We start from the raw sequence: 57,671 nt of genomic DNA, 5'->3' as shown, positions 1-57,671 counted from the left end.
GTTACAACCTGTCACACCAATTTCTGCATCCATAAATTTCTCACGAAGTTGTTTACGAACAAACTTTGTCATTTCATATGGATCATCAGAATTTTCATAGCCAAGCTTTTCTTTAAATACATCACGAATTTGCGTTCTGTTTTTATGAAGTGCGGGCGCAATAATATGTGAAGGTGGATCGTTATCTACTTGCAAGATATACTCTCCTAAGTCACTTTCTAACACTTCACAACCAATCTCTTCAAGGGCATGATTCATACTAATTTCTTCAGTTACCATTGATTTTGATTTTACAACTTTCTTCGCTTGTTTCTTTTTTGCAACGTCTTGAATATACTTTGCTGCTTCCTCTTTCGTTTTCGCAAAGTACACATGTCCGCCTCTTTTTGATACATTTTCACTTAACTGCATTAAGTAATAATCAAGATTTTCTAACGTATGTTGGCGAATTTGTTCACCTAGTTCACGCCACTCTTCCCAGTTTCCTAATTCGTCCGCTGCTTTTAAGCGATTCGTATATAGGCGCGTTTGCGCAGAAGATACTGCTCCGCGCATAAAAGAATCTTGAATTCCATCGCCAACGCGATCATTAAATTTTTTCTCACTGATTTTCATAGACATAGCTTATGTTCCCCCTTCATGAGCGACTATTTAGTACCTCAGCAATATGCATTACTTTTATTTCTTTTCCTAAACGCTCAATACGTCCGCCAATGTTTAACAAACACCCACAATCTGCACCGATTAAATAATCAGCACCTGTTTCCATTGCACTATCTACCTTTTCATCTACCATTTGCTCAGAAATTGGAGTCATCTTCACTGAAAACGTTCCCCCAAACCCACAACAATTTTGTTCGTTTGGCAGTTCTCTCACAGTTAATCCTTTTACGTTTGATAATAAAATTCCTGGTGCCTCTTTTACTCCAAGCAGGCGTGTCATATGACAAGATTTATGAATAGTTGCTATCCCTGGTAAGCTTGCACCAACATCTGTCACTTTTAAAACATCTACAATAAATTGTGTAAATTCATATGTTTTATCGGCAACCTTTTGTGCACGTTTAGCCCACTTCGGATCATCTTTAAAAACATGCGGATACTCATGAAACATTGTCGCACAAGAACCAGATGGTGTAACGATATATTCTGCATCTTCGAAAGTTTCAATCATATGTTTCATCGCTTCTTTTGCTGCTTCTACATGGCCGCTATTATAAGCAGGCTGACCACAACAAACTTGTGCTTCTGGAAATTCAATTTCACAACCTAAACGCTCCAACACTTCAACTGTTGCTTTGCCGACGTTTGTTTCAAACATATCGACTAAACAAGTAACAAATAAAGTAACTTTCATAATTATTACTCCCCCTTTTTACAACTCCACCAACAAACATATGGTCATCAGATGACTAAGAAAAGAAGAAGTAGGCTCAACCATGGCCTATCCTCTCCCTCTTCTAAAGAAAACGCTTACTTAATCTTTCTCTATTTTATCAAAAAATTTGATTTTTAAAAGATTAAATTACGAATTTATATCGTTTTTACCTGTGACAATATGTTCTACATTTGTTAAATGATCTAGCATTGCTTGCTGCGCTAATTCTACATCTTGCTTTAACACTGCATCATATATAACTTGATGCTCTTCTATAAGTCGTTCTGATGTTGTTTGTTCACCATATAAAATAATGCGTCTTGATTCACCAATCGTTTCAGCAATCATCTCTGAAACGTGATTCATGAGTTCAAGCAAAATGTTGTTATGCGAAGACTCCGCAATTCCCATATGGAACTGAAAATCTGCTTTTTCGCCAGCCTTTTCATCTCCAATGCTCTTTGCCATTTCATCTAACCAATGCTTCATATTTTGCAAATTATCTTCCGTACGTTTTGCCGCAGCTGCTCGAACTGCCCCCACTTCAAGCACCTTTCGTACTTCTAATAAGTTCAAAATATCTTCTTTCTTCATTAATAATTTATTGTTTAATGATTTTGTTAATGAAGAAGAATCGAAATTCTTCACATATGTACCTTCTCCTTGTTTCATCTCAATTAAGCCCATTGCTCTTAGCGCACTTAGCGCTTCACGAACAGCAGATCTACCAACTTGAAACTGCTCAGCTAATTGATGTACAGGAAGTAGTTTGTCACCAGGTTTTAACGTACCATTTTTAATCATTGTTAAAATAGCTTCAGATACTTCTTCGTAAATCTTTTTCGGTTTAATAGATTTGTACTCCAGTTAAATCACCTCAGTATCTTCCAAACAACAATTGAAACGATTTATAAGAACTTTGCATCATAACTATTTTAGAACGAATTGGTAAGAAGTACAAATGTTTTGTTCATAAAATCGTCAAATTTTTAATATTTATTCGATATTAATTTATATGTATTCCTCTATTCGTTTGCACTCATGAAGAAAAGCATGTCCTTCACGTTAGAACATGCTTTCTTCAACTTGTATTTTCAATTTAATACTAACCGTCGTTCCATGCCCTTTTTCACTTTCAATTCGCCACTGTCCATCATGTATATGAACAATTTGTCTAACAATGGCAAGGCCTAAACCTGTTCCACCATGTTGACGACTTCTCGCTTTATCAACGCGGTAAAAACGTTCACCAAGATTTTCTAAATGCTCTGTTTCAATACCGATTCCTGTATCTTTTATGTTTAATTCACAGTAATCATCTATCTGCCTGAGTGTTATCACAATATCCCCATTTTGATTTGTATACCGTATCGCATTATCTAACACGTTATGAAGCACTTGTTGCATACGATCCTCATCAATCATTACAATGATTTCTGGATTTAAATTTGTTGAAATACGAATTTTCTTTTCTATAAACTTAATCTCATACGTATCTAACACATCTTCAATCAGTTGTGAAAAAACGATAGGTTGTTTCTTTAACGGAAAATGTTCACCTTCTAATTGTGCTAAATCTAATAAATCATGAACGAGACGCTGCATACGACCCGCTTCTTTATGAATGAGCTGTGTTACTTTTTCCTGCTGTGGTCCCTTCGCTACACCATCTAAAATAGCTTCACTATATCCTTTTATATAACTAAGCGGTGTTCTTAGTTCATGCGAAACGTTAGCTAAAAATTCCTTACGCTTTACGTCTTCTGTCTCTAAAGAATTTGCCATTTTATTGAATGCTTTTCCTAATCGTCCAATTTCATCTTCGGAAGAAATTGTAATCCGTTCTGAGAAATCTCCCGTAGCCAAATGATTGGCAACTCGTTCCATTTGCGAAAGCGGTCTCGTAATAGCAATAATAATCTTTCTACCAATCCATATTGTCAGTAAAGTCATAGCAAGTGCTAACGGTGCTAAAATAAGGCCCATATCATATATTAAGTCTTTTATACTTTTTAAAGGAATATAAGAATATACAATGCCAACTAACTTTTTATTTTCTAAAACAGGGATGACAACCCCCATAATATTTCGGTCAAAATGTTCCTCATACCCTATCTTTGTCACAGTTTTTCCATCTAATAATGCTTGTCTGTCCCCTTCACTTATAAGAGAATGATGATGCACATCAAAAGGTAAACACGCGCTTAAATCACGCGGATTAGATACGAAAAGAACATCTGAACTAGATATTTGATCAAATGCTCTTACTTTCTCTTCAAAAGTTGCTATTCCTTCACGCTTATCATATTGCGCAGCAAGACGCTTCCCTTCCATTACTAATGAATCTTTTAAATTATCAACGTATAGTTTTTCATACGAGTATAAAGATACAAAATAAAGAAAGGAAACTGTTACACATACTGCACATACTACTGTAAGCCAAAGCTTCTGTACCATCGTAAACATACGTTACACCTCAAATTTATAGCCTACACCCCAAACCGTTTGAATGTAGTTTCCACTTTCTCCAAGCTTCAAACGCATCGTTTTCACGTGCGTATCCACTGTTCTTGTACTTCCGGCATAATCATATCCCCATACCTTTTCCAGCAATTGTTCCCGGCTAAATACTTGTCCCGTATGTTGGCAAAGAAAATAGAGTAAATCAAACTCTTTTACTGTAAGAGAAATTGGCTCACCATCAGCCTCAATCTTCCTACTTTTTTCATTAATAAGGATCGGTCCAAACTGAATCTCCTCTTGTTGCTCTTGCTTTGTATAACGTCTTAACACAGCTTCCATACGAGCAATTAATTCTCCAGGACTAAATGGCTTTACAATATAATCATCTGCTCCCATACGTAAGCCGTTCACCCTATTCCACTCTTCACCTTTTGCTGTTAAAAATATAATTGGTACATCCGACGTTTTTCTAATTTCTTTACAAACTGAAAGTCCATCCATCTCTGGCATCATAATATCTAATACAACGAAATCATAATGATCCGTCTCTAATTTTTTTAGAGCCTCTTTTCCATTTTCAGCTTCTCCCCACTCGTATCCGAAATTATCTAAGTACATTCCAACAAGCTGCCTCATATCACTTTCATCATCTACAACTAGCACCCTATATTTACTCATTGTCCTTCCCTTCCCTCTCTATGAGTTGAAACGGCCCTTTTCCGACTTTAATTGTTTGTTTTATTTTCAAACTCTTCATATCCATGACGCACAATTCATCACTATCATAGCTTGCTACGTATCCTTCTGCTCCGCTCTTCAAAAATGCAAATGGATTCGATCCTACTTCTACAGAAGCCACCTCTTTATACGTGCGAACATCAAACTTTCTAAGCGTATTCGAACCGTGACTTAATGCATATACATTCTTATTATCCTTCGTTATATTCACAGGCATAAACGGAGCATGTAAAGAACGTACCATTTCTCCGCTCTGCAATGAATACACTAATACTTTCTCATTGACTTGATTTCCATCACCATGTCCGCCAATCCATATTTCTTTCCCATCTGGGCTAATTGTCGCTCCCGTTGATGCTGGGGGAATCATAAAGGATTGTATCACTTCTTTTTTCTTTGTATCAATGGTCGTTAGCTTCGTATCATAAAAATTTAATACCGATAACTGGTTATCGTGCTCTACCATCGTTATTGGCCCTTTTCCTGTTGATACACTCCCTGTCTCTTTCCCTTTTATCGTAAAGAACCTTACCTTTTGAGCAGTTTGATCAGCAGCAAATAATTGTTTTTTATCCTCGGATACAATCACATTTACAATGCCTTTTCCAGTTTTATATTTGTCCACTTGCCTTCCTTCTGCTAGTGAATATACATACATGTACTCTAACTGCTTGCCATATACAAGTATGTCCTCACCGTTTGGAAGTAGTGCAACTCCTGCCATTGGTTCATTAAGTTCCCATGTCGTAATTAACTTTTTAGTTTTTTCATCAACAAAACTGATACTACCTTCTTTTATATTCGTTGTTATAATAACACTTTTATCTTTAGCAATCGGTGTATATGAACTTCCTTGACACCCTACTAATAGAAATAAAAAACAGAGAAGAAAAACATACTTTCTCAAAAGATTCCCTCCATCTTCGGATGATTTCGTTATAATTGTAAAATAACAAATAAATGTGTGGAAAGTGTGAAATTTTCCTTTCTTACTGCATTTACATATATAATGTACAACAAATAGAATTTGAGGTGTGCAAATTATGCTTTTTCCTGATTTAGCGAATAAAATTGTACGAGAAGTACGCAGACTAATTAAAGAAAATATTATTATCATTAATATACAAGGTGTTATTATCGCGAGTACAGATGTAGAAAGAATCGGCCAATTTCATGAAGGTGCACTCCGATGCGCGAAACAAAAGAAAACTGTCATTATTACAAAAGAAGATGAACGACGTTTGCAAGGCGTAAAGGCGGGTATGAACCTCCCCTTACTATTTCATGACGAAGTAATTGGTGTCATTGGAATTACAGGCGAACCTGAAAACATTTCACAATACGGGGAAATATTACGTAAAATGACCGAACTACTCATTCACGAAAACTACTTTTTAGAACAACTAGAACTTGAACACCGTTCTTATGAAGCATTTGTCTTTGATTGGCTTCAAAATACAGACTGGTCTCCAAGCTTTCTCGATCGCGCAAAAACACTTGGTATTGATTTATATAAGAAGAAACAACTTATTTTGTTCTCTATCGATCAAAATGACACGATGCTTCAGCGTAAGATTTGGCAACACATACGCAATCTATTAACAAAGGAGCATCTATTTGTTCGTTGGGGAAATGATCGATTCATTTTATTTACAGCCACAAACTCCAAAGAGCAAACGTATCAATTTTTAAAAAGATTAAAACAAGACTGTGAAACTTTGTTTTCTATTCCTTTATATATTGGGATTGGACAATCCGTTACACCAAGCAATATGAACTTATCATACGAACAAGCATTACAAGCTCTTTCCGTATCAATTGAAACGAAAAAAATTATATTTAATGAAGATTTACGTTTAGAAATGTGCTTACAAGATATTTCTGCTGAAACGCGGGAACAGTTTCTAAGGCGTACGATCGAAAACTTACTATCATCTCCTGAGCTTATGCACACTTTACGCTTATTTATTGATTATAACCAATCCTATAAACAAACAGCTGAACAATTACATATACACATTAACACATTGCATTACAGACTTAAAAAGATTGAGGAGCATACAGGGCTTGACCCGAAACAATTCAAAGACTTAAACATTTTATACTTCTCGCTCCTCATATTAGATAATCATACAAAAAAGAATGATAAAAAAGATTAATCTTTAGATGATTATACATAGAAAGAATCCCCCAACTTTTTTATCATTATAATGAAAGCACTGTTACAACGTTTTTTATGATGACTAAATACGTTAACAGTTTGAGGGGGATTTCCAATGTTAGAAAAGCAAATTATTCATTCATTCGTATCCATTGTTGGCAAAGATAATGTAGATACATCCAATATGGGGCGTTTAACGTATAGTTATGATGCCACTCCAAACTTCCAAGCAATGCCTGATGCAGTCATTGCTCCTCGTAATACAAATGAAGTAGCTGAAGTGTTAAAAATATGTAACACTCACAAAATCCCTGTATATGTCCGCGGTTCTGGAACAAACCTTTGCGCGGGGACATGTCCACTTGAAGGCGGTATCGTCCTTATCTTCCGCCATATGAATAACATTTTAGAAATTGATGAAGAGAATTTAACAATTACTGTACAAGCTGGTGTAATTACACTTGATATTATTAAAGCGGTAGAAGAAAAAGGTTTATTTTATCCACCAGATCCAAGCTCGATGAAAATTTCTACAATCGGCGGTAACATTAATGAAAACTCAGGTGGATTACGCGGATTAAAATATGGCGTAACACGTGATTATGTGATGGGTCTTGAACTTGTCTTACCAAATGGCGATATTATTCGTACTGGCGGTAAATTAGCAAAAGATGTAGCTGGTTACGATTTAACTCGTTTATTTATCGGTTCTGAAGGCACACTTGGCGTCGTAACAGAAGCTATATTAAAACTTATTCCTATGCCCGAAACGAAGAAAACGATGCTTGCACTATATGAAGATATTAATGAAGCTGCACGTGCTGTTTCTTCTATTATTGCAAATAAAATCATTCCAGCGACACTTGAGTTTTTAGACCAGCCGACAATTGAAGTAGTAGAAGAGTTTGCACAAATCGGTTTACCAACTGATGTAAAAGCAATTTTATTAATCGAACAAGATGGTCCGCCTGAAGTTGTCAATCGAGATATTGAAAAAATGGCTAACGTTTGCCGCTCTATGAATGCAGTCGATGTTCGCATTGCAAAAGATGAAGCGGAAGCAGATGCGCTTCGGACAGCTCGCCGTAGTGCACTATCAGCACTTGCAAGATTAAAACCTACTACAATATTAGAAGATGCAACGGTACCACGCTCACAAATAGCTCCGATGGTTGAAGCTATTAATGCGATTGCAAAAAAATATAATATTCCTATTTGTACGTTTGGGCATGCTGGCGACGGCAACCTACACCCAACTTGTATGACAGATGCTCGTAATGAAGAAGAAATGCACCGAGCTGAACAAGCTTTTGCTGAAATATTTGCGAAAGCAATTGAACTTGGTGGCACAATTACTGGTGAACATGGTGTTGGTGCGATGAAAGCTCCTTATTTAGAAATGAAATTAGGTAAAGAAGGTATTGCTGCCATGCAAGGAATTAAACAAGCCTTCGATCCAAATAACATTATGAACCCTGGCAAGATGTTCGCGAAAGACACTCGCAAAAGAGTGGTGGTTGAACGATGACAACATTAAATAAAGAAAACATTCAAAAAGAATTTAAAGAAAGATTAAGTGAAGATGAACTACTAAACTGTATGCGATGCGGTTTCTGTTTACCTACTTGTCCTACTTACATTCAATCTGGATATAAAGAATCACATTCACCACGAGGACGTATCGCAATAATGAAAGCAGTCGTTGACGGTTTAATCGAACCAGATGAAGATGTTGAAAATACATTGAATGTTTGCCTTGGCTGCCGTGCTTGTGAACCTGTTTGTCCATCAGGTGTAAATTACGGACATTTATTAGAAGAAGCTCGTGATATTATAAATCAAAACAAAAAGTTCTCGGTGCCAGTGAGAGCCGTTCGTAAAGTCGTTTTTGAAGGGCTCTTCCCGCATCAAAATCGAATGAGAACATTAACAGGGTTAATCGGATTTTACCAACGTTCCGGTTTACAAACACTAACACATAAAATGGGTATTATGAAGTTATTCCCTGAAACACTTGCAACGATGGATCTCGTTTTACCAAAAGTCCCTAAAATGAAAGCAATGAAAGATCGTCCTGAATTTTTACCTGCTGAAAGTACAAAAAAGAAACAAGTTGCATTCTTCACAGGCTGTTTAATGGATACGATGTTTTTAGAAACAAATAACGCAACGATGAAACTTCTTCAGTTAGCTGGTTGTGATATCGTTATTCCGAAAACACAAAGTTGCTGCGGTGCATTACATGGGCATGCTGGTGAGAAAAGTGGAGCAAAAGAATTAGCGAAACGCAATATAAAAGCATTCGAAGATTTAAATATCAACTATATTATTACGAATGCTGGTGGTTGCGGAGCTTACCTCGTAGACTACGATTATCTTTTAAAAGATGATCCACAGTGGGCAGAACGTGCAAAGCAGTTTGTTTCTAAAATTAAAGATATTACCGCTATTCTAGTAGAACTAGATTTCCATAAACGAAATGACTTACGACTCACACCGCAAATTATTACGTATCAAGACTCTTGTCATTTACGCAATGTTATGCGAACATCTTCAGAACCTCGTATGTTACTAGAAGCAATTCAAGGCGCAACATACCGTGAAATGAAAGATGCGGATCGCTGCTGTGGTTCTGCTGGTATTTACAATATTGTTCATTCAGAACTATCCATGGAATTTCTAGATTATAAAATGGACCGTGTACATGAAACAGAAGCAGCAACTATTGTTACTGCAAATCCAGGTTGTCTACTACAAATGAAATTAGGCATCGAACGAGAAGGACTTTCTCATAAAATCAGAGGAATTCACATTGTAGATTTATTATTAGAAGCAATTGAAACCAACTCGTAATAACTCGTAACATACGTAATAATAGAAAAACGGCTATCTCCTTCGTCTATGTAAAGAGATAGCCGCTTTTTTGTCCGCTACAAGATTAAGAATATGTTACTTTATTATAAAAAAGAACAACAGAAACATTACAGTTTTGTAAAAATCAATCCAGTATATTCCTCAAAAAAACGCTCAAATCATTGATACAATAGGATTCTTCATTTTCAATATAGGTACATTTATCCAAAAACCCCCTCTTAAAACGAAGTATAAAAATGCTGAAAATTCCTTTTATACTCTATGTTTCTCTTATTTTTTCCCTTTTCTTCACTTAGGATAAATTAGGTAATTTTAAAGTCTATGAATTTTTTTCCATCTTTTTTCTCGCAAATTGTATGCTACGATGAATTTGTCAGTCAGACAGGCTGTCAAAACAAATCGTGTGAAAACAAATTAAAACTTTATATAGGGGGACACACATCATGAAAAAGCGTGTTTTATTATCTGTAGCTGCTGCAACAGCTCTTACTTTAGGAGTATCATCTTTAGATGCACAAGCTGCAACTGTACAACCATCTAACATAAAGGTTCAAAATATTCAGCATTCAAAAGTGATGATGAAGCAAATGAGCCAACAAGAATTACAAGCATTCTTACAATCTATGGGCGTTGAGTCATTAGCACAATGGCAACAAGGAAATTTCCAACCAAACTGCTTCATTCCTGGTCAACAACCAACTGAAAATGTTGTAACTGAGCAACCAACAGCTAAGCCAGAAACTCAAAAGCCCGCTGAGCAAAAACCAGTTGAGCAAAAGCCTGCTGAAGAAGTTCAAAAACCAGAAGCTCAAAAACCAGCTGAAAACAACAATACTCAAAAACCTGCTGAACAAAAACCTGCTGAGCAAAAGCCTGCTGAAGAAGCAAAATCTTTAAGCGAATTCGAACAACGTGTTGTTGAATTAACAAACGCTGAACGTGCAAAACAAGGCTTACCAGCACTAAAAATCGATACTGAATTAAGCAAAGTAGCACGTGTTAAATCTGAAGATATGCAGAAGAATAACTACTTTGATCATAACAGCCCTACATACGGGTCTCCGTTTGACATGATGAAGAAATTTGGTATTTCTTATACATCTGCAGGTGAAAACATCGCTCAAGGCCAACGTACACCTGAAGAGGTAGTACAAGCTTGGATGAACAGTGCTGGACACCGTGCAAACATCTTAAATAACGGCTTTACTCACATCGGTGTTGGCTATGTAGAAAGCGGCAACTACTGGACACAACAATTTATTACGAAGTAAATAGATTAAAAGAGTCTTCTCATTATGAGAAGACTCTTTTTTACGTTTCATAACTTTCTATTATGTATGAGTACAATATGTAGAACATAAACAAAATAGAGCCACAACTTATTACACTAAGTAACACATAAAATCCCCATTTCAAGTTCAAAAACAAGGAAAACAATATACTACATGCCATCACTTGAAAAATCCGCCTACTCACTAAACGAATTTTTTGTAATTTGACTGGGTCCTTTTCCGTACTCTTAACTTTTTTAAATCCTTTACTAAGCATAAAAAGAAACATACTAATTCCAATTGTTAGTCCTGTCTGAAAGGATATCATGCTTCCAAAATTAATAAAGAGAATGAGCATATGGATAAACAACATAAATAAAGTAATCGTCTTTAGAAATCCACTTATAATGACATGCTCGCCTTCATTAAACTTATATATATTATGTGAAATAATATACATCAATCCATGTAAAAAAATAAGAAAAAAAGGAATAAATGCTATAACAACTTGTTTACTCATAAAATCGTTCGGCCCACCATTTTCATCCCAATGTACAGCCATCTCATTTGGTAAATATGGATAGAGGCATAGAGTAACTAAAAGACAAACGAAAAATATTCCTAGTATGTATTTATATTTGACCAAGCAATTCTCACCTCTCTTTTCTCTTAACGGCTTCGCTTCTTTTAGAGAAATTCCTGCAAGAATCTACTTTTCTCAAATTTAAACTTACACTTTACGCATTCATTCTTTGAAATTCTTTCATTGTATCATTTAATTTTGCAGGGAATGGTACATCCACTTCGATCTCTTCTTTCGTAATTGGATGTAAGAAGTTTATCTTCATCGCATGTAATGCTTGCCTGGACATATATTGCGTTTGTCCACCATATAATACATCCCCAACTAATGGATTACCATGATAGCTCATATGAACACGAATTTGATGGGTTCTACCTGTTTCTAATTGTAACGTTACGAACGTAACATTTTGGTTTTTAAAATACTTCTCTACTTTATAAAATGTGATAGCTTGATCTCCCTTTGGAGAAACACGTCGTCTCGTCGCATGATGGCGATCTCTTCCAATAGCTGCGTCAATTGTTCCTTGCTTACCTTTTACTTTCCCTTCCACAAGCGCCGCATATGTTCTTTTAATTTTTCGTTCCATTAATAAACGATCCATAATTGCACCAGCAATTCTATGCTTAGCAAACACGACACCACCTGTCGTATCTTTATCTAACCGATGAATATGACGAACCTTCGTCTCTAAACCTTGCATTTGAAAATGAAAAGCAACAAGGTTTGCAAGTGTTCCCGTTCCACCTTTTTCCGCAGGATGCGTATCCATCTTCTCAGGCTTATTTACGATGAGTACGTGATCGTCTTCATATACTACATCTAATTCACCATATTCAGGCTCTACATCGTATTCTTCTTCCATAAACATATGCACTTGTAACTTATCGCCTTCTTTTAAAAGCTCATTCCATCTTCTCTGTTCTCCGTTAACGGTAATACCTTTTTCCATACGAAGCTGATGTAACAACTTTTTCGGTATTTCCCATTCTATTTTTAATAACGAATCAATACTTATGCCATTCCATTTCGCTGGAACAGTAATTTCGCACCATTCGCCCTTCTTCTTCGTTTCCATACTGTATCACCTTATTTCTATTGATTCTCTCATTGTAACGGAAAACACAATTTGATGCACCGTCAAAAATAGAGGCCAGTCTTATAGTAGACTGTCCCCCTCACGCTCTACGCCGTTTCATTTCCTGCAATACTTCTTCCGCTTTTTGCTCATACGATAAATCTTTAAAGAAATCCGCCAATCTTTTATAATCATTATACGTATCTAATAAGTCATCAATTTTTTCTACTTTCATCACTTGTTGTTTTTGCTTCATTTTTACTGGATAACGATAGCCCGATACTTCTTGTATTTTGTAATACTCATCCTCTACTCGAATGACCTTTACAAGTTCCTCCTCTTCCGCATCCATCGTATACCCATCAAAATCTCTAAGTAATTCATAAATGATATGAGTCCATTCATCTTTTGGATAATATCCTTTTTCTAATCGATAACCGACAATGCGATACATATGCCCATCGTTTTCTGCAAACTGTACTGTATCATTGAGCTTAAACTTAAAATAACGAAACATTGCCTTCACCTACTTATATGTAATGTTCTTATCACATACTATTTGCAAAATGTAGGTCTTGCTATTCATAAAAAAATACTCATCTATAAGATGAGTATTTTTTACGATGATTTTTCTCTTTTCTTTCGAAATGGTAACCACCAGTTCCAATCTCCAAACAGTTTCATTAAACTTGGTACAAGCATAAGACGAATAATTGTTGCATCAAGGAATATTGCTAATGCAACACCAAGCCCCATTTGCCGTACTGGTAAAATATCAGTAAAGGCGAACGCACCTGTTACAACAATCATAATTAACGCAGCTGATGTAATGATCCTACTTGTTGACACAAGTCCTTCTAACGTTGCTTGATCATTATCTCCTGTTTCTTCATATAACTCATGAATACGTGAAATAAGAAAAACTTCATAATCCATACTAAGCCCAAATACGAGACCGAAAATAAAGATTGGTAAGACAAATAGAACAGGACTCGCTTCTAAACCAAAATGCCCACCTTCAAATAACCAAACAACAATTCCAATTGTTGCGCTTAAACTAAGTATATTCATAATAATCGCCTTAATTGGAATGAGTATAGATCGGAATGCAAATAATAATATAACAAAGGTCGATCCAAATATAACAGACATACCAATTGCAACTTTATCTTTAATTTCATCTTCTAACTCTTGTTGGAACGTCGTCATCCCGCCTAAATAATACGTAACATCTGTTTCTTTATAATTTTGTTTAAAATCACGAACCCACTGTTTAGCAGTTTCAGTACGTGGTTTTGTTTTCAAAAAGATTTCTATCGTCGTCTTATTTCCTTTCGTATATGCTTCAAATATAGGAGCTAGTTTCGCTGCTTCTGGCGACTCTAACATTCCAGCAACTTGATCTGCTTTCATACCAGTTAACTCGTCGTATAAGCTTCTCACTTCATATACTTTCTTATCATCTTTTAACTTTTGAACGACTTCTTCTATCTTTTGTAAACTTTCTTTTTCTTTCATATCTTTTTTCGTCTCTACTACTAACGTAACATCAGCATGTTTTTTTGCAGTTTTATTAAATGCCTCTTCGTACTTCTCATATGCAATTCTTGTATCACTTTGTTTAGGTAGAGCTTCTACGTCAGGGAACTGCAAATTAGCTGTACGTAACGGTAATAAGCAAATCACAATAAATGTTGTAACAACAATAATCATTGCGATTGGATGTTTCATTACAAATTGTGCAAACTTACGCCACGCCTTTGCCGGCGTATGCGCTACTTGATTCTTTTTTAATATTCGTTTCCCAATTAATGATAATAGCGCTGGAAGAAGTGTGAGTGAGAATAAAATACTCATAATCACAACAATCATTCCGCTAATTGCGACAGACTGAATATAATCGATTTTAAAGAAAAATAAGCCGGATAATCCAACAAATACACATAATCCTGAAAATACGATTGCGCGCCCTGCTGTCTGATATGTAATTGCGATCGCTTCTTTTACCGTTCGCTTTGCAACTTCCTCTCGAAAGCGATTTACAAATAATAGTGCAAAATCAATAGATAGCGCAAGTCCAATCATGGGTGCAACATTTAACACAAAGATAGATAGTTCCTTATCGCTACCTATAAAGTATAATATGCCCATCGTACTAATAACACTAAGTGCCCCATTTACAATTGGTAAAATAGATGCCAAAAGACTACCAAATGAAAATAGTAATACGAGAAATGCAATTGGTAACCCAATCATCTCTGCTACTTTTAAATCATTTTGCGTTCTTTCATTAATCTCTTGATTAATTTTTGGAAACCCTGTAGGCGTTACTTTTAATGCTGCATTACTTTCCTTTTCGATTTTATCAGCAAATTGCAATGTCTTTTCCATTCGTTCTTTATTTGTTTTCCCGGAAAATAAAATTGTCGCATAGCCGATATCATCTTGTAACATTTCTTTATTTTGCACTGGGTGATGGAAAGATTCATATGTCTCTTTCTCTTGTACATTCTTTACAATTCCCTCTACTTGCTTTTGAAATTCCTCATGTGAAGCACCCTTATTTTTTTCAAAAACGAGTAGAAGTGTGTCTTGAGACCTCTTAAAATCTTTATCTAAAATTTCTTTCGTTTTTTGATAGTCCCCTTCCGTTTGGAAACCATCACCACCTAATACTCCCGGCAGCTTTGGAGCGAAAATACCGAGTGCGATCGCAACCAATAGTAATGCTACAATTACTGTATAACGAAACTGATACAAAAAAGCTCCTAATTTCCCCCACTTATCTACTTTATGTACATTTGTTTTCACACATTTTCACCTACTTTAAATAATTCAATTGTCATTTATACTGTATCACATCTTCGTACAAACAAAAAACGTCTGGAAACACTATATTGATAGTTTTTCCAGACGTTTTTTTTATCTCTCTTTATTAAGTCCCAATCTCTCCGTAAGTAAACGATGGCAGTAAATCGCCATAATTAACAAAATACCACCTACGCAATAACCAGCTAAAATATCAGTTGGATAATGTACATTTAAAATAACTCTACTTAATCCAATCGATACAATTACTATTCCCATCAAAATCGTTATAACATATTTCCCTGTTACACTCTTCAAATTTGCCGCAATGATATAAGTAAGAAATCCGAATGTCATAATAGATAACATTGCATGCCCACTAGGGAAGCTATATCCAAGCGCATCCAACGCTTCATTTAACGACGGACGCTCTCTTTTCACAATTTCTTTTATCCCTTTATTAACAAGATGTGTTATTAAAATGCCCATTGGATACACGATCATCGCAGCATAATAACGTTTTCTCCAAAAAACAAGTAAACTTATAGCCAGCGTAGTTACGATCCCGATAGCAGAACCTAATTTTGTATAGTGTGAAAAAAATGTAAGCGAACCTTCTGTTTGTAATCCTTTTACTAATGCTCGGACATATGTATCCATCACTGTAACGCCACCCGCATGTACACGCCAAGCCACAATGCCAAATACAGCAAGTAATAAAACGATACATACTACCTCATATTGATGCAACTTCTTTTTCAAGCGATTTCCTCCTACTATGAAAAAATGCGATTTCTATTTTAGAAACCGCATTTCCTTACTTATTTACCTTTTGTTTTTAACTCTGTCCAGTAACGATCATAGTCTTTTAGCTTATCGTCTACATCAACAAGCCATTCTGTACGATCTAATTCTTCTTTCGTTAAGAAGATCATATGATTATCACGATATTCTTTACTATGAAGAGGATGAGCTTTTTCATTAGGATTACTGTATCCAATTGACTCGTAGTTTTTCACACTTACTTTTTCATCTAATAAGTAGTTCATAAACTTCTCTGCAAGCTCTTTGTTTTTCGCACCTTTTGGAATTGCTAACGTATCAGCCCAAATTGTGCCACCTTCTTTTGGTACAACGTACTCTACATCTTTATTATCTTTTGCGATAAACGCTGCATCTCCAGACCAAACTGTTCCGATCCAAGCATCTTCTGTAATGAATTTTTGTTTAATATTATCTGTATCAAATGCTAATAAGTTTGGAAGCAGCTTCTTTAAATCATCTGCTGCTGTCTTTAACTGTGTATCGTCTTTCGTGCTGTTTGAGAATCCATGCTTTTTAAGACCCATTCCTAACACTTCACGAGAATCATTTAATAAAGTTACATGCCCTTTATATTTTTCATTCCATAGGTCAGCCCAGCTTGTAGGAGCTTCTTTCACATACTTTTTATTGTATGCAATACCTGTTACGCCCCAAGTATATACTAAAGAATATTTATTCTCTGGATCAAACGCCGGTGTTTTGAAGTTAGAAACCATATTTTCGATATTCGGGATATTCTTTTTGTCTAACGGCGCTAATAAATCCATTTTCGCCATTGTTTTAACCATGTAATCAGACGGCTGAATTAAATCATACTTCGCGCCACCTGCTTGTAATTTCGCAAGCATTTCTTCATTACTTGCATACTTATCATAGTTAATTTTCACGTTATATTTCTTTTCAAAATCTCTTAGCACTTGCTCATCAAAATTGTCAGCCCAGCTATAAATGTTTAACTCTTCTTTCTTTTCACCACAACCAGCAAGTACACCAGCAACAAGGCTAAAGCTAATTGCTGCGCCGGCTAATCTTTTCATTAATTTCATCGGTTTATTACCTCCTCGTACTTTCTATATCGTTCGTATTATAAAGGAAGGTGTCCTCCAGAGTTTTCTTCACCATCTGCACCTTTGTTACGGAAGATTTCAGATAGAACCATTAATCCTACGATAGCTACAATTAAAATTGTAGAGAGTGCATTAATTTCTGGTGATACTCCGCGCTTAACCATACTGTAAATGTATAATGGCAATGTTGTTGATCCTGGTCCTGATACGAAGAAACTAATTACAAAATCATCAATTGATAATGTGAATGTTAATAATGCGGCTGAAATGACCCCTGGTGCAATTGCTGGGAACGTTACAAAACGAAACGTTTGCCACGGCGTTGCTCCTAAATCATTCGCAGCCTCTTCTAAATCACGTCCCATACCAGAAAGACGTGCTGCTAAAATAACGACAACAAATGAAATACTAAATGTAATGTGCGCAATAATAATTGTTGTTTTACCAAGTTCCATACCTAATTGACTAAATAAGATAAGTAAAGATAATCCCATTAAAATATCAGGAATTAAAATTGGTAAATACACAAGGCCGTTAATAGCCCCTTCATAACGATATTTATAACGATGTAATGCAATCGCGAAAATCACACCAAGAACTGTCGTTACAACCGTCGTTACGATCGCAATCGTCATACTATTTACAAACGCATCAATAACATCTTGCTTTTGAAATAAATCTGTATACCAATGGAATGTAAAACCTTCCCATTCCGCATTAATGCGAGAATCATTGAAGGAATATACCATTAAAACCATCATTGGAAAATACAAGAACAATAAAATTAACCAAGAATAAGAAACTAAAAACTTCTTCATCTTTGCCTATTCCCCTCCGTTTCCATCATATTTATATACTTTCGTTGCACGATAATATAAGTAAATTAACAGAACAGAGAATAGAACAACAATCATAGATAACGCAGATCCAAACGGCCAGTCACGCGCTCCTAAGAATTGATTTTGAATTACGTTTCCGATTAATGCTACTTTCGATCCACCCATAACGTCTGATACAACAAACATTCCGATAGAAGAAACAAACACTAAAATAGAACCAGTAGCAATCCCTGACATCGTCATTGGTACTGTTACATTCCAAAATGCCTTTGCTGGTGTTGCTCCTAAATCATAAGCTGCTTCTAGCTTACGCTTATCAAGCTGCTCAATCGCTGCATACACCGGTAAAATCATAAATGGTAATAAAGAATAGACCATTCCGAGTATTACAGAAGGTGTGTTATATAGTAAATTTAAAGGTTCACTTATAATACCTAGTTTCAATAGCAATGTGTTTACAAGACCTTGTGAACGTAAAATAACAATCCATGCGTATGAACGAACAAGGAAGTTAATCCAAAACGGGATCGTTGCCAATAATAAAAGAATTGAACGGTATTTGCGATCAACAATTGTAATTGTATAAGCAAATGGATAACCAATTACTAAACAGATTACTGTTGTAATAACTGCAATCTTAACAGTTTCCCATAACGTTCCCATGTATAGTGGATCAAACACACGAGCTATATTCTCTAACGTAAATTGCATTTCCACTGTCCCATATGCCCCGCGCTGCATAAAGGCAAATGCCAATACAAACAGAAGGGGAATTAGGAAGAAGATTAACAGCCACGCGACTGTCGGTAGTGCGAGTAATTTCCCTTTTTTCAATTTAAGGTCACCTCGTCCTCTTGCTCCCAGCCTACGTATACATTATCTCCAATGCTCCACTGCGCTGCTTCTTCAGCAGTTTGATATGCCATTAGTAATTCTGATGTTTTCTCGTCACGTACATATAGCTTTTCCATATTTCCAACAAACTCAACGTCTTCAATATGTCCAAGATGGTATTCTTTTAAAATCGGCTCTTCAACCGAACGTACCTTTACGTTTTCAGGGCGAATTGCTACATAGCCTTCCCCATTTTTCACAATATTATTTTCACCGATAAATGTCGCAACGAACATTGTTTTCGGCTTATTGTAAATTTCTTTCGGCGTTCCAATTTGCTCAATATGTCCTTTATTCATAACGACAATACGATCACTCATGCTCATCGCTTCTTCTTGATCGTGCGTTACGTATATGAATGTAATTCCTAAATTACGTTGTAAGTTTTTCAATTCACGTTGCAAATCTTTTCTTAACTTAAAGTCTAACGCCCCAAGTGGCTCATCTAGTAATAATACACGCGGGTTATTTACAATCGCTCTCGCAATTGCTACACGCTGCTGCTGTCCACCAGAAAGCTTTGCAGGTTTACGATTACGGAACTCAAGTAACTGCGTTAAACGCATTGCCTCTTCAGCACGCTCTTTCTGCTCTGCTGCCGGTACTTTCTGCATTTTCATACCGAAACAAATATTTTTCTCCACATTCATATGTGGGAATAGCGCATAATGTTGGAACACTAAGTTCATATGACGCTTATATGGTGGCAAGTCGTTAATCTTTTCATCATCTAATAAAAGATTCCCTTTAGTTGGCGTTTCAAAACCTGCGATCATGCGAAGTAACGTTGTTTTCCCGCAACCACTCGGCCCTAAAATCGTTAAAAATTCCCCTTCTTTAATGTCTAAAGAAAGAGGTGGGATAATCACTTGATTTCCAAAATGTTTTTCTACTGCTTCAACTTTAATAATCTTTTTCATTTTCCCGTCCTATCTACCTTAAATTTTAATTTTTATATTCATGAATAAATATTTATGTTTTATAGACTATTTTTTGTTTCGATCCAAACAAAAATGGTTGTTTAGCAGCGTTCTCTTCTATTCTTTATGTAGTATGTTTGATTCATTTTTGCATGATACATATGTCGAACAGAAAAACCCCTTCCATTGCGAAGGGGCTATTATCATACGGCTAGGCCTACTGATAAACACCATCATCATTTTAACAACTTTCGTATGAATTTTAAAGCACTTTTTGTAGAAGAGTAACGAATTTTCATATCGAATGCCGTAGATTGGGCTAAAATGCTTTTATAATGTGAAAAAGTCCGAAAACTTTCTTCCCCATGATAACTACCTAATCCACTACTTCCAACACCACCAAAAGGTAAATATGGCGTTGCAAGATGATAGACAACATCATTAATACAGCCTCCGCCATATGAAATATTACTTGTCACTTTCTTTTGTATTTCTTTATCTTCAGAAAATACATATAACGCTAACGGCTTCGGATGTTGCTGAATTGTGCCAATTACCTCTTCTATGTTGTCGTATTCTACAATTGGTAAAATCGGACCAAAAATTTCATCTTCCATAACAGTACTTTGCCATGTAACATTCGTTAACACTGTTGGTTCTATATGTAAAGTTTCTTTTTTATAGTTCCCACCGATTACCGTTTTACCATCTTTCAAAAATGCACATAAACGTTCAAAATGACGTTCAGTCACAATTCGTACATAATTGTCATTGTTTAGTGGATCTTTTCCATACTGCTCCGCAATTTCGTGTCTTAATGCCTCGATTAACTGTTCTTTCACCGAAGTATGCACATACATATAATCAGGCGCTACACACGTTTGCCCCGCATTTAAAAACTTACCCCAAACAATTCGTCTTGCTGTTACATCTATTTTTGCATCTTTATGTACAATACATGGGCTTTTTCCCCCAAGCTCTAACGTGAGTGGCGTCAACCGTTTCGCTGCTGCTTCCATCACAACTTTTCCAACACCGACACTACCTGTAAAGAAAATATAATCAAACGGTTCCTTTAACAATTCCGTACTCTTTTCTACACCGCCTTCTACTACCGCTACAAGCTCTTCTTGGAATAATTCCTCTAACATCCTCGTAAGCACTTCGGAAACGTTTGGCGTTAGCTCTGACGGCTTTAAAACAATTGTATTTCCAGCCGCCAACGCTCCTACTAGAGGTGCAATTGCTAATTGAAACGGATAGTTCCACGGTGCAATAATAAGTGTCACACCGTACGGTTCAGGCACTACTTTCCCCTTTGATCCAAAGTGAGTGAGTGCTGTTCGAACCCGCTTCGGTTTACTCCACGATGAAATATGCTTCAATTGAAAGGAAATTTCTTTTAATACATATCCAACTTCCGTTGTAAACGACTCATGAACTGACTTATTTAAATCTAATTTCAATGCCTGAAATATCTCTTCTTCAAAGCGCTGAATGCCTTTATAAAGCTTCTTCAAATTATTCTTTCTCACTTCTATACTTCTCGTATGACCATTATAAAAATATGCCTTTTGTTTATTTACAATAGAAGAAACACTCATTCATTCACCTTCTCCCACTATTTTTATCCAATTCTTTCATTATTTATATAGACTTCATATATAATAAATTTCTATTCGTAAAGTTACATTATATATAATTTCTTCTTGCATATAAAATTCATTGCTCACAAAAAAACTACCGAAAGAAAATCTTTCGGTAGTTTTACTGTATTAACGATATAAACGAACAGCACCTGCAGAATTATCATCAGCTTGTCCTACTACTTCAAACTTCAGGCCAAGATTCGGTAAAATACGTCCTGCATCTGGAATCTGTTTATTAATATACTTTTTCGAATCATCAAACTTCGGTACGCCTGCTAAGCCATTATACGTATACGTTCCGCGCGTTGGAGATACAACTTTCCAAGCTGGCGTTTTATCAAATGAGAACGCCGCATCAGCGATTTGGAATCGTGTACTACTTGCTACTGTTGGTTTACCATTTAAAGTTCCAACAATTGCTTCTGGATGAGAATCAACTACGCCAAGGAAACCATGTCCTGGATGTAAACCAACCCAGTTATCTGTATAAGCTGAGTCTGCATACCATACAACCATACCTGTGTTGTATTCTGGACCGCGAGCATATTTCAATGCGTTATCTGAACCAGCATAGTTTCTCCACTCTACATAATAGTTATGTTTTTTCTTCTCTGTTCCATTAGATACAGCGAATCCATCTAATTTGAACTGCGGTGTACCTTCTGCATCATCAGAGAATACTACTTTACCGTCTACATTTAGTGATGCATTATCAAGTAGGAAACCGTTTAATGCTAAACCACCATCTGTAATGTACTCAAATGTTAATTTTACTTTCTTACCTTTGAATTGGCTTAAATCGTATGATTTGTCAATCCATTTTCCATTTGTTGAATGTGCATTTCCACTATTTGCTTTCTCACCAAGTTTTTCGATTAATGTTTGCTGACCATCTTCTGTTACAGCATGTACTTCAAGGAAATCATACTCTGCTTCAATTTCATACAATGACTTGAAATCAAATTTCGCAGTCGTTGCATTTGTTAAATCGAACAGTGGCGTCTCCATTTTTGTGTGAAGATTGTCACCTTTTGTGCTGTAGTAATACTGCTTACCAAATGCTGGAGCAATTGTTTTTATATCTTTATCTGGCAAGTTAACACGAATCATACCTGGGCGGTTAGATTTCGTAACACTTTGGTCTAAATATGTTGCTAGACCGATACCTTTATTTAATTTCTCGTAATCTACTTCTACGATATTTGCCCAGTTACCACCGATTGTTTTTTGGAAAAACTCTTTATTTTGTGGTGAGAAACTCGTTGGCGTTGTTCCTGCAATGTTACCAGCCCAGCTTCCGCCACTCATAACAGACCAAGCTTGAATTGGTTCACCGTCACCAGTATAGTCTGTATCATACTCATCTGGAAGACCTAAATCATGACCATATTCATGTGCGAATACACCAACTGCGCCATCTTCTGGTTCAATTGTGTAGTCGAATGCTGCGATCTTTCCGCCCCAATATGGAACTTTCGCTTGTGTGCCTTCAATTGGGAATGGTTTTGGTCCAACAGTCCAGCGATGTGACCAAATTGCATCGTCACCTAATTTACCGCCGCCTGCTTCTTGTCCAACACCCGCATGGATAATCATTAAGTGATCGATTAAACCGTCCGGTTGTTTTTGATTTCCATCGCCATTTACATCATATTGATCGAATTGGTCAAACTCTGATAAATCAATACCGCTATCTACAGCTGCTTTTAATGCATCTTTTACTAAATCACGTGGTCCTTTTGGTCCTTTATTATCATGACCTGTCGCACCATCTGCACCGTAATCAGCAGCTTTACCAGGAACTGTTAACCATTTTGTAACTGTTCCGTCTACTGTATAACTACCGCCAGATTGCTCTTCGTAATATTGTTTAAACGTTTCGATTTTGCTACCATCCTCTAATGCGAATGGCTCATTACCGAATAACATTTTTTCATAATGTTCTTTGTTAAAATCGTCAGTATACATATAACCAGGTTCTTTATCAATATTGTTATGTTTAAAGTCAGCGTACTCTACAAGTAAAACGAGTACTTTATCTTTACGAACTTCACCGTTATATTCTTTTCCCTTTGCTGGAGAAGTTGGTACTTTACCATTTAGACCACCCTTAACTGGGCCTGTCGCTGCAGGTGTTCCTGTTGCTGGTTTGTCTAACTTTTCTTTCGTATCAGCTTTCGCATCTTTCACTTTCTTTAAAAAGTCAGATGCTTCTTTCGTAAGTGGGTCCCCATTTGATACTTCTTTCCCAGGATTTTCACCCTTTTTGTTCTCTACGTATTTTTCGACGGCTTTCTTTGTTTCTGTCTCTGAAGCCTTCGAATCAATTACCCCACGGTTTTTTAGCGCATTTGCTAAACGTTCTTCTGGAATTAAATGATCATCGACTGGGCTCGTAGCTGCCTTATTCACAGGTGTTTCAGCATATGCAGACTGGCCACCCGCTCCGAATGAAAGACCTAACACAGCTGTCAAAGCGATTGATGACAAAACTTTGAACGGTTTCTTGTTCATCCCTTATTTCCTCCCCTAATAAAAAATATGTATTACAAATTGAATTTTATTAAAAATTCAATATTTTTTCAATATTTAGTTATATTATGTAATTTTTTTAACATATTTGTAAAAATTCCATAGTTAGCATACGAATATATCACAATTCAACAATGTTTTCTGAAAATATTGAAAATATTTGTCAGAAACTTTATAATCGCCATAGAGGGAATTTAATGGGGATTTTATCTTTGTTTTATCTACAAAATATTTGATAATTCACTATATAAAACACAAAATGCGATTGCATTATCATATATTCTGTAGCAGCAGTTATGACCGATAATTAGGGAGGAATTACATTTGTACAAAGATAAGACTGACGCACTGGACCAAGAATGGATTGATTTAATACTTGAAGCTCTAGACGCTGGTATCGCCCTGCAAGATATCGAACATTTTTTCCAACGTATGAAGCCATCCAGTCAGGCTCAATAGGCTTGTTCTTTTTAACGAAGTTTATGTTATAATAATGACATCATAAGACGACTACATATTGATAGAAAGGTGCGCAAATATGATTGGAGAACGTATAAAACGCCTTCGCTTACAAAAAGGTATTTCATTAACTGAACTTGCCGAAAAAGCTGGTGTTGCTAAATCTTACATTAGTTCTATAGAACGTAATTTACAAAAAAACCCTTCCATTCAATTTCTTGAAAAAATCGCAGCAGTTCTACAAATTCCAGTTGATACTCTACTTCATGATGAAACAGCAAAGGAAAATCACTTAGACTCCGAATGGACACAACTCGTTAAAGATGCGATGAGCTCCGGCGTCTCCAAAGAACAATTTCGTGAATTTCTTGAATTTACCAAATGGAAGCACGATCAAAAATAATAAATAGAAAGAAGTGCTTACAACCAGCACTTCTTTTTTCTTTATAAAAAAAAGCGGGGAGTCCCCGCTTTTTTATTATCTTTCAGTGCCTTCTTCTTGGTTAGCATTGAATGTCCATTCTAAATTCAATGAATCACCTTGGAAAATATTTTGGTCTTGTCCATTATCTACGAATTCAAACTGTACCCATAAATAATCCTCTGTACCAGCTTCTAATCCACCCTTTTCTCCCCACTCAGGAGCAAAGATGTCTTTAGCTAAAAGATCTGGATCAGTTTTTTGTAAGTCTGCTAAAGTTGTTTCATATACAGGCTCACTTTGTTTATCCCAGTTCCAAAGGAATTTCACTTTAACGTGCTTACCAAAGTCTTCACCAGCATTATCGCCTTTTGCATCTTTCACAGTATACTTTGTTGCTAGTTTAACGTCTTTAATTGTTAATGAACCGCTATTCTTTAATAAGAATTCTTTCTTAACAGAATCCCCTGGTTTTAAATCTTTAATATCTACAAGCGTTTTAGGGTCTAATGTAAGATCTAACGTCCCAGCTGCAAATGTATTATTTGATACTTCTTTATCGCTAAAGAATGCAAACGTTCCTCCACCAATTAAAGATAACCCCAATGCCGCTGATGCAACTCCCATACCTAATTTCTTTTTCAGACTCACAATCAATTCCCCCTAGCTGTTTTTTATATTTTTGTCTCTTATTTTTCAATAAGAGATATAAAGAAAACTATATTAGCTTAGCTAATGTTTGTTCTCTTTTAAAAACCTTAAGTTCATTATAACGAACATAACTCTATAAATACAACAAATATTTATTAGTATTTTCAATTATTTTTATTTCTCAATATTATTTTGTTTTTTCTGAATTTTTATGTTTATATTTTAAGAAATACAATAAGTGCGGGGGCAAATACTCCCTCACACTCATATACATCATTTTTTATATCGGTCGTCAGTTTATTCTGATGATTTCTCATTATGATCTGTGGTAGTAGCCTTTTCATGAGTTCCTTGCTCAGGCTTTTTAGCTGTCTCTACTTGTTTCTGTTCTTCTATCTTCTTCTGTTCTTCTGCTTTTTTCTGCTCTTCTACTTTCTTCTGTTCTTCTACTTTCTTTTGCTCTTCCGCTTTATTCTGCTCTTCTACTTTCTTTTGCTCTTCCACTTTATTCTGTTCTTCTACTTGTTTCTGTTCTTCTACTTTCTTCTCCTCTTCTGCCTTCATTTGAACTTCCGCCTCTATCGCATCATTTAATTGTTGGTGAAGAATCTGAATTTGTTCATCAATCGCTTGCAAACTAACTTCTTTCGCAATATAATCGTGGTTCTCTTTTATACTATGAAAACCTTCATTCACATATAGGGCTACTTGTTGAATCGATTCACTTTTATTCACTTTTAATTCTTCTTGTATTTGATTATAAGGAGCTTCGATTGTAGTATATACATTTTGCAGCGCTTCCTCCTCAGAAGCAATTTTCTCACGTCCTTGTTGCCACACTACAATTGCCTGTTCAATTTCTTCTATAGAAGTTACTGCCAACTTCCCCTTCATTTCTCCATACTGATGCTCAATAAACTGTTTATGTTGCTCAGCTTCCTCTTTTAACGTATCAACTGTCTTTGGAAATATAATCGCTGTAGAAAGAGCGGCTTCCACTTTCTTTTCATTAATAAATGCAGCTTCTGTATACGTCATTATTTGAGAGCCTAAATAAAACGTAATGGAGCATATACAAGGCAATATAAGCATCTTTTTTAATTTGCGAGGTGTTTTCAGCATCTTAATCTCTCCCATCGAACAAAATGTTCTCTATACAGAACGTTACTTTTATTATAATAAAGAACGATACAAAATGATAGCTATATACTAGAAAAATAGAAAAAGGACTATCCATTTGATAGCCCTTTTTAATATTATTTTGCTTCACCTTCTGTTTGTTGTGCATCAAACGTCCAAGTTAAATTTAGTTTATCGCCTTGGAATTCATTTTGGTCTTTTTTATTATCAACAAACTCGAATTTCACTGTGAATTTATCAGACTTACCTGCAGAAATACCTTTTTCATCCCAGAACCAAGCAGCTAAATCATTATCTACCGCTGTAAGTGTGTCACCCTTCAATTTATCTAGCGTTGTTTCTTTTACGATTGTTTCATGCTTGTCTACATTTTTTAAGAATGTTACTTTAATATGTTTACCAAAATCATCTTTATTGTCGCCCTTCGTATCTTCTACCTTATAATCTGTTTTCAATAGAACCTTTTTAATATCTAAAGATCCTTTATTTTCTAGTTTAAAATCTCTTTTAATTGTATCGCCAGGCTTTAAATTCGATACATTAACAACTGTTGATGGATTTAATGCTAAATCCAGTGTACCAGCCGCAAATGTATTGTTTGACACTTCTTTATCACTGAAAAATGCAAATGTTCCTCCGCCAACTAATGCAGCTCCTAATACAGCTGATGCGATACCCATTCCTAATTTTTTCTTTAAAGTCATGTCCATATCCCCTTAATCTATATATTTGTTAACTTCCTAAACGGAAAGTATAACCAAACGAACTAGACGGATTGTTCTACTTTTTTCTCTTTCTTTTCTCCGTCAATGCTACGAATCGCACCAAAAATAGAAATCGCGGAATAGCCTAATAAAAAGACTCCTGGAATAATAAGAAGCAATGCAGCTCCAGCCTTTGAACTAGCATAATTTAATGCATATCCTGCATAAGGAACTGTAATATCTGCATATTTCCCAATTACATTCTCCGCACGTACTGGTTCTAAATCAGGACCGTTGTTGTTATCACCTTTTGTTTCATACATTACTTTTCCATTTGTATCTTTCACACCGATAATACGGTGAGTGATAATTTTTTCATCTTTCTCTTTAAAGGTAATAACATCACCTTTTTGATATTTAGAACCATCTTTCGTCGGTTCTATCGCAATGATTGATCCTGTTAAAAATGTCGGTTCCATTGATCCTGATAGCACTGATTTAAATTGATATCCCATCACTGTTGGATCTCCGCCACTCGCTTTTGACGAAATAACTACAAAAGCTAAAAAAACCATTAATGCAAATAAAACAAATGAGATAACGTTGCTAATCGCTTTCCAAATTAATTTCATCGTCTCTCTCCCTCTCCGTTGTTTTATATTATTTGGAGTATATAATACCCAACTCGTTCTCTAACAAGAACACAACTAAATAATATAACGAACAATAAATAAATGCAATAAGAAAATTTACAATTATTAGTTATTTTATATATACAAAAAAGACTGTGACAAAGTCTCTTCACAGTCTTTTTACTAGTAATTTATTTTTCTTCTGATTTCATTCCTGTTGTATTTCGGCGTAGCACTACAAATAAAATGGCTCCAAATAGTACAGCGGCACCTATCCCAATGCTTATTATTTTCACATTTGATTCATTTACTTCAGGCGTACCCGTATCTTTTTTAGGCATCGCAAAAGTAACATCTTCTTTTGAAAGAACATTTATCGTCGCAATTGTTTGATTATTTTTCGTGATGTCAACTGCACCAACTACCTCACCACGATGAATTCCTTTATGGTACAAAGAATCTTTATCTAATGAAGCCGCACGGAAAATCGTCCTCACATTTTTACCTTCATCTTTCTTAAGCATAAGCTCTGCACTTTTTTCAAGCTCGCTATCAATATCTTTATTTAAATACGTTGCCTTTTGATGCCAGCTATGTTTATCTAATACAGTTTGCTTCACAAATTGACCGAAAGAATAGTCCGCCATCTGCTTCAAATCTTCATAAATTTCAGGTCTTTGGGAAGCCATTACTACATTTATAATGCGATTGCCATCCTTCTCATTTAATAGAACGAGTGTATTACGCGCTTCATTTGTAAAACCCGTCTTCCCGCCAATGCTATATGGATTTTCAAAATAAGTAGACTTATTAAAAATAGACACCGTCTGTCTAGATGTCGTAACTGTCGTTCTTTTCGTATTCATCGCTTGCAAAATTTCAGGATATTTTTGCACACCTCTCGTAATCATAGCCATATCATACGGCGTCGTATAATGGTTTGGATCATGCAATCCATTTGGCGTTACAAAGTGACTATCTGTAGCCCCTAATTGCTTTGCTTTCTCATTCATCATATAAGCGAAATTCTCAACATTTCCGCCAATACGCTCCGCAATCGCATAAGACACATCATTTGCACTCAGCACCATTAAAATCATAAGCGCAGTATTTCTATTAATCGTCTCACCAGGTTGAAATTCAATTTGATAATTACTCTTCTCTTGATCTAATGCTAATTGTGAAAACGTAAATTGATCCTCTGGCTTCGTATGCTCCATAAGTAAAATCGCTGTTAACACTTTCGTCATACTAGCCGGAAATGCACGATGATGTGCGTTTTTGTTATACAAAACATCTCCAGTTTTCCCATCAATCGTAGCTGCAAACTGACTAAAAACATTTGGTCCTTCCGCAGGTGGTGGTGCCACTTGTTCTGGATTCACTCCAACATTCGTCTCAGCACGTAACGTCATAGGTGTCAAAAAAAATAAACAAATAACAGTAACAAAAGCCAAAATTTTCTTAAAGTTTACCATATGACTCTCCCTTTTCACTATACTCTCACAGCTTAAAAACTGAATCTACCAATCTATATGTAAATTGTATTAAATTGGAAGAATATTCACTGTTTTTTACTATATCATACTTTTACGATAAAGAACATAAATATACAATAAAAAATAAGAAGGAATTACTCTTTCTTATCCTTCTCATCAATCAATGAATCTATTAAATTTTGACTAGCTTCCTCGGGTGTAATCTCATCTGTCATCCCCATAAACGACCAGCCTTTAGAATCGACCCACTCAACAAACTCTTGTAAAAACTCATCATGTGTAACATCCACATCAAGAATTGAGCCATTAATCGAAATCGTTCTATTTCTAGATACACGCATCTTGAACGTTTTCCTTACCATTACAATAATTCTCCCTCTACTCTTGAATAATTATAAAATAATCTTGTATCTCTGTTATACATGATTTTAAGTAAATTGTAAAAAGGATATATTGGCCAATTTGCATATTGAAGCTGAAAATCTATCATCCTGCAAAAACATGAAACGATATGTAATTGATCATAAACGACTAAATAAATCCACATAAAAACAAAACAACTTACATTTTATGACACCAAATACAAATGCCTTTCGTACAATAGAATGGTATATACTAGAAGAAACCTTAACATGAGGAGGAACTCTATGGCGCGTTGTACATATTGTAAAACGAAGTGGACAATAAAAGATGTATGGTCGATACTCGTGACATTTGAAAAAGATTGTCCGTATTGTTTTGGGAAGCAGTATCTATCAAAGAAAACATTGAACGCTATGCCAGAACTTATTAGCTTACCTTTACACTTCTTATTCCCTTTTCTTGTTGATTTAAGTGATGAAGGTCCTTTAGATTGGTATCGAAAAAAATAATATAACCACTTTATTCGAACTCACTTTTCATTACATTATCTTCTTATGTATTCCTTAATACACGACTAGCGCCATTCCAACTACTTTCCCTTCAAAAATCTAATATAAAAATATTGAAAAATTTCAGTTAATTATATATAATTGCTTTAGCATAACGATTAAAGATGCTATTACATACGCATTTTTGAAGGTCCCGTAGCTCAGCAGGGAGAGCGCCACCTTGACAGGGTGGAGGTCGTGAGTTCGAGCCTCTCCGGGGTCATATGAAAAACCCCTTGATAGTCAAGGGGTTTCTATTTTATATTTATTAATTTTAAAGCCGTCACAGACTCTCTGGTCACATATTGGTCACCCTACCATAAAGTTGTTCATTTACTACCGCGCTCCGCTTGCTGTCCTCTACAAAATAATTTAGGACGTTGTCCTAAATCATTTCGTAAAGGATACAATTCGGATAATTATTTTATGACTTTTGTCCTAAATAACTAATCATATTATAATAATATTACGTTATTATTTATGTTTTTTTAATTCACTCTCTTTCCAGCCATTAAACTCATAATAAAAAAGTTCAGGACTATATTCCCTAAGATCAGACATAGATTCAGCATCTAAACGTTTATATAAATCCAAATGAAACCAATCATATTTCTTCTTAACAGGATATAAAGGATATCCCATAATAAAAGCAAATTCTTCCCAATCAATTAAATTATTTTTATTACCACAACACATTTTTACATCTTCACATCTATAAACCCTCTCACACTTTGTACAATAGCAATAAGACATCAATAATCTCCTTCAAATGTTTTTAGTTTCATTCTTAAATAAACTCTTGAAAAGCCGGATTAGATTCCCATTTTTGATCACTTACTAAGTCTATGAAATAGCTTATTACTTCCATATTATTTTTATTGCGTATAAATCCAATAGGATCATTATCCTTCAACAATTCAGCAATTGAATTAAGTAAAAGAAAAGTAATTTTTTCATTAATTAAAAAGTCTTCTGTATCTTTTTGAATAAATCCTACAGGCAACTCATCAATTAAAAATTTTATAGCCTTAACATTTGATTTCCATCCTTCATTTTGAATATCATCATCTTGAATAACCACCCTTATATCCTTGCCTTCAATAAAATTAATCGGCGCATTTTGTCTTAATAAATCATTTAAAACATTTTTCTCCATTTTAAACATCCTCCTGTACAATAACTTAGAATAATAGCTGGTTTATTTTATTTGCAGTCTCAAGTTGCATACTCGGTAATACATGACTATATGTATCTAATGTGACACGTATATTTGAATGTCCAAGTCGTTCTGCAACTACTTTAGGATGAACACCTTCTTTCAATAACAAAGTTGCATGTGTATGCCTTAAATCATGGAATCTAATCTTTGTTATATCTATTTTCTCTATTAAGCTATAAAAAGACCTTAATAAATTTCTAGGTAAACATGGTGTCCCGATATTTGTGCATACCACAAGATCATGGTTTATATATAAAATCCCTGCCACCCTTTTTTCATTATCAATGATTTCTTTATGCTTCACTAAAAAATTTATTGTTTCATTAGGTAATGCAATACTTCTTTGTCCAGACTTTGTTTTTGCTCCTGCTATTATTTTGTTTCCCGCATGATTTAAAGTCTGCTTAATTGAAAGTGTATTATTATTAAAATCAATATCTTTCCATCTTAGGGCTAATATCTCACCCTGTCGCATTCCTGTAGTAAGTGCCAAAAGGAATGCAATATAATATCTACTACTTTCTGCTACCTTTAGAAAACTTTTAACCTCTCCTATATCCCAGACTTTCAATTCACTTTTATATGCTTTAGGTCTATCAACTAAAGAGGCAACATTACGTTTTATTAACCCCCACCTTTCAGCTTTTTTTAAAGAATCATTTATTAAAGAATGTATTTTTTGTACATTCTCCCTTGATAATAAATTATTCTTTATTATCTCATTATACAATTTTTGGATATCTATTGGTCTTATTCTGGAAATTTCTATGTTTCCTAGATTAGGAATAATATATTTATTTATTAACCAACTGTAAGTTTTAAAGGTTGATTCTTTTATAAGTATCCTTTTATCATCAAGCCAACTATTTAAATATTCTTTATACAACATTTTAGAAGGTTCACTAAATGTACCTTCTTTTAAAAGAGCATGTTCTGCTTCAGTTAAAGCATTTTGTGCTTCCTTTTTTGTTTTAAAGCCCCTCTTCTTTTTTTGCCGTCTCTTCCCATTTACTTTCCCTAGTTCTAATACATAATACCAACTGTGACCATCTTTTTTTACAGAACCAGCCAATTAATTTTCCTCCTTTACATCGCTACCTTCTAACCAAGAGATAAAGACAGTCTTTAATACTTTAATTCTTCTCCCTATGCGAACTATATGAAAATCCCCAGAGTTAACCAACTCATAAGCTTGTCTTCTTCCAATTCCTAATATTTGTTGAATATGTACAACATCTAGTACTGATGGGTATTGTTCTAATGTATTCATAAAATCCTCCTATTTTAGCATGAATGAGTTGATAGAAATCGTCTGCTTCGCTGTAATTTTTCTTGATCAAAAGTAGTGTTTTTCTTATTTAACTTTGATTCAGTCCATCTCTTTGCAATTTTAGTAGTAACCTCTAAACTATTATGATTATTTAAGGCTCCCACTGAAATAAGTAAACCAGCAATTTGATCTAATAGCTGTTCTGTATTCCCTATTTTCACTTTTTTTCTTATAATGGGAGAAAAATTTTGTGTTAAATCCGCTTTTTGAACGACAGTCCACCTAGGATCTAGCGGCCACCTAGTTTTATTTTTATCTGATAATGGAATCTTAAGGGTTAACCATTCCATTGTTAAGTAAGACCAAATATTATTTTCCTTTAGAATAAAATCTTCTATAGAGCTAACTCCAAATTCTTTTAGACATTTTCTTCTAATTTGAAATTCAACCCTCCATACAGATTTTATTTCATCCCATAAATGCTCTTTCCACAGATCATAAAACCACAGTTTTTGAGATTTTTTCACTTCAAGCGTTTTATTATATATACGTGCCAACAATGGATCACCACGCCCTATTGTAAAACCACTAAATTCACTTCCATTGTAATATTCATCATTTACAAAATGATTTACTTTCCCTCTTGCTCTAGTTACTACTTTCTCCAAATCATATTTAGTAAAAGGAGTTTCATCACTATCTACACATACATCAATCCTTGATAACTTTGTATCTGTTATAGAGATTCCAAAACCACTTAACCAATTAAGAAATTCTTTAACAGCCTTTTCAAAGCCAAGTGACCATAAATAAGATGCAAGAAATCGTACTTTAATCGGTGACGTATTTTTTACTTCTTTATCCATAAAGTACATTAGGAAATCATTACACGATACCTTATAGGAATAGAAAGGAATCCCATTTCTATGCACTTTCAAACTAATTCCATTTATTTCAACTTCATACTCTTTAGATTCTTCTTGAGCCTTAGATTTTAATAAAGCTAGCATATCTAATGTGCTTTTGAGAGATTGAAAATAATCAAAAACTTCAACCCCAAATTCAACCGTATCAATACCTTTAATAATCAATATATATTCCCCCTTACCCTAACGTTGTAATTTGAACCCCGCATGTTATATGGTTGCGGGAGAACGAAATCATTTAATCCCCTCAATTTTGATACAAAGCTTCTGCTAAAGCAGATTAAACCGATCAGCCCTCAAAGGAGGACTGATCCGCTTAATCAACCTAACATGGTTTACTTCTCCATATCCAAACCCAGCCGTGCTCTCTCCATTCCAATATCAACTACGATATAATCCAAACTTTTATCACAACCACTAAAATGAATGACTAAAAAGTAATTTATAAGTGACTAATAAGTCAATAATTGAATATTAACCTTTAATGATTTTTTTGTCAACGATAAATGACTAAAAAATCATTAATGATATATTTGACTAATTTATGATGTAAAACTACTATTAAGATAAGGAGGGAAACCCTTGAATTACTATGACAAATTAAATCAAATGATAGAAAAAAGTAATCTAACTTTAAAAGAAATTGCAGAAAAGTGTAAAATTTATGGGGTGAGTATTAATCCTTCATACATAAGTAAACTCAAATCAGGAAAGCAACCCCCAGCATCTGATGATGTTAATACCGCAATAGCAAAAGCTTGTGGATTTGAAAATAGAGTGGAAGACTTCCTTTTTGAAGCTTATTTAGAAAAGTCACCTGAATACATAAGAAATTTATTACTTGAAATTACAGATCTCTTTAGTAACACTGTACAAGTAATTCTTGAAACACAGACTCCACCCCAACTTCTTCCATTGATTAAGACTCAATTTAATCAAATGACTAGATATGATGTTATAAGACAAGCTCTAGATCTAAATAATGCAGGAACAATCAATAACGTTAATGTGCAACCATCCAAATCGATAAAAATGCCAGATGATTCAATGGAACCTCTACTACCTAAAGGAGCAATATTACACTTTGAGGAAGTTAATGAATTTAAAAATGGTGATATTATAGTCACAAAGTCTGATGATTCTTATGTGGTAAGAAAAGTAGTTTTAATTGAAGATAAAGCTGTACTCCTAGCCTTCAAAAAGGAAATAAGGCCAATAATTATTAATGATATAAATTCACAGTTTTTCGGAAAAATTACATCTGTAGCATACGCTATTGATTAATCATCAACAATAAAAAGTGCTCACTTCGCATGTGAGCGCTTTTTATTATGGAATAAATAGCCAAAACATATGCTATAATCTTTATAATTAATACTACTTTTAATTTAACAAGAGGTGAAAAAATGGTTCAGTCAATAATCCAGTCAGAACTTCGCGAACAAGCTGGATCAAATAGCTTTAATAGATTTGATTATCAAGCTCATTGGACTCTTTACCATATGATTGAGGAATATAAAAAAAATATACCTTTTTATGTTTTTTGTGAATTTCATGATGATATGACAAAAACGGAACTTTCTGAACACCCTTCATGCGCAGAGTTTTTCCAAGTAAAAACAACAGAAAGTTTTAAAGAATGGACATTGAAAAGACTATTCAGGACATACAAAAAACCAAATGGAGATTTTAAGCACTCGTTTTTAGGTTTCTTATTCTATAATTTTTTAAAATTCAAAGATGAATGTACTAAATGTCATTTTGTTTCTAATATAGATATGGATGAAGATGTAAGAAAATGGCAGGCTATTATTGAAGATAAGAAGCTACTAAAAAAGAAAGAACCTAAATTATACAATGAGATAAAGGCATTTCTAAAAATAGAGTACCCTAGCCTAAAAGAACCTGAATTTACGTCAGTTTTTGATATATTCATTCAAAATACTTTCTTATATTACGGAGGACTTCCTTTAGAAAATTATGAAAAAAGTGTTGCAGGTGCCTTCTTCATTATGCTTAATAATGAAGATATTTTAACCTCAACAGGAAATAGAATTTTTAAAGATATATTAGAGGATGTAAGGAAAAAAAGTAAGAAAAAAATAAAAACACCTATTAGTTATAAATCTCTTAAAGAAGAAAAAGGAATTTCTTCAGAATCATTCTCTAGAATAAAAGATCAAGTTGCTACATTTTCAAAAAGTGAACAAGTATATCAAGATATAAAAATCAATTTTGAATCTCGCTTAGGTAAGATGAAAATGAAATTGTTAATTAGATTATTAGAAAAACACAAACGAAAAGTATTAGATAGTTCCAATGTTTTGTATTTAGAATCTTCCGAAGATATCCTGGAAGCTATTGATGATATCCTATTAGATTACTACGATAAACTAGATGATTTAGATTTTGTTACAAAAGATATATTAAATGAAGTATTAGAAAAAAGTAATACTTTAATTGATGACGGAATTGGCATTAATAAAGTGTTAGTGGAGGCATTATTCTATGAAAGAATCGTTTCGTAAACAAAGAAAAATTAATCAATATAAAATACTGATTAGAAAACTTAGATTACAAAAAGAAGGTGTCCGAAATGAACAGATTAACTCTAAAAAAACTAATAGTAATTAGTGAAAGTGAAAAGAAATCTAGAGAAATCGAATTTAAAGAAGGCCTTAACATTATTATTGGAAAAAATAAAACTGGAAAATCGTCTCTTATTAAAAGTATTTTTTTCACTTTTGGTTGTGAGGTTAAATTTGAGGATGAGTGGAAAAAACTAATCGATAAATACCTACTATATTTTCAATATGGAAATGAGTATTTTTGTATATTAAGAATAAATAAATCATATAAAATCTTTAAAACTAACCCAGAGTTTACTAGTTATCAATTAATAATTGATACTGATTCTTTCCATGACTATAGTGAAGAATTAATGAAACTATTAGGTATATCCATGGATTGTTTAACAAAAAGTGGAAGCCCAATAACAATAACTCCTCCTTTATTATTTAGATTTCAATATATCGATCAGGACAAAGGCTGGGAAAAAATTGGTCAAAGCTTCACAAATATGCAATATATTAAAGACTGGGATAGCAATACAAATAAATATGTTGTAGGATTCCTTAATGAAGAATTTTATAAAACAAAAAGAAACCGAGATATTATTAAAACAGACATAGTAAACTATGATATAAAAATAAATCACTTTGAGGAATTTATAAAAAATCTATCAGCATCAATAAACAAATCAAATACTGAAGATACTTTTGATAAAGACAATAATAGATACTCTAACAATAAAGAGCTAAACCAAAGTCTTGTGAACAAAATGGACTCCATTGAGAAAGAAATCTTAGAACTAATAGAAAAACTCTCTAAAATAAAAAATAAACGCTATGAAAAAACCTTAGAGCTCAATTTTATAAAAGAAAATGTAAAAGAGCTAGAGGCAGATCACACATTTGCTATTCACGAAGATCCTAATTTAAAATGTCCGTTTTGTGGCTCTGTGCATGAAAACTCCTTAGAGAATAGAATTGAAATCGTTAAAGATATACAGACAGGTAGTGAATTAGTAACACTCTTCCGATCGGAGATAAAAGAACTAGATTCAAAAATACATAAACTAAGTACACGAAAAAAACAGTTAACACTAGACTATAAATCTCTTAAAAAGAATGTTGAACAAGTAAAAGAAAATGTATCTATTATCAAATCTTACCAAGATCAAGGAAAAACCGAAATGATTGATTCGAGTATAAAACAAAAAGAAGAAATTATTTCAGTAAGAGATACTAAAAACAATCAAAAATTAATATTAGATGACCAATTAAATCAACTGAAATCTCCACAAAGAAGAAACTTGATCTCCCAAACATTAAAATCTTATTGTATGACTGTTTACGATATCCTAAATATTCCTTCTTCTTTCATAAAACTAAGAGATTTCGTACAAACTTTACAAAAAACTGGGAGTGATAATCCAAGAATGATTTATGCATATCATATATCTCTCTACTTGTATAATTTAAATAGGGAACACAGTCCATTTAATTTTTTAGTAATTGATACCCCTAATCAACAAGGTCAAGATGAAGAAAACTTAAAAAGTATCGATTCCGCATTAAGTTTATTAACATCAAAAAATGGTCAAGTAATAATTGGGACAGAAAGAGAAACCGGGCATGAAGAAAACGCTAATAAAGTGACCTATTTAATTGAAGAAAGAAGATGTCTTACTAGCATAAATTATAAAGAACATATCAACCTTTTACATTCACTTTTATAATTGATAATTTTTGGTCACATATTGGTCACACACTGTAGGAAACATAAGGGATTTTATGATTACAAAACAGTTAACTTTTCTAATAAAGTATGTACTATAAATACATACAGAAACAGTTAGGTTATAAAAGGATATTCCTTGCACTATCTTGACAGGGTGGAGGTCGTGAGTTCGAGCCTCTCCGGGGTCATAACAAAAAGAGAAACCATATCAACCTTCTACGTGATATGGTTTCTCTTTTTTATCTAAGCTAATCACTTCCCGCCAAACATCTTCTCCAAAGACTTCGCATTAGCAAACAATACTTCTTTCAAGTTATCATCTGCAACGATTTTATAGTCGCCATCTTTGTTTTTCTTTAAGTTCAATGTAACTTCGCGAGTTACCATTGCTGCATCTTTATCTGCTAAGTTTTTGACGATAGTTGATGTCATTGTTTTTTCGATTGCTTTTTCAGATTGCTCTTTGTCTTCGCTAAAAGCGCTAGCGAAGGCCATTGGCATAACTTCTCCCACTGCTTTTGTTACAGCAACGGATAGATCTGCAGATGTAATTTTCACTTTCACTTCTGCTTTGTCATCTTTTTTCGATACTTCTTCTGGCTTTTCAAATTTAAAGTTTTTCGTAATTGCACTCAGCATTGCTTTTGCCTCAGCATCATCTGTTTTTTCATTTAGTTTATTAAATTCCTTGTCACTCTCAACAAATGTACGAGCCTTTTCAACATCACCTTTTTGTATCGCTGTTAAAAATTCTTCTGTCGTATCTTTCGGATTTGCACATCCTGCTAAAACTCCTACTGTTAATCCTATTACCATCATTAACAGCAATAATTTTTGTATCTTTTTCACGTTCATTCTCCTCTTATCTTTTCTAGTAAGTCATCACTATATAATAGTATGAAACTGACATTACAAACATTTTTTAGTATAGCATTTATATGAGTCATTCGTTTCTATTTTTTCAAACGTCCCCTCTTTCCATCTCATAACGCTCACTACTCTCTATTAAAAATTTGTTTCTTCATTATAAATAGCAAAATAAAAACCAGCAACTTTAAGATTGCTGGCTTATCTATTATTCATATTCGAAAAAACAATAACAATTGCTCCAAGTACATAATGCCCTGCTACCATCCACATACTCCGATCAAAGATCATAAGCGATAACCAAAGCGATATATTAATAGCAGCAAATAATACATATAAAATGACGTCTCTCTTTTGTAGCGCCTCTCTATTCATCAAAATATAAATTGCACCGATTGGCGGAAGGATGAAGCAAAGGAAAAAAACAAACATTTTTCTTAACGACCATGGATATGAAGTTACTGTCTGCATATGAGTCTCCTTTTCACTTTATAGTACATGTAACATCGGTCTTACTACTCTATATTCGTCACTATCATGCTCCTTTATGATTAAAGGTGAGTGAGGATTTTTTTCTTCTTCTATCATTGTGAATACTTCTGTTTTTTCTTGTAATGTGTTGGATTCACTGTTTTTAGTAGGTTTTTTACTTATTTCGATTTTCTTCGTTACTTCTCCGAGCCTTTGCCCGACTTCTTCAGCTTTAGCAGGTTCATTCGTAACGTAGTATTCCTGGCCCTCCCATACTAACATAGGTGGCACTGGTTCTCGTTTGTTACATATTATATAAGTAATACTAGCTATAAGTAGTAGGCATGTTAATAAAAAGAAGATAGTTTTTTTGTTCATATAGTATGCTCCCTATCTATCATTTTATTAAATTATATAATATCCATTATATGTAGTAAATGGATATCTTGGGAATTTTCGGATTTTATACCAAAAAGAAAAACCTTACTCAAGTAAGGTTCATTCTATAGTGACTGATTTATTAAAACGATCATTACGATGATCGCTATAAACATAACGACTAAACAGCCGATCATTTTATAAAAGCCTCTTTTCGTTAACGTCCCACCTTGAACGTCTTTCCGAATAAATAAGAATACGGCTAAAAATAATACAAGTCCAATGCCAAAAGCATACATCATTTGCATATGTTAATCTTCCTTTCTCTCTTCCATCTTAATATCTTTTCGATAAAACAACAAATGAGATAAAAACTGTACTCATCGTAAGTGCCATAAGTATGTTTAATAGTTCAACCGCAGATAGTGTAATTACGTGTAGATTTAAACCGAAAGAGAAAAGAAGGTAATATGCCGTTAGCGCAAAAAAGCTGAAGAACATTCCTTTATAACGAATGAGTTTCATTCGCTCATCTTTTTCTTTAAATTGCGGATGTAAGTAACTTAGGCAGAAACTCATAATCATCATCCCAAGCAATGGATAAGTTATTTCTGGTGGTGCAGAATGCGTCATTATACCTGTTAATATCATAAATCCACTCATGAATAGAAAAATAATTCCCATGATTACAAAGTACTTTTGTGAATAATTCATCCCTATTCCCCCTCTTCTTTTCCTTCATAAATAAATACATGTTCTATCGTTGTCTGAAATGTTTTTGCTATTTCAAATGCTAACGGAAGTGATGGATCGTATTTTCCCTTTTCAATTGAAATGATGGTTTGTCTGGAAACTCCAAGTTTCTCAGCCAATTTTTCTTGAGATAGTCCAAAATTTTTTCGGTATTCGACCATTTTATTTTCCAAGGAAATTTCTCCCTCCTCCCTTATATCGAGTATAAATGTAAAGCAAACTTTACGTCAAGTTTCCTTTACATTTATTTTGTTTATTTTTCGTTCTATTTATATAGAAGAAACTTTTTCATTTTCAGCACGTCTATTTTGAAATGAAACATGGAACACTGTAATGAACCGTTACTATATCTCCTCCTCTCTATTTTTAAAATTTAATATCTCCCTATTTGTTTTATCCTTTTAAAATATTTCATTCATCTCTTTATTCCACGAAATGCGTTATTGGTTTTACGGTGTTTTTCGTCATATTTATAGAAACTAACTGTTTATGAAGCATTTTTTATGTTTAGCAACTTTTTTTGTAGAAATCCTTCACTTTCCTTTCAATATTTAACACTATCTAAATAAAGTTTACGATAAATTCATAATTTTTTATTTTTTATACTATATTCCGTTATATTGTTGTATAATATCAATGAAAGCGCTTATTATTTCAATATACATAATTCGAACTCATTTTTATCAAAACATTCTAATTATTATACTTATATTTACATGCAACAATTTTAGTTATTCGTGTAGGTATACCAAATATATCCACCCCATTTTTCTGTAAAATTACTTTATAACATGAAAGATTAACTTGGGTGATAAGTTATTGTGAATGTTTTTTTACAAAACAGATAAGTAATAGTGTTTGGTATTATGTAAATTATTGTAATAACATAAGAGTAAAGAAAACATTTACATTGATTATTGATTCATCAATTATTGAAAAGAGCAAAATGCACCTTTTGTAAGGAAAAGGATTATATGCATTGGGAGGTTTAAACAAATGACGAGGAAGAATACAACGACAAACCCTTGGACCAAGTTCCATGGTCCGAACCTTGGTTATGTTATTGAGCAGTATGATCTTTACGTAACTGGAGCAGGTTCTGTTGATCCGGAATTACAAGAGCTTTTTGAAATTTTTGGAGCTCCTTCGTTTCAAGATGATGTCGTAACAGGGGACAACACAGCAACACATTTTTCTCCTCAAAACACAGGGAACATTGAAAAAATTCTTAAAGTCGTTCAGCTTGTTGAACAAATTCGTTCATTCGGGCATACGTTGGCTCACATCAATCCGATGGAAGATGCTGCTAATGGACAATCTCTTCTTGAGAAAGCAATGAACGAACTGAGCGATGCTGACTTGAAAGCGATTCCAGCAAAAACAGTATGGCAAGATGCACCAGAAGGTATTCACACTGCACTTGATGTAATTCATAGATTAAAAGACGTTTATACAAAATCTTTAGCTTATGAATTTTCTCATATACAAGATAGTGAAGAACGCGCGTGGTTGCATCAAATGGTGGAATCAAATTCATTGCGTCAACCACTATCAAATAAAAAACGAACTGCTCTTTTAAAACGTTTAACAGCTGTTGAAGGTTTCGAGCAATTCTTGCATAAAACATTCGTTGGGCAAAAGCGTTTCTCTATCGAGGGCGTTGATATGCTTGTACCTGTTCTAGATGAAATTGTTCTAGAAGGTGCAAAGGGCGGCGTAGAAGATGTCATGATTGGTATGGCTCACCGCGGTCGTCTAAGCGTACTTGCACACGTATTAGAAAAACCATATAGTCACATGTTTGCTGAGTTCAAACATGCAAAAATAGAAGGCGCAGTGGCAAATTCTGGCTGGACTGGCGACGTGAAATACCATTTAGGTAGAGAACAAGTCGTTAGTAACGAAGAAGTTAGCACTCGCGTTACATTAGCAAATAACCCAAGTCACCTTGAGTTCGTTAACCCTGTTGTAGAAGGTTTTGCACGTGCGGCTCAAGAGAATCGTAAAAAATCTGGTCTTCCAGAACAAGATACTTCAAAATCATTCGTAATTTTAGTTCATGGTGATGCTGCATTCCCTGGTCAAGGTATTGTATCTGAAACGTTGAACTTAAGCAGATTGAACGCGTACCAAACAGGCGGAACAATTCATGTTATCGCAAACAATGCAGTTGGTTTTACGACTGATAGCTATGATTCTCGTTCTACGAAATATTCAAGTGACCTTGCAAAAGGTTTCGATATTCCGATTGTTCACGTGAACGCTGATGATCCAGAAGCTTGTCTTGCTGCTGCTAACCTTGCGATTCAATATCGTACATTGTTCAAAAAAGACTTCTTAATCGATTTAATTGGTTACCGCCGCTACGGTCATAACGAAATGGATGACCCAGCAGTTACGCAACCACAAGTGTACAAAAAGATTAAAAATCACCCAACTGTAAGAGCGATTTATGCAGATCAATTACAAGCTGCTGGTGTTCTAAATGCAGATGAGGTTGAAACAATGACTCAGTTTATACAAGAGCAATTAAAATCTGACTATGCACAAGTACCGCCAGCTGATACGAGCGCTGCAACAATTCACGTTAAAGTGCCAGATGTTGTTGCAAAAGGCATTCAGCCAATTGATACTGGTGTTGAGATTGACTCACTTCGTGCAATTAATGAAGGTCTACTATCTTGGCCAGAAGGCTTTAACGTATATCCGAAAGTGAAGAAAATTCTTGAACGCCGTAAAGACGCTCTTGAAGAGAACGGTAAAATTGAATGGGCACTTGCTGAGTCATTAGCATTCGCTTCTATTTTACAAGAAGGTACGCCAATTCGTTTAACTGGTCAAGATTCACAGCGTGGTACATTCGCGCACCGTCATATCGTATTACACGATACTGATACAAATGAAACATATTCACCATTACATCGCTTACCAAACATTAATGCATCCTTCTCTGTTCATAACAGTCCGTTATCAGAAGCTGCTGTTGTTGGTTACGAGTATGGTTATAACGTATTCGCTCCAGAAACTCTTGTTATGTGGGAAGCGCAATATGGTGACTTCTCAAATACTGCGCAAGCATTATTTGATCAATATGTTTCAGCTGGAAGAGCAAAATGGGGTCAAAAATCTGGTTTAGTTCTTCTATTACCGCACGGTTATGAAGGTCAAGGACCAGAGCATTCTAGTGCACGTCCAGAGCGATTCTTACAGTTAGCTGCTGAGAATAACTGGACAGTTGCAAACTTAACGAGCGCGGCACAATACTTCCATATTTTACGTCGTCAAGCATCTATCTTAGGAACAGAAGCTGTTCGACCATTAGTATTAATGACGCCAAAGAGTTTATTACGTCACCCACTTACGCTTTCAACTGCTAGTCAGTTAAGCGAAGGACGTTTCCAACCTGCTCTAGAACAAGAAAACCTTGGTACAAAACCAACTAAAGTAAAACGTCTTGTTTTAAGCACAGGTAAAATGGCGATTGACTTAGCAGCAGAAATTGAGTCTGGTAAACATGAGTATAACTTAGATGAAGTTCATGTCGTTCGTATTGAACAGCTGTACCCATTCCCTGCTGAGAAAGTTCAATCTATTATTAAACGCTTTAAAAACTTAGAAGAAATTATTTGGGTTCAAGAAGAACCTCGTAATATGGGTGCATGGCATTACATGGCTCCAATTCTGTTCGAACTTGCTGGAGATAAAGTGAAAACAGGTTACATTGGACGCCCAGATCGCTCTAGCCCATCTGGTGGCGATCCATTCGCTCACAAAGCTGAGCAAGAACTAATTGTTGCACACGCTTTAGATGTAAAGTATAACTTCCGTCAAGATAAACAAGAAATTGAAGTTTTCAGCAACTGAAAGTAACAATGAAGGTTTCTAGCTTGCTCCCCGGACAGATATTTTGCCCGGGGGGCAGGCTAACAAATGGAGATTACCGAAGACAAAAGAAGAAAAAACACACCGTTAGGCAAATAAGGGGAGGACATTTAAAATGATCGAAATTAAAGTACCTGAGCTTGCAGAATCTATTACTGAAGGAACTATCTCACAATGGCTTATCAACGTAGGCGACAAAGTTGAGAAAGGTGGCAGCGTTGTTGAGCTTGAAACTGATAAAGTCAATGTAGAAATCATTGCAGAAGATTCAGGTATTGTATCGAAGTTACTAGGCGAACCTGGGGATACAGTTGAAGTTGGTGCAACTATCGCAATTTTAGATGCAAACGGAGCACCAGTTGCAGTAAGTACACCTGCACCGGCTGCTGAACAGCCAAAACAAGAAACAACTGAAGCACCGAAAGCTGCGGCACCAAATGCTGAGCAAACTACAACTTTACAAGGTTTACCGAATACGAACCGTCCTATCGCATCACCAGCTGCTAGAAAAATGGCTCGTGAATTAGGTATCGACTTAAACGACGTACGTAGCACAGATCCACTTGGACGTGTGAGACCACACGATGTACAAGCTCATGCTGCCGCACCAAAAGAAGCACCAGCTGCTCCAAAAAGTCCAGCTCCTGCTCCAGTTGCAAAAACGGAATTCGAAAAACCAGTTGAGCGCGTGAAAATGTCCCGCCGCCGTCAAACAATTGCAAAACGCCTTGTAGAAGTTCAACAAACATCTGCAATGTTAACAACATTTAACGAAGTTGATATGACTGCAATCATGGAATTACGTAAAGAGCGTAAAGATGCTTTCGAGAAAAAACATGATGTACGTCTTGGTTTCATGTCATTCTTCACAAAAGCAGTTGTTGCAGCATTAAAACAATTCCCATTATTAAATGCTGAAATTCAAGGCGACGAGCTTATCATTAAAAAATTCTATGATATCGGTATTGCAGTAGCAGCTCCAGATGGATTAGTTGTTCCAGTTGTACGCGATGCTAACCAATTAAACTTCGCTGAAATCGAAAGTGAAATTCGTAATTTAGGTATGAAAGCACGTGACAACAAACTTTCATTAAAAGAACTACAAGGTGGTACATTCACAATTACAAACGGGGGTGTGTTCGGTTCTCTAATGTCAACACCGATCCTAAACAGCCCACAAGTTGGTATTTTAGGAATGCACAAAATCCAAGTACGTCCAGTTGCAATTGATGCAGAACGTATGGAAAACCGTCCAATGATGTACATCGCTTTATCTTACGATCACCGCATTGTTGATGGTAAAGAAGCAGTTAGCTTCCTTGTTGCTGTTAAAGATATGCTTGAAGATCCAAAATCATTATTATTAGAAGGTTGATAGATTAATAATCTATTAAAGGCTGTAGAATAAATTATTCTACAGCCTTTTTTTATTGCATTCATACGGGACAAATTTCATAACATAAGCTAATAATGTATGCCTAAAACGTAAGGAGGATTAAAATGAATAACCTTCCAATTGATGCAAAACTTAAAGCAAATAAGGATACTTTTTTCCTCCCCGACTCAAACGGGGGTGTCTATTTTCGAAATAATGCCAGTTCATTTCGTATGGACGGTGATGGAATTTACAACTGGATTGAAAAATTAATGCCAATGTTTAACGGGAATTATTCTTTAGCAGAAATAACCGATGGTCTCCCTCTCCCCTATCAAAATCGTGTATTTGAAATTGGAGAGATTTTATATGAAAATGGTTTCGTTCGGGATGTAAGTCAAGATGCACCTCATGAATTAAATAGCGCATTACTTGATAGATACGCTTCACAAATTGAATTTTTAGAAGCTGATTCTCATTCAGGCGCTCTAAAATTCGAAACGTATCGCGCGGCAAACGTCCTTATAATTGGTTCTGGAGATATGCTTACTTCCTTAGTTTCTTCTTTATTAGAATCAGGATTACCTACCTTTCATTACCTTGTTACAGATTATGAGGAAACAAATTACGATCGCATTCATGAGCTAATAGAACTTGCACATGAAGTGGATGATCATGTCCTTGTTGAGGAAATAGATACGACAATTGATCGTCCCCTGCATGAAGTTTTCGAGCCTTTCGACTGGATTTTGTATGTTTCTCAAAATGGAGATATTGAAGGCCTAAGAGCAGTTCACACGATTTGTAGAGAAGTAGGAAAGAACTTCATACCTGCCGTCTGTTTATCAGCACTTGGTATAGCCGGCCCTATCGTAACAGCTAATCGTGAAGAATGCTGGGAATCCGTATGGCATCGGCTACATGAAACAACTTTACAAAATGAACATTCATCAGCATCATTTTCACCACTTCCATCTGCAATGTTAGCAAATATAATCGTATTTGAATTACTTAAGCATGTCGCTGATGATTCTTACCGAGAAAAAGAACCACAATTCTTTTTATTAAATTACGAAACACTCGAAGGAGCATGGCATCCTTTTATAAAACATCCTCTCGCAACTGATGAAAGTTTTACAATTGATACGATAGAAAATCTTTCTGAACAACTTGAGCATCGATCCAACCAACATACCTCAACTGATTTATTCCGCTTTTTCGACTCATTAACTTCTAAAGAAGCTGGTTTATTCCATGTATGGGATGAACAAGATTCATATCAATTACCGTTATCACAATGCCATATTCAAGTAGCTACTCCACTATCAGATGGTCCTGCTTCCCTCCTGCCTCTTATGACTTGTGGTGGTTTAACTCATAATGAAGCGCGCCGAGAAGCTGGTTTAACAGGAATTGAAACATATGTAGCGGAAATTATGCACCGCCTTATTCCTGAACATAATGATATCGGTATTGGCGCTGGAGAAACGATGACAGAAGGTGTATACCGGGCGCTACAACAACATTTAAATAATAAATTGTATGAGCGGCAGTCACATATGCTGGAAGAAATTACGACGATTGATTTAACTGAAATTCATGATAAACATTGTAGATTTTATTACGATGCTCTCTCTACAATTCATGAAACACCTAAAATAGCAGTAAGCGAAGAGATTCTCAGCTTCCCTGTCGTTTGGGTCGGTATAAATGATCGCTGGTACGGTGCATCTAATATTAATATGACGTTAGCGTTACGAAACGCACTACAACTATCACTTCTTCATATTCAAAATGAAGAGACTCCTTACAGAGCTAATATCTTGCCTGAATCCTCTATTATTTTATATGACACGGATTCTTTTAGAGTGGAAATACAAGCGGAAGAAGAAGTTCCAGGTGTGCAATCTGTGCAGCTTGCCTTGCAACATTTAGAAGAACATAATTTTTATCCATTCGTGTTTGATTTAGCCATTGAATCATTTTTGAAAGAAAACTTAGATGGTGTGTACGGTGTATTAATTGCAAAGGAGGACAGTCTATGACTCAAAATATATTGCTTATAGGAGATGGCCTTCTGGCAAACTATGTACACGATCAACTATGCAATCAATATTCTATCATTCGCCAACATAGCCTTACAGAAGAACTCCCTGAAAATATTCATCTCGCTCTCGTATTACATGATGGCTCTCCTTCTGCTATTCATCATGATGCCGAGCTAATTTTTCGGTCGAATCATATTCCATGGTTACGCGGGTTTACTTCATTTGGTGAAGGTGTTATCGGTCCTTACATTCATCCCCCTGCAACTGGTTGTTCCCACTGCTCTGATGGGCGCCGGTTTATCGCTGGCTTTGATCAACAAGAAATGTGGGAACTACAGCGGAAATATGCATTAAAGACAGATAATGTAACGAGGCGTGATGTACGTGCCACCCAAAATGGCATGTTACAAATGTGCCATCTTATTCGTGCAGAAACAGAGAAAATATTAACTCATAACCATTCCTCTTTAGAAAATGAACTCATTTTACTAAACTTACAAACACTGCAATGTACGCGGCATTCTTTTCTTCCAGATCCGCTCTGCCCTGTATGTAGCAATTTGCCTGATGATACGGCAGATGCAGCAACGATTTCATTACAACCGAGCTTAAAAACAAGTGATGCAACGTATCGCTGTCGTTCCATTCATGAACTAAACACATTTTTAACGAGAGATTATTTAGATTATCGGGTCGGTATGTTGAACGGAAAAATGCAGCATTCTTTATTACCATTTGCTGACGTTATTATAAACATGCCATTAATGTTTGGAAATGAAGGTGTTGCAGGCCGAACTCATTCATTTGCAATGAGTGAAGCAACTGCTATTTTAGAAGGTTTAGAACGATATTGTGGTATGTCACCTCGAGGAAAAAAGACGAATGTACACGGCAGTTTTCGTGAGTTAGAGGATCATGCACTGAACCCCCTCTCTCTCGGTGTACATACAAATGAACATTATAATCGTGATAGTTTTCCGTTTAAGCCATTTGATCCTGACTACGAACAAAACTGGGTATGGGGATATTCTTTATTACAAAACCGGCCGATTTTAGTTCCTGAATCAATTGCTTATTATAGCCTCGGTCATCGTGATGCTTTCGTGTATGAAACATCAAATGGATGTGCCATTGGTGGTAGTTTAGAAGAAGCAATTTTTCATGGCATTTTAGAAATTGTAGAGCGTGACGCCTTTTTGCTCACTTGGTATACAGAATTACCTCTCCCTCGTCTTGATCTTAGTTCAGCAAATGATACGGAATTACAATTAATGATTCAGCGGCTGTACACGATTACTGGGTATGAGTTACATGTTTTTAACGCAACGATGGAACACGGTATCCCAAGCTTATGGGTAATTGCGAAAAATACGCGTGAAAATGGAATGAACGTTGTTTGTGCGGGAGGCTCTCATTTAGACCCTGTCCGCGCTTTAAAGAGTGCCATCCATGAAATAGCAGGCATGTTACTAATAGCAGACGATGAACTCGAACAAAAAAGAGAGCATTACGAAAACTGCTTACACGATCCTTATCTCGTTAATAAAATGGAAGACCATAGTATGCTGTACGGATTAAAAGAAGCAGAAGAACGTCTTCATTTTCTTTTACGTGACGATGCCCCGGTGCAATCGTTCCAAGAAATGAACGGGTTACAATCAGTTGATTTAGATTTAACATCCGATCTTCATCAACTTTTAAACCGTCTGCAGCAGTCTGGACTTGAAGTAATCGTTGTAGATCAAACAGTACCTCTTATAGAAAAAAACGGATTACATTGTGTAAAAGTCATTATTCCAGGCATGCTCCCGATGACGTTCGGTCACCATCTTACTCGGGTTACAGGACTAGATAGAGTATATACAGTACCGATGACACTTGGATATAGCGCTGAGCCTTTAACGAATGAACAATTAAATCCACATCCGCATCCGTTTCCATAGTAAAGGAGGGGATTCTATGCAGCTGGATACTTTTTTACATCATCTCCATTTTTCTATAGACGAAATTATGCCGAACCATGAAGTGGACTGGGAAGATGCACCGCTTCCTTATAAATTATATCGAAATGTACCTGTTATCCCTCTCCCTTTAGAAATACCATTATCTTTACCTAACTCTTCTACTACACCAACTTTGAAGGAAATTGGTCATTACCTTTGGTACTCATTCGGTTTAACACAGTTATGTCAGCTAAATAGCGAGAAAACTTTATTCCGAAGATCTATCCCTTCAGGTGGTGCTTTGTATCCAAATGAATTGTATATATATTTAAAGATTGATGATTATCCAGACGGTATTTACCATTACGACGCTGCGCATCACCGACTTATCTTACTTCGGGAAGGAAATTTCGATTCTTATCTTTCGGAAGCACTCGGGAATCGTTGTAACATACAGTCTTGTTTTGGTGCTGCATTCGTATCCACTATGTTTTGGAAAAACTTCTTTAAATACAATAACTTTTCATACCGTCTTCAAGGCTTAGATAGTGGTGTTCTCATCGGACAATTACTTGCGTGTGCCAAACAATTCGGCTACACAAATGGCGTATATTTTCAATTTCTAGACCGTGCAATCAATCATTTACTCGGATTGTCAGAAGGCGAGGAAAGCGTATATGCTGTTGTTCCTTTAAGTACAGAACCGCAAACTAATTGGTTTCACAATGATTACCGTGAAAATAAAACAGTTACTTCTCATGAGTTGTTACAGCAAATTCCGCCGTTAGCACACGAATATTTTGTTCGATCAAAGCAAGTATATAAACATCCTATGCTAACAAAAATAAATGAAGCTTCTATGATCGAATCGACAACAAACTTCCACACACTACATCATGAAGAGCACTATCAACATCATGCGTACGCTGTACAGTTGCCGCAAGTAGAACGGTTATCGTATGATTTCTTACAACTTTGTAAAGAACGGTATTCCCCTGATGCTGACTTCACTTTAACGAAATGGGATGCAGCAGGGCTCGCTACTTTACTACAAGAAGCGAGCCTCGCCTTCCCTTATTACAACGACCTTGATGGTCAGTATGTAAATGAAAATGCGCGCGTCTCCTTATATGGATGTTTTTATAACGTAAAAGATATAGAAAACGGCGCTTATTCTTATAACAGCAAAAATCATTCCATACAGCCACTTCGATATGGAGACCTTCGTTATCCCCTTCAATCCAGTATGACGATGGATAACGTAAATCTTTTTCAAGTACCGCTTTGCCTACATGTAGTCGGAAAGAAAGATTACTATACACGTGCATTAGGCTATAGAGGATACCGTATTCACCAAATGGAAGCTGGTATACTCGTTCATAAACTCGTTTTCGCCGCGACCGCGATGGGGATGGGCGGGCATCCATTACTAAGTTTTGATACAAATTCATGTGATCAGTTATACGGGATAGATACTGGAACTGAAACGTCTCTCATTCAAATTCCTGTTGGGGCGTATCGAGCGCGGAATTGGTTAAAAGGGGATTTGCGTAATTAGAAGCACGCCGGTGGACGGCGTGCTTTTTTACTAGATTAATTTAAAAATACTCTTAATTTGTCTCGCGAATAACCAATTTTTCGTACCGTAGTTATCATTTAAACTATCTAAATTGATAGATTGTCCATTAGCAAACTTTAATTCTAACGTTGTATTTTTGTCATTTGTTTTTAAGTTGCTATGTGTAATTGCTTCATACTTTAATTTTTCGATTTCAACATATTCATCTTTTTCTTGTCCAATCACGACATGATCTTGGAAGAAGAACAATACTTCTACTTTCTTACCGAAACAAAATACATTTTTCGTATAAATTAATGTCGCATTATCAAGTCCGATGCATACTTCTTTCATCTCTTCTACAACGTTTCCAAAGTCTTCTTCTTGTCTTGCATTTGATTCAGCAATCCATTCTTCGATTGTTTTCATATTAATTGCCATACTGTACCCCCTGGTTCGTCCATTGCTTTATTTAAAAATAAATACTATATGAAAATATAAGCGATAAGCACTATGTTTTCAAGGGTGAACGGTATATTCGAAATAAAGTGAAACTTTAATTAGTGGAGGTTTTCTTCATCCCCCACTGATTATCACCCCTCACTAATCGGGCTCTTACTGCCCGCAAATAGTGGGATAAAGTTAAATTTCAAAGTAATCTACTAGGGGCACCGATTTTATTATATTTTAAACGTTTGAACGAGACATTCTTCATCATCGATTAACTTTGTTTTTTCATCAAATTCGATGTTTAGCCCCCTATATACTTTCTTCCAAAAAGAAACAGCTGGTACATTTTTCACAAGTTCGATAACGAAATATTGTCCTCGTTTCTCTTTTAGTACATTCTCAATAACTTGTTTACCGATTCCTTTTCCTTTGTACTGATTCAATATGAAAATGTCATTTATGCCAAAGTCGTTTTCCTTCTTCAAAAACGGGCGTTCCAACAATAATAAAAATCCTACAATACTATTTTCAGCTTTTATAAAATACGGAGTGATTCCGTCATTTTCCCAAAACATGTGTAAATCTTCGTATTCAAAAAATCCATTTGCCCCAATCTTTATATTAGGAGTGAATGTAGAGAGGTCATGAAGATATAGTGCGTACAAATTACGTAATATTTCTTTTTCTGATTCTTGAACTGTTTGAAGTGTTACAAACATTTTTAATATCCCCTTCCCTATATGTAACTGTTTCTCCCTCTTTATTATTCGCTAAAAAAGTTTACCTACCTTTGCAAAAAAAATAGCACTTAAAAAGTGCTATTCTGCTCTCCTTGCCGCTTGCTGAATTGGATCCCAAACACTGTTATATGGCGGTGCGTAACTTAAGTCGACATCTTCTAACTCGTGAATGCTCATTTTATTGAAAAGCGCCATTGCGATTACGTCAATTCGCTTATCTACACCTTCTTCTCCAATTACTTGTCCGCCCAATAATTGTTTTGTGTCCGACCGATATAGTAATTTCAAGTGAAGTGGCCTAGCACTTGGATAATAACCGGCCATATTTGTTGAATCTACATGAACCGTCTTATACGGGATGTTTAGCCCTTTCGCTTCTTTTTCATTTAAGCCTGTTCTTGCGAGCGTCAAATCCATAAATTTAATAATACCCGTTCCTAACGTTCCTTTGAAGGCTCTTCGTTTATCAAGCATATTCAGTCCAGCGAGTCGGCCTTGTTTATTAGCAGTCGTTCCGAGCGGGATATGATCATGAATTTCCTTTATAACGTGGTAATGTGTTGCGCAATCACCAGCTGCATATACGTCCTGCACATTCGTTTGCATATATGCATTTACTTCAATTGCTCCTTTATGATTTGTACGTATATTTGTTCCTTCAAGAAAATCAGTATTTGGCTTCACTCCAACCGATACTAGAACAAGATCTGCTTTATACGTCCCTTTATCCGTTTCAATTTGTTCCACTCTTTCATTTCCTTTAAACGCTTTTACATTTTCATTCGTTAAAATTTCAATATGATGTTTATCTGCTTCTTTATGTATATATTCAGCCATATCTGCATCATAAATCGTACCGATATGATCATTTCTCTCAATCATTCTTACTTTCTTACCAAGTTCGACGAATGTTTCTGCCATCTCCAGTCCAATCGCACCACCGCCAATAATCGTTACATCCTCAACTTTATTCGTTTCTAGCGTTTTTAATATACGCTCAGCATCAGGAATTGTTTTTAAAAGATGAACGCCTTGCAAATCTCGGCCTTCCCATTCTGGCATAACAGGACGCACTCCAGTCGCAATTAATAAACGATCGTACGGAAATTCAAAAACCTCTTTCGTCTCCGTATGCTCTGCGTACACCATTTTCTTTTCCGTATCTACTTTCGTTACTTCATGACGCACTTTCGCATCAATTCCGTATTTATCACGAAACGTCTTTACATTACGCGCGATTAATTTTTCCGTTGAAGCGATAGCACCACTAATGACATACGGTAATCCACACTGAGCGTACGAATAAATTTCACCTTTTTCTAACGTTACAACATTTGCATTTTCATCACTTCTAACAATTTGCATAGCTGCACTCATACCAGCTGCATCTCCGCCAATAATGACATAGTTCACTTTACCACTCCTTCTTTTTTACATACCTCTTTACGATTTCCATATTTTTCAGAAATAACACCTACTTCCATTGTAAAGAAAGAGCATTTCATCTTCAAATTTGGTGCACAAACCTATGCCTTAATAGGTAGCCGTCGTGTCTTATAAACAACATGTTTAATATGCTATAACAGTTACTATTGAAAGTAGGTGAAACATACATGTGCGCCGGCCTTCTCGCCCAGCTTCCAGATGAACCGCAAGAACCGAAAGAACCGAAACCCGCCCTCTCACTTGACCAAGAATTTTCCATTAATGCAACAATATATAGTGCTCGTGCTTGGTTATCTAACGATGATACGTTTGCGCAAGATATTTGGAAAGCTACCCAATTTGCTTCAGCATCACATGCTGGCAAGTCCATCTTTCCAGTCGGTTCTGTTAAAATTATGAACTTTTCTGATGATACAATAACCGTTACTGCCTCACCAGAATCAGATCGTGCGCTCAAAATAGTCGTACCACCCCATTCCGAGGCAGCTCTAACGTCTGGTCCATTATCCCATATACAAGCTAGTACATCAGGAGGATCAAGTAAAGTCACATTTCTCTTTCACATCTTTTTCTCAAGGGATCCTGGTTCAGATAAATAACCATAAAAGGTACAGTTATGCACTGTACCTTTTTCACGTGTTTATTCTCTTGATCTGATCAATTCAACATTATAAGTTTCAATATCTGTTAGCTTTCCTGTAAAATACGGATTTTCTCTATACCAAGACTGTTTTGAAAAATACTCTTGCATATCTTTCGTTTGAAACATATGTCCATGTCTTGCGTATATTTCGTTTCTCGCTATTTTCAATTGTTCTTTCGATAAATATGTTAAGTCCGTACTCGTTAATTTTCGAATATCACTATCAGGGAAGATGAAACCATTATATACATACCGAGTCGTAGGCGGGGTAAAATTGTAAACAACTGTTTTTTCTGTACTTTTCTTTTGGAATGGAAGGTTATAAGACGGAAGTGCCGTTACCGTTTCTACCTTCGTCGTTTCCCTTCCATTTTCTCCATTTCGTTCTAAATAAATCGTCGTACTTCCATCAGTTGCTACCGGTCCCCACGTAATTTCTTCCCCAGCCAGCGCTGTAACTGGTTTTTGATTCACATACAATGTTGCACCAGGTGCATTCGTTTGCACTGTAATATATTGCCCTTGCAACGTTAAATCTATCGTTACGTTATTTTGACCTTGTTTCATAAGTACAACCTTTTCTTCACGTGATAGTTTTACATAGTCATTTTTATATTCTGCTTGAAACACTTGAGCCCCTGGAAGAAACGGGCCATATTGCTTCTCAAACTTTTTGTCATCAGACTTATCAATTTCTTTTCCGTTCATTTTTAAAGATGTACCTTTTTCATTTGTAAGCACCGTCGTATAATACGTCTTCGCTTTCAATTTATACCGATCAAAGATAAAGAAATACTTTCCGTCTTTCGTTAACGAAAAATCTGCTTTTTCAATTCCATCCCTCTGTTTTTCACCTATCCTCAAATGTTCTTTCAATTCATCCACGTAAGATGGGTTTTCTTTTATATACGAAAAAAGTGGCATTAAACTCTCTCTCGTTACAATAACTGATGGATCATCTGCCGTGACGATTTCAGCTAACTTCTCCCCGTCTCTCTCTTGTACAATAGTAATCATTCGATCTACTTGTGCCGCCTGCTTATAATACGATGATCCGTACAAATACAGTCCCACAATCACTACAGCAAGTAGTGCTAAAAGTATAATGCCAACTTTTGTACCGCTGCTCATTTTCTTCTTTACCACAAGGTTTTCCCTCTTCTGACCGCAGCTTTGACAAAATTGCACACCGTCTTCAAGCTGATTCCCACACTTTGTACATACATTCATCCATTCAACCACCTTTTCTTTAGAGGCCAGTTAATCCCTGAGTAATGGTTTGAATTATCGTGCTAATGTAAGACCAAAGTACAATGAACGTTGCGATTCCAATTAAAACATTTGCGATAATAAGAGTGTAAACAAGATCTAATCCGCCGTTGTCTAATTTTAATATGGCAACAGTTACACTAATCCCTATATAAGTTGTAGCTATAGATAATAATATCGGTAAGAAAAAAATTAATAGAAAACTAAAAAGAAAAGTAAGAACTAATATAGCGATAGCCGGCGTTGCTATCGTTCCCCATACGCCAAATACTTCAAGAAATGAAAAAGAAGATTTCATCATCTTACCACTTACAAAAATAATAAATCCGACAAACGAAGTTAAAATCAATAAAAAGAAAAAGACCGTTACAGCTTCTCCAAAAAATGTAAGAGTAGAAACATCTGGCACTAACGTTCTCGTAACTGCTGCCCCAGCACTCATCATTCTATAAAAAATACATGCCCCTAAAAAACAAATAAGAACAAGACTTACAATTCCATTTCGTACTTCAACCTTGCCGCTTTTCATAATCGCTGTCGGTGCTTTGAAAGCATGTTTAAAGAACTGAAAATAGCCACTTGCAAACCGCTTCGCTTGCTCTACTGTTTCATTTTGTCGAGTTTCCTTTGCTGGTGCTACGCGTGCTTGTTGCTCACCTTTTTCTTGTGCACCACTCGCTACTGCTTCCTCCGTCAACGAATGTCCACAATTCCCGCAAAACTTTGCCTCTGCTGCATTTTCCGTCTGACACGCCGGACATTCCATTCTCTCATCCCTCCTTAAGTAAATACCATATAGGGTGTTACAAGTTCAATATATGACTTGGGACATAAAACATGACTACAAGAAAAAGATTATGAAATCCTTCTTTCAAAAGAAATATATGTGCTAGCAATCTTGAAAAATAATGCTATTATGAAACAGAACAAATAACATTTTTAATAGATTGGATGACTGGCAATGGAATTGGTAAACTCAATTTTTCAAATACTCCTTACAAGCATAATCCAATTATTTTCTTTAATTGGCGTTATCATTGTAATTGGATTTCTATTAGGCTATTTAGAATCTCTCACACGCATGTATTGGTCGAGAGCTTTCGGAAGAAAAGGATTCCTTTTAACGGCGTGGATCGGTGTTCCTATTCATGAACTTGGACATGCCATTATGTGTGTACTATTTCGTCATAAAATTGTAGCAACGCAGTTTTTCCCAACGGATACAAGTCAAGGTGCTTTAGGCTACGTACAACATCAATACAATCAAAAAAGTGTATATCAACGAATTGGGAACTTCTTCATTGGAATCGGTCCTATTATTTCCGGTATTACTGCGTTAATCCTTTTAATGCGCTATTTCGTACCAAATTCATATTTCTTATTTAATACAACTCTCGAAAAAACAATCGCTTCTACTTCTATTAATATAGAAATGGTTCAAAACATGCTTTTATCGACGTTTGTATTATTGAAAAGCTTATTTACAATAAGCAATTTATTGAATCCTTCCTTTTGGCTATTTTTATTTATCGCCATTTGTATTTCTGCACATATCGCTTTAAGTAAACCAGATATTAAAGGATCAATAGACGGTGTTATCGTCATGTTTATCTTTTTATTTTTATTCAACATAA

Annotated in this window: 56 protein-coding genes and 1 tRNA gene (2 of these 57 running past the window's edge); 18 read left to right on the top strand and 39 right to left on the bottom strand. The window is 35.4% G+C overall.

Annotated elements, in window-relative coordinates:
- From AC3WTA_RS14155 to AC3WTA_RS14130, 6 genes are all read right to left on the bottom strand, one after another.
- Positions 1 to 621, bottom strand: partial view of a LutB/LldF family L-lactate oxidation iron-sulfur protein gene (locus AC3WTA_RS14155; RefSeq protein WP_492332916.1) — the beginning only. 801 nt of this gene lie to the left of the window's left edge; only the first 621 of its 1,422 coding nucleotides appear in the window; the start codon lies at positions 619 to 621; the stop codon falls past the left edge of the window.
- A gap of 16 nt (positions 622 to 637) precedes the next feature.
- On the bottom strand, positions 638 to 1,357 hold the full coding sequence (locus tag AC3WTA_RS14150) for a (Fe-S)-binding protein (protein WP_000869144.1): 720 nt from the start codon (positions 1,355 to 1,357) through the stop codon (positions 638 to 640).
- 168 nt (positions 1,358 to 1,525) lie between these two features.
- Complete coding sequence (locus AC3WTA_RS14145; RefSeq protein ID WP_254913065.1) at positions 1,526 to 2,215, bottom strand: FadR/GntR family transcriptional regulator; 690 nt, start codon at positions 2,213 to 2,215, stop codon at positions 1,526 to 1,528.
- Between the two features lie 228 nt (positions 2,216 to 2,443).
- Entirely contained in the window at positions 2,444 to 3,844 is a 1,401-nt protein-coding gene (locus tag AC3WTA_RS14140; protein ID WP_000494801.1) for a sensor histidine kinase, read from the bottom strand.
- A 3-nt stretch (positions 3,845 to 3,847) separates the two neighbouring features.
- A complete protein-coding gene (locus AC3WTA_RS14135; protein ID WP_000049878.1) occupies positions 3,848 to 4,519 on the bottom strand; it encodes a response regulator transcription factor in 672 nt (223 codons plus the stop codon).
- Complete coding sequence (locus AC3WTA_RS14130; protein ID WP_001234161.1) at positions 4,512 to 5,486, bottom strand: YncE family protein; 975 nt, start codon at positions 5,484 to 5,486, stop codon at positions 4,512 to 4,514. The genes AC3WTA_RS14135 and AC3WTA_RS14130 overlap by 8 nt, the downstream gene beginning before the upstream one ends.
- 136 nt (positions 5,487 to 5,622) lie before the next feature.
- Between AC3WTA_RS14130 and AC3WTA_RS14125 the strand changes: the two genes are divergently transcribed.
- From AC3WTA_RS14125 to AC3WTA_RS14110, 4 genes are all read left to right on the top strand, one after another.
- A complete protein-coding gene (locus tag AC3WTA_RS14125; protein WP_000898634.1) occupies positions 5,623 to 6,738 on the top strand; it encodes a CdaR family transcriptional regulator in 1,116 nt (371 codons plus the stop codon).
- A 117-nt stretch (positions 6,739 to 6,855) separates the two neighbouring features.
- Positions 6,856 to 8,268, top strand: coding sequence for a glycolate oxidase subunit GlcD (glcD, locus tag AC3WTA_RS14120; RefSeq protein ID WP_070168561.1), 1,413 nt, complete (start codon positions 6,856 to 6,858; stop codon positions 8,266 to 8,268).
- The gene (locus AC3WTA_RS14115; protein WP_000209612.1) at positions 8,265 to 9,593 is read left to right on the top strand and encodes a (Fe-S)-binding protein; all 1,329 of its coding nucleotides are present in this window, start codon (positions 8,265 to 8,267) and stop codon (positions 9,591 to 9,593) included. The genes glcD and AC3WTA_RS14115 overlap by 4 nt, the downstream gene beginning before the upstream one ends.
- A gap of 464 nt (positions 9,594 to 10,057) precedes the next feature.
- A complete protein-coding gene (locus tag AC3WTA_RS14110; protein ID WP_000747578.1) occupies positions 10,058 to 10,885 on the top strand; it encodes a CAP domain-containing protein in 828 nt (275 codons plus the stop codon).
- Positions 10,886 to 10,925: 40 nt separating this feature from the next.
- Here AC3WTA_RS14110 and AC3WTA_RS14105 read toward each other — a convergent pair whose 3' ends face one another.
- The 11 genes from AC3WTA_RS14105 to inhA1 form a co-directional block, all read right to left on the bottom strand.
- The gene (locus tag AC3WTA_RS14105; protein WP_070168560.1) at positions 10,926 to 11,531 is read right to left on the bottom strand and encodes a DUF1648 domain-containing protein; all 606 of its coding nucleotides are present in this window, start codon (positions 11,529 to 11,531) and stop codon (positions 10,926 to 10,928) included.
- Positions 11,532 to 11,622: 91 nt separating this feature from the next.
- On the bottom strand, positions 11,623 to 12,546 hold the full coding sequence (locus tag AC3WTA_RS14100; protein ID WP_000448332.1) for an RluA family pseudouridine synthase: 924 nt from the start codon (positions 12,544 to 12,546) through the stop codon (positions 11,623 to 11,625).
- 100 nt (positions 12,547 to 12,646) lie between these two features.
- Positions 12,647 to 13,063 (bottom strand): YodN-related protein, encoded by a 417-nt coding sequence (locus AC3WTA_RS14095; RefSeq protein WP_000490305.1) that lies wholly within the window; start codon positions 13,061 to 13,063, stop codon positions 12,647 to 12,649.
- 101 nt (positions 13,064 to 13,164) lie between these two features.
- Complete coding sequence (locus AC3WTA_RS14090; RefSeq protein ID WP_000856429.1) at positions 13,165 to 15,357, bottom strand: MMPL family transporter; 2,193 nt, start codon at positions 15,355 to 15,357, stop codon at positions 13,165 to 13,167.
- 111 nt (positions 15,358 to 15,468) lie between these two features.
- Positions 15,469 to 16,116 (bottom strand): phosphatase PAP2 family protein, encoded by a 648-nt coding sequence (locus tag AC3WTA_RS14085; protein ID WP_000727811.1) that lies wholly within the window; start codon positions 16,114 to 16,116, stop codon positions 15,469 to 15,471.
- A gap of 59 nt (positions 16,117 to 16,175) precedes the next feature.
- On the bottom strand, positions 16,176 to 17,225 hold the full coding sequence (gene potD / locus AC3WTA_RS14080) for a spermidine/putrescine ABC transporter substrate-binding protein PotD (RefSeq protein WP_000772499.1): 1,050 nt from the start codon (positions 17,223 to 17,225) through the stop codon (positions 16,176 to 16,178).
- Between the two features lie 38 nt (positions 17,226 to 17,263).
- Positions 17,264 to 18,064, bottom strand: a complete 801-nt coding sequence (potC, locus tag AC3WTA_RS14075) for a spermidine/putrescine ABC transporter permease PotC (protein WP_000714200.1) — start codon at positions 18,062 to 18,064, stop codon at positions 17,264 to 17,266.
- Between the two features lie 6 nt (positions 18,065 to 18,070).
- Entirely contained in the window at positions 18,071 to 18,919 is an 849-nt protein-coding gene (gene potB, locus AC3WTA_RS14070; RefSeq protein WP_000715495.1) for a spermidine/putrescine ABC transporter permease PotB, read from the bottom strand.
- On the bottom strand, positions 18,916 to 19,899 hold the full coding sequence (gene potA, locus AC3WTA_RS14065; protein WP_000720323.1) for a spermidine/putrescine ABC transporter ATP-binding protein PotA: 984 nt from the start codon (positions 19,897 to 19,899) through the stop codon (positions 18,916 to 18,918). The genes potB and potA overlap by 4 nt, the downstream gene beginning before the upstream one ends.
- A gap of 236 nt (positions 19,900 to 20,135) precedes the next feature.
- Positions 20,136 to 21,503, bottom strand: a complete 1,368-nt coding sequence (locus AC3WTA_RS14060; RefSeq protein ID WP_000116791.1) for an aldehyde dehydrogenase — start codon at positions 21,501 to 21,503, stop codon at positions 20,136 to 20,138.
- 171 nt (positions 21,504 to 21,674) lie between these two features.
- Complete coding sequence (inhA1, locus tag AC3WTA_RS14055) at positions 21,675 to 24,062, bottom strand: M6 family metalloprotease immune inhibitor InhA1 (RefSeq protein ID WP_492332915.1); 2,388 nt, start codon at positions 24,060 to 24,062, stop codon at positions 21,675 to 21,677.
- 342 nt (positions 24,063 to 24,404) lie between these two features.
- Here inhA1 and AC3WTA_RS14050 point away from each other — a divergent pair, with 342 nt between their 5' ends.
- Positions 24,405 to 24,539, top strand: coding sequence for an anti-repressor SinI family protein (locus AC3WTA_RS14050; RefSeq protein WP_000276217.1), 135 nt, complete (start codon positions 24,405 to 24,407; stop codon positions 24,537 to 24,539).
- A 79-nt stretch (positions 24,540 to 24,618) separates the two neighbouring features.
- Entirely contained in the window at positions 24,619 to 24,942 is a 324-nt protein-coding gene (locus AC3WTA_RS14045) for a helix-turn-helix domain-containing protein (RefSeq protein ID WP_000578867.1), read from the top strand.
- Between the two features lie 75 nt (positions 24,943 to 25,017).
- On the opposite strand, the gene calY is transcribed toward AC3WTA_RS14045, so the two are convergent.
- From calY to AC3WTA_RS14015, 6 genes are all read right to left on the bottom strand, one after another.
- Complete coding sequence (gene calY / locus AC3WTA_RS14040; RefSeq protein ID WP_000053717.1) at positions 25,018 to 25,611, bottom strand: biofilm matrix protein CalY; 594 nt, start codon at positions 25,609 to 25,611, stop codon at positions 25,018 to 25,020.
- Positions 25,612 to 25,908: 297 nt separating this feature from the next.
- Complete coding sequence (locus AC3WTA_RS14035) at positions 25,909 to 26,733, bottom strand: DUF4047 domain-containing protein (protein WP_000921207.1); 825 nt, start codon at positions 26,731 to 26,733, stop codon at positions 25,909 to 25,911.
- Between the two features lie 134 nt (positions 26,734 to 26,867).
- Positions 26,868 to 27,455 carry a CalY family protein gene (locus AC3WTA_RS14030; RefSeq protein WP_000172832.1) on the bottom strand — a complete coding sequence of 196 codons (588 nt, stop codon included), beginning with the start codon at positions 27,453 to 27,455 and terminating at the stop codon, positions 26,868 to 26,870.
- Positions 27,456 to 27,517: 62 nt separating this feature from the next.
- A complete protein-coding gene (gene sipW, locus AC3WTA_RS14025; protein ID WP_000767786.1) occupies positions 27,518 to 28,087 on the bottom strand; it encodes a signal peptidase I SipW in 570 nt (189 codons plus the stop codon).
- Positions 28,088 to 28,278: 191 nt separating this feature from the next.
- A complete protein-coding gene (locus AC3WTA_RS14020; RefSeq protein ID WP_000247017.1) occupies positions 28,279 to 29,565 on the bottom strand; it encodes a D-alanyl-D-alanine carboxypeptidase family protein in 1,287 nt (428 codons plus the stop codon).
- Between the two features lie 155 nt (positions 29,566 to 29,720).
- Entirely contained in the window at positions 29,721 to 29,948 is a 228-nt protein-coding gene (locus tag AC3WTA_RS14015) for a hypothetical protein (protein ID WP_000251865.1), read from the bottom strand.
- A gap of 285 nt (positions 29,949 to 30,233) precedes the next feature.
- Here AC3WTA_RS14015 and AC3WTA_RS14010 point away from each other — a divergent pair, with 285 nt between their 5' ends.
- Together AC3WTA_RS14010 and AC3WTA_RS14005 are read left to right on the top strand one after the other, a co-directional pair.
- Entirely contained in the window at positions 30,234 to 30,458 is a 225-nt protein-coding gene (locus AC3WTA_RS14010) for a hypothetical protein (protein ID WP_000090228.1), read from the top strand.
- Positions 30,459 to 30,647: 189 nt separating this feature from the next.
- Positions 30,648 to 30,720: transfer RNA gene (locus tag AC3WTA_RS14005), tRNA-Val, on the top strand.
- A 251-nt stretch (positions 30,721 to 30,971) separates the two neighbouring features.
- On the opposite strand, the gene AC3WTA_RS14000 is transcribed toward AC3WTA_RS14005, so the two are convergent.
- From AC3WTA_RS14000 to AC3WTA_RS13980, 5 genes are read right to left on the bottom strand one after another with little or no spacing between them, the layout of a single operon-like run.
- Positions 30,972 to 31,250, bottom strand: coding sequence for an aldehyde dehydrogenase (locus AC3WTA_RS14000; RefSeq protein WP_249278773.1), 279 nt, complete (start codon positions 31,248 to 31,250; stop codon positions 30,972 to 30,974).
- A 34-nt stretch (positions 31,251 to 31,284) separates the two neighbouring features.
- Entirely contained in the window at positions 31,285 to 31,653 is a 369-nt protein-coding gene (locus AC3WTA_RS13995; RefSeq protein WP_492332914.1) for a hypothetical protein, read from the bottom strand.
- A 25-nt stretch (positions 31,654 to 31,678) separates the two neighbouring features.
- Positions 31,679 to 32,788, bottom strand: a complete 1,110-nt coding sequence (locus AC3WTA_RS13990; protein ID WP_492332913.1) for a tyrosine-type recombinase/integrase — start codon at positions 32,786 to 32,788, stop codon at positions 31,679 to 31,681.
- Positions 32,789 to 32,986: a helix-turn-helix domain-containing protein gene (locus AC3WTA_RS13985; RefSeq protein ID WP_048557220.1), complete on the bottom strand. Its 198-nt coding sequence runs from the start codon at positions 32,984 to 32,986 to the stop codon at positions 32,789 to 32,791.
- 14 nt (positions 32,987 to 33,000) lie between these two features.
- Positions 33,001 to 34,077 (bottom strand): replication initiation factor, encoded by a 1,077-nt coding sequence (locus AC3WTA_RS13980; protein ID WP_492322288.1) that lies wholly within the window; start codon positions 34,075 to 34,077, stop codon positions 33,001 to 33,003.
- A gap of 417 nt (positions 34,078 to 34,494) precedes the next feature.
- Between AC3WTA_RS13980 and AC3WTA_RS13975 the strand changes: the two genes are divergently transcribed.
- The 3 genes from AC3WTA_RS13975 to AC3WTA_RS13965 all read left to right on the top strand — a co-directional run bounded on the left by AC3WTA_RS13975 (position 34,495) and on the right by AC3WTA_RS13965 (position 38,212).
- Complete coding sequence (locus AC3WTA_RS13975; protein WP_492332912.1) at positions 34,495 to 35,196, top strand: LexA family transcriptional regulator; 702 nt, start codon at positions 34,495 to 34,497, stop codon at positions 35,194 to 35,196.
- A 122-nt stretch (positions 35,197 to 35,318) separates the two neighbouring features.
- Entirely contained in the window at positions 35,319 to 36,440 is a 1,122-nt protein-coding gene (locus tag AC3WTA_RS13970; protein ID WP_492332911.1) for a dsDNA nuclease domain-containing protein, read from the top strand.
- Positions 36,441 to 36,508: 68 nt separating this feature from the next.
- On the top strand, positions 36,509 to 38,212 hold the full coding sequence (locus AC3WTA_RS13965; protein WP_492332910.1) for a hypothetical protein: 1,704 nt from the start codon (positions 36,509 to 36,511) through the stop codon (positions 38,210 to 38,212).
- Between the two features lie 254 nt (positions 38,213 to 38,466).
- On the opposite strand, the gene AC3WTA_RS13960 is transcribed toward AC3WTA_RS13965, so the two are convergent.
- From AC3WTA_RS13960 to AC3WTA_RS13935, 6 genes are all read right to left on the bottom strand, one after another.
- Positions 38,467 to 39,063, bottom strand: coding sequence for a hypothetical protein (locus AC3WTA_RS13960; protein WP_000723767.1), 597 nt, complete (start codon positions 39,061 to 39,063; stop codon positions 38,467 to 38,469).
- Positions 39,064 to 39,282: 219 nt separating this feature from the next.
- On the bottom strand, positions 39,283 to 39,552 hold the full coding sequence (locus AC3WTA_RS13955) for a hypothetical protein (RefSeq protein WP_001195377.1): 270 nt from the start codon (positions 39,550 to 39,552) through the stop codon (positions 39,283 to 39,285).
- 18 nt (positions 39,553 to 39,570) lie between these two features.
- Entirely contained in the window at positions 39,571 to 39,930 is a 360-nt protein-coding gene (locus AC3WTA_RS13950; protein WP_001036553.1) for a hypothetical protein, read from the bottom strand.
- 125 nt (positions 39,931 to 40,055) lie between these two features.
- On the bottom strand, positions 40,056 to 40,238 hold the full coding sequence (locus tag AC3WTA_RS13945; RefSeq protein ID WP_001178300.1) for a DUF3976 domain-containing protein: 183 nt from the start codon (positions 40,236 to 40,238) through the stop codon (positions 40,056 to 40,058).
- Positions 40,239 to 40,266: 28 nt separating this feature from the next.
- The gene (locus AC3WTA_RS13940) at positions 40,267 to 40,644 is read right to left on the bottom strand and encodes a hypothetical protein (RefSeq protein ID WP_001109910.1); all 378 of its coding nucleotides are present in this window, start codon (positions 40,642 to 40,644) and stop codon (positions 40,267 to 40,269) included.
- A 2-nt stretch (positions 40,645 to 40,646) separates the two neighbouring features.
- The gene (locus AC3WTA_RS13935; RefSeq protein ID WP_000428520.1) at positions 40,647 to 40,856 is read right to left on the bottom strand and encodes a helix-turn-helix transcriptional regulator; all 210 of its coding nucleotides are present in this window, start codon (positions 40,854 to 40,856) and stop codon (positions 40,647 to 40,649) included.
- An 823-nt stretch (positions 40,857 to 41,679) separates the two neighbouring features.
- Between AC3WTA_RS13935 and odhA the strand changes: the two genes are divergently transcribed.
- The 5 genes from odhA (at position 41,680) to AC3WTA_RS13910 (ending at position 51,489) form a co-directional block, all read left to right on the top strand.
- On the top strand, positions 41,680 to 44,547 hold the full coding sequence (gene odhA / locus AC3WTA_RS13930) for a 2-oxoglutarate dehydrogenase E1 component (RefSeq protein WP_000197177.1): 2,868 nt from the start codon (positions 41,680 to 41,682) through the stop codon (positions 44,545 to 44,547).
- 133 nt (positions 44,548 to 44,680) lie between these two features.
- The gene (gene odhB, locus AC3WTA_RS13925; RefSeq protein WP_000569906.1) at positions 44,681 to 45,940 is read left to right on the top strand and encodes a 2-oxoglutarate dehydrogenase complex dihydrolipoyllysine-residue succinyltransferase; all 1,260 of its coding nucleotides are present in this window, start codon (positions 44,681 to 44,683) and stop codon (positions 45,938 to 45,940) included.
- A 125-nt stretch (positions 45,941 to 46,065) separates the two neighbouring features.
- Positions 46,066 to 47,985, top strand: coding sequence for a putative thiazole-containing bacteriocin maturation protein (locus AC3WTA_RS13920; RefSeq protein ID WP_001061542.1), 1,920 nt, complete (start codon positions 46,066 to 46,068; stop codon positions 47,983 to 47,985).
- A complete protein-coding gene (locus AC3WTA_RS13915) occupies positions 47,982 to 49,931 on the top strand; it encodes a TOMM precursor leader peptide-binding protein (protein WP_088106952.1) in 1,950 nt (649 codons plus the stop codon). The genes AC3WTA_RS13920 and AC3WTA_RS13915 overlap by 4 nt, the downstream gene beginning before the upstream one ends.
- 16 nt (positions 49,932 to 49,947) lie before the next feature.
- Positions 49,948 to 51,489 (top strand): SagB family peptide dehydrogenase, encoded by a 1,542-nt coding sequence (locus AC3WTA_RS13910; protein WP_088106951.1) that lies wholly within the window; start codon positions 49,948 to 49,950, stop codon positions 51,487 to 51,489.
- 30 nt (positions 51,490 to 51,519) lie between these two features.
- On the opposite strand, the gene AC3WTA_RS13905 is transcribed toward AC3WTA_RS13910, so the two are convergent.
- The 3 genes from AC3WTA_RS13905 to AC3WTA_RS13895 all read right to left on the bottom strand — a co-directional run bounded on the left by AC3WTA_RS13905 (position 51,520) and on the right by AC3WTA_RS13895 (position 54,092).
- Positions 51,520 to 51,930: a DUF3908 family protein gene (locus AC3WTA_RS13905; RefSeq protein ID WP_000996799.1), complete on the bottom strand. Its 411-nt coding sequence runs from the start codon at positions 51,928 to 51,930 to the stop codon at positions 51,520 to 51,522.
- Positions 51,931 to 52,169: 239 nt separating this feature from the next.
- The gene (locus AC3WTA_RS13900) at positions 52,170 to 52,658 is read right to left on the bottom strand and encodes a GNAT family N-acetyltransferase (protein ID WP_000498239.1); all 489 of its coding nucleotides are present in this window, start codon (positions 52,656 to 52,658) and stop codon (positions 52,170 to 52,172) included.
- A gap of 99 nt (positions 52,659 to 52,757) precedes the next feature.
- Entirely contained in the window at positions 52,758 to 54,092 is a 1,335-nt protein-coding gene (locus AC3WTA_RS13895; RefSeq protein WP_001110256.1) for a CoA-disulfide reductase, read from the bottom strand.
- Positions 54,093 to 54,292: 200 nt separating this feature from the next.
- On the opposite strand from AC3WTA_RS13895, the gene AC3WTA_RS13890 reads away from it, so the two are divergent.
- Positions 54,293 to 54,724, top strand: a complete 432-nt coding sequence (locus tag AC3WTA_RS13890) for a hypothetical protein (protein WP_000332404.1) — start codon at positions 54,293 to 54,295, stop codon at positions 54,722 to 54,724.
- A gap of 41 nt (positions 54,725 to 54,765) precedes the next feature.
- On the opposite strand, the gene AC3WTA_RS13885 is transcribed toward AC3WTA_RS13890, so the two are convergent.
- Both AC3WTA_RS13885 and AC3WTA_RS13880 read right to left on the bottom strand, forming a co-directional pair.
- A complete protein-coding gene (locus AC3WTA_RS13885) occupies positions 54,766 to 55,998 on the bottom strand; it encodes a zinc ribbon domain-containing protein (RefSeq protein WP_001099920.1) in 1,233 nt (410 codons plus the stop codon).
- A 19-nt stretch (positions 55,999 to 56,017) separates the two neighbouring features.
- Positions 56,018 to 56,803: a zinc ribbon domain-containing protein gene (locus AC3WTA_RS13880; RefSeq protein ID WP_000389019.1), complete on the bottom strand. Its 786-nt coding sequence runs from the start codon at positions 56,801 to 56,803 to the stop codon at positions 56,018 to 56,020.
- Between the two features lie 195 nt (positions 56,804 to 56,998).
- Between AC3WTA_RS13880 and AC3WTA_RS13875 the strand changes: the two genes are divergently transcribed.
- Positions 56,999 to 57,671: the 5' portion of a hypothetical protein gene (locus AC3WTA_RS13875; protein ID WP_000424503.1), read on the top strand. It continues 161 nt past the right edge of the window; 673 of the gene's 834 nt are visible here — the first part of the coding sequence; the start codon lies at positions 56,999 to 57,001; its stop codon lies beyond the right edge, outside the window.

Source organism: Bacillus sp. EB106-07-01-XG149, from assembly GCF_058791555.1.
This window is presented reverse-complemented; position numbering and strand designations above follow the sequence as displayed.

Bases quoted from the DNA above. Each gene is read 5' to 3' on its own strand.
- AC3WTA_RS14150 (WP_000869144.1), bottom strand. From the start codon at position 1,357: ATGAAAGTTACTTTATTTGTTACTTGTTTAGTCGATATGTTTGAAACA.
- AC3WTA_RS14140 (WP_000494801.1), bottom strand. From the start codon at position 3,844: ATGTTTACGATGGTACAGAAGCTTTGGCTTACAGTAGTATGTGCAGTA.
- AC3WTA_RS14135 (WP_000049878.1), bottom strand. From the start codon at position 4,519: ATGAGTAAATATAGGGTGCTAGTTGTAGATGATGAAAGTGATATGAGG.
- AC3WTA_RS14125 (WP_000898634.1), top strand. From the start codon at position 5,623: ATGCTTTTTCCTGATTTAGCGAATAAAATTGTACGAGAAGTACGCAGA.
- glcD (WP_070168561.1), top strand. From the start codon at position 6,856: ATGTTAGAAAAGCAAATTATTCATTCATTCGTATCCATTGTTGGCAAA.
- AC3WTA_RS14115 (WP_000209612.1), top strand. From the start codon at position 8,265: ATGACAACATTAAATAAAGAAAACATTCAAAAAGAATTTAAAGAAAGA.
- AC3WTA_RS14110 (WP_000747578.1), top strand. From the start codon at position 10,058: ATGAAAAAGCGTGTTTTATTATCTGTAGCTGCTGCAACAGCTCTTACT.
- AC3WTA_RS14100 (WP_000448332.1), bottom strand. From the start codon at position 12,546: ATGGAAACGAAGAAGAAGGGCGAATGGTGCGAAATTACTGTTCCAGCG.
- AC3WTA_RS14095 (WP_000490305.1), bottom strand. From the start codon at position 13,063: ATGTTTCGTTATTTTAAGTTTAAGCTCAATGATACAGTACAGTTTGCA.
- potD (WP_000772499.1), bottom strand. From the start codon at position 17,225: ATGAAATTAATGAAAAGATTAGCCGGCGCAGCAATTAGCTTTAGCCTT.
- potC (WP_000714200.1), bottom strand. From the start codon at position 18,064: ATGAAGAAGTTTTTAGTTTCTTATTCTTGGTTAATTTTATTGTTCTTG.
- potA (WP_000720323.1), bottom strand. From the start codon at position 19,899: ATGAAAAAGATTATTAAAGTTGAAGCAGTAGAAAAACATTTTGGAAAT.
- AC3WTA_RS14060 (WP_000116791.1), bottom strand. From the start codon at position 21,503: ATGAGTGTTTCTTCTATTGTAAATAAACAAAAGGCATATTTTTATAAT.
- inhA1 (WP_492332915.1), bottom strand. From the start codon at position 24,062: ATGAACAAGAAACCGTTCAAAGTTTTGTCATCAATCGCTTTGACAGCT.
- AC3WTA_RS14045 (WP_000578867.1), top strand. From the start codon at position 24,619: ATGATTGGAGAACGTATAAAACGCCTTCGCTTACAAAAAGGTATTTCA.
- AC3WTA_RS14035 (WP_000921207.1), bottom strand. From the start codon at position 26,733: ATGCTGAAAACACCTCGCAAATTAAAAAAGATGCTTATATTGCCTTGT.
- AC3WTA_RS14030 (WP_000172832.1), bottom strand. From the start codon at position 27,455: ATGACTTTAAAGAAAAAATTAGGAATGGGTATCGCATCAGCTGTATTA.
- sipW (WP_000767786.1), bottom strand. From the start codon at position 28,087: ATGAAATTAATTTGGAAAGCGATTAGCAACGTTATCTCATTTGTTTTA.
- AC3WTA_RS14020 (WP_000247017.1), bottom strand. From the start codon at position 29,565: ATGGTAAACTTTAAGAAAATTTTGGCTTTTGTTACTGTTATTTGTTTA.
- AC3WTA_RS14015 (WP_000251865.1), bottom strand. From the start codon at position 29,948: ATGGTAAGGAAAACGTTCAAGATGCGTGTATCTAGAAATAGAACGATT.
- AC3WTA_RS14010 (WP_000090228.1), top strand. From the start codon at position 30,234: ATGGCGCGTTGTACATATTGTAAAACGAAGTGGACAATAAAAGATGTA.
- AC3WTA_RS14000 (WP_249278773.1), bottom strand. From the start codon at position 31,250: ATGTCTTATTGCTATTGTACAAAGTGTGAGAGGGTTTATAGATGTGAA.
- AC3WTA_RS13995 (WP_492332914.1), bottom strand. From the start codon at position 31,653: ATGGAGAAAAATGTTTTAAATGATTTATTAAGACAAAATGCGCCGATT.
- AC3WTA_RS13985 (WP_048557220.1), bottom strand. From the start codon at position 32,986: ATGAATACATTAGAACAATACCCATCAGTACTAGATGTTGTACATATT.
- AC3WTA_RS13970 (WP_492332911.1), top strand. From the start codon at position 35,319: ATGGTTCAGTCAATAATCCAGTCAGAACTTCGCGAACAAGCTGGATCA.
- AC3WTA_RS13965 (WP_492332910.1), top strand. From the start codon at position 36,509: ATGAACAGATTAACTCTAAAAAAACTAATAGTAATTAGTGAAAGTGAA.
- AC3WTA_RS13955 (WP_001195377.1), bottom strand. From the start codon at position 39,552: ATGCAGACAGTAACTTCATATCCATGGTCGTTAAGAAAAATGTTTGTT.
- AC3WTA_RS13950 (WP_001036553.1), bottom strand. From the start codon at position 39,930: ATGAACAAAAAAACTATCTTCTTTTTATTAACATGCCTACTACTTATA.
- AC3WTA_RS13945 (WP_001178300.1), bottom strand. From the start codon at position 40,238: ATGCAAATGATGTATGCTTTTGGCATTGGACTTGTATTATTTTTAGCC.
- AC3WTA_RS13940 (WP_001109910.1), bottom strand. From the start codon at position 40,644: ATGAATTATTCACAAAAGTACTTTGTAATCATGGGAATTATTTTTCTA.
- odhA (WP_000197177.1), top strand. From the start codon at position 41,680: ATGACGAGGAAGAATACAACGACAAACCCTTGGACCAAGTTCCATGGT.
- odhB (WP_000569906.1), top strand. From the start codon at position 44,681: ATGATCGAAATTAAAGTACCTGAGCTTGCAGAATCTATTACTGAAGGA.
- AC3WTA_RS13920 (WP_001061542.1), top strand. From the start codon at position 46,066: ATGAATAACCTTCCAATTGATGCAAAACTTAAAGCAAATAAGGATACT.
- AC3WTA_RS13915 (WP_088106952.1), top strand. From the start codon at position 47,982: ATGACTCAAAATATATTGCTTATAGGAGATGGCCTTCTGGCAAACTAT.
- AC3WTA_RS13910 (WP_088106951.1), top strand. From the start codon at position 49,948: ATGCAGCTGGATACTTTTTTACATCATCTCCATTTTTCTATAGACGAA.
- AC3WTA_RS13905 (WP_000996799.1), bottom strand. From the start codon at position 51,930: ATGGCAATTAATATGAAAACAATCGAAGAATGGATTGCTGAATCAAAT.
- AC3WTA_RS13900 (WP_000498239.1), bottom strand. From the start codon at position 52,658: ATGTTTGTAACACTTCAAACAGTTCAAGAATCAGAAAAAGAAATATTA.
- AC3WTA_RS13890 (WP_000332404.1), top strand. From the start codon at position 54,293: ATGTGCGCCGGCCTTCTCGCCCAGCTTCCAGATGAACCGCAAGAACCG.
- AC3WTA_RS13885 (WP_001099920.1), bottom strand. From the start codon at position 55,998: ATGAATGTATGTACAAAGTGTGGGAATCAGCTTGAAGACGGTGTGCAA.
- AC3WTA_RS13880 (WP_000389019.1), bottom strand. From the start codon at position 56,803: ATGGAATGTCCGGCGTGTCAGACGGAAAATGCAGCAGAGGCAAAGTTT.